We start from the raw sequence: 53,919 nt of genomic DNA on the forward strand, positions 1-53,919 counted from the left end.
TCGACGACTTCGTCGATGACACAGATCTCGTCGCCCGCATCAAGGCCAAATCACCGCGGTAGCAACCGGCCGGTTACGGAAAAGGCGAATGCCGAGATCGAGCAATTTCTCTACGTCGCCTCGCATGACTGCAAGACCCCGGTGCGGGGCATCGGCTTTCTCCCCAACACAATCTGGAGGACCAGCTGGGCGGGCTTGGCAAGATCCCCAACGTGCAGGAGCAGTTCGGCATGATCCGCGAAAGTGTGATGCGCATGAACGACCTGACCACCGAAAACATGGAATTCTTCCGCGCCGGCACCCGCGACACCACGCCCGCGCAGGCGGTGCCGCTTGGGCAGATGATGGCCGATTGTGTCGCGGATATTCACCTGCGCCCCGACCAGGTGACCTGCACCGCCGAGACGGCCCAGGTCGCCTGCGATCCGCACAACTTCCGCCGCATCCTCGAAAACCTCGTCGGCAATGCCTTCAAGCACGATCCTGACCGGGACAAGACGCGGGTCGAGATCCGTCTGGCCGAGACCGGCGGCCGGCTGCCGATCGAGGTGGCGGACAACGGGCTCAGTATTGCGCCGGAATACCATGAGAAGATCTTTGACGTCTTCAAGACCTTGCGGCGTCCTGATGACCCGGAAAGCGCGGGGATCGGCCTGTCGAACGTGCGCAAGATCGTCGAGAATTACGTCGGCCGGGTCCGTGTCGGGTCGGTCGAAGGCCAGGGGGCGTGCTTCCGGTTCGACTGGACCCGGGACGCGGCACATGACGACACCCGCCTGGACGAGGCCGCCTGACATGCCCCGAAACCTGAATATCCTGTTGGTCGAAGACGACAAGTTCGACGTGATGATGTTCGAGCGCACGTTGCAGAAGACCGCGCCGGACGCGATCCTGCAAAGGGCCCAGGACGGGCAGGTCGGACAAGGTGAACTGGCCGTTCCCGGTGGTCGCCGACATCACCATGCCGCGCATGACCGGGGTCGAGCTGCCCGAGGCGCTGCGGGCCGAATGGCCCTGGCAGGATCGCGTGGTCTTCGTCCTGTCGTCGTCGGACAGCCGCGTCGACATCGCCCGTGCCTACGCGGCGCGCGCCACCGGCGACTTGCTCAAGCCCACCTCGAGCGACGGTCATACGTCGATCATGCGTTGGCTGCAGGATTGCTGGAGCGCCTGCGAGCCGCTGCTGCTGCGGGCCTGACCGGTCTTCACCGCTGGAAGATGTAGCTGCCCGGCGCCCTGGCCAGTACCGGGTACCCCTTGGCCGGCGCGCCCATGGCAGGCGGCGCGACGCGGCCGCTCGACTGTCGCGCCAGCCAGTCGGACCAGGCCGGCCACCAGGACCCGTCCTGCGGCGCCTGGCCGGCCAGCCAGGTGTCGGGATCGACATAGCGCGCGCCCGCGTCCCGGTGCCCGATGCGGTAGTGCCGATGCGGATGGCCCGGTTCGCTCAGGATGCCGCCGTTGTGACCGGAACTGGTCAGCACGAAGGTGAAATCGCAATCGGTGAACAGCCGCGCCTTGTAGACCGATTTCCAGGGCGCGATGTGGTCGCTTTCCGTGCCGACCGCGAACATCGGCACCGCAATGTCCTTGAGCGCGATGACCCTGTCGCCCACGGCAAAGCGCCCCGCCGTCAGGCGATTTTCGAGGAACAGGCTGCGCAGGTATTCCGAATGCATCCGCGCCGGCATCCGGGTCGTGTCGTTGTTCCAGACCGTCAGGTCCGAGGCGAGATCCTCCTTGCCCAGGAAATAGCGTCGCACGGCGCGGGCATAGATCAGGTCCTCGGCGCGGATGGTCGCGAAAGTGCGGCTCATCTGCGGCCGGTCGAGGTAACCTTGCGACCACATCAGGTCCTCCAGAAAAGCCACCTGGCTCTCGTCGAGGAACAGCAGCAGCTCGCCCGCCTGCGAGAAATCGACCTGCGCCGCCAGCAGCGTGACCGAGGCGAGCCTTTCGTCCCCGTCCCGCGCCATGGTCGCCGCGGCGATCGACAGGATCGTGCCGCCAAGGCAATACCCGGTGGCATGGATCTTGCGATCCGGCACGATGGCGCTGACCGCATCCAGCGCCGCCATGACGCCGCGGGCGCGGTAATCCTCAAGCTCGAGGTCAGCCTGCTCGGCCGTCGGGTTGCACCACGAGATCGCGAAGACGGTGAACCCCTGCCTCACCAGGTAGCGGATCATCGAGTTCTGCGGCGAGAGGTCGAGGATGTAGTACTTCATGATCCAGGCCGGGACGATCAGCACCGGCTCGGACTGCACTGTCTCGGTCGTGGGCGTGTACTGGATCAGCTCGAACAGGTCATTGCGAAAGACCACCTGCCCCGGCGTGCAGGCGAGGCGTTCGCCCAGTTGGTAATCTTCGGGCGGCTCTGGATGCGCCTGGGTCAGCGTGCGCATCATGTCTTCGGAGAAATGCCGCGCCCCCTCCACCAGGTTGCGCCCCTTGCAGTCGATGGTCTGGCCAATGATCTCGGGGTTCATCACCGGCAGGTTCGAGGGCGAAACGACATCGAGCGCCTGCCGCACGAGAAACTTGACCCGGTCGGAATTGTCCGGGCTGAGCCCGCGCATCGGGTCGGTCGCGTGGTCCCACCAGTCCTGTGTGGCTAGAAACCCCTGCTGCCAGGCACTGAACGGCATTCGCGACCAGCCGTCGTGGGTGAAGCGATGGTCATAGCTTTTCGGCTTGAACGGCGGCTCGGGCGCGGCATCGTATTGGCTCCGCAGCAGGTGCTCCCAGACCTTGGCGCCGTTGCGCAGGGCGCGCTCGCCCAGCTCCATTTGACGCCCCGGCGCACGCGACAGGTGCAGCGCCCAGTCGCTCCAGGCCTCGAGCATGGAAAAGGGCGACACGCCGCCGGTGGTGCGGGCGACGACTGACCGGACCATCCGGTCGATGTCGTCATAAGGATGCGCGCGGGGCGCCTCTGCTGCGGGCGAGGCCACGCGGGCAGGATCGGGGGTCGGCAGATCGCGGGGCATGGCTGAGGTGTCCTGGCGCAGGGGAAGTGTTGTCGGCGGCAGTCTAGGCCGCATCGCGGCGCGGGCCTTGATCCATGTCATCACGGGCCGCGCAATTAAATTTCGCGCAACCCGCTTCCCTTCCGCCCGAATCCCGCTACACTCGAATCTGAAAACGTTCAGCGTTAAACGATTGCCTGAGGGAGGGAAGCCAATGGCAGCGCGACGCGCCAGTGCAAAGACCGCCACACCCAACGTGTCGGCCGAAGAGCTGACCGGGTATTACCGCGACATGCTCCTGATCCGCCGGTTCGAGGAAAAGGCCGGCCAGCTTTATGGCATGGGCCTGATCGGCGGATTCTGCCACCTCTACATCGGCCAGGAAGCGGTCGTCGTCGGCCTGGAAGCGGCCGCCGAAGAGGGCGACAAGCGCATCACCTCCTACCGCGACCACGGCCACATGCTGGCCTGCGGCATGGACCCGAACGGCGTCATGGCCGAGCTCACGGGCCGCGAGGGCGGCTATTCAAAGGGCAAGGGCGGCTCGATGCACATGTTCTCGAAAGAGAAGCATTTCTACGGCGGCCATGGCATCGTCGGCGCGCAGGTGCCGCTGGGCGCCGGGCTGGCCTTTGCCGACCGCTACCTCGGGAACGGCCGCGTCACCTTTACCTATTTCGGCGATGGCGCGGCGAACCAGGGCCAGGTCTACGAGACGTTCAACATGGCCGCTCTCTGGTCGCTGCCGGTGATCTTCGTGATCGAGAACAACCAGTACGCCATGGGCACGGCGCAGAAACGGTCGACCTCGACCGAGGATATCCACACCCGCGGCGCCCCCTTCGGCATCCCCGGAGAGATCGTGGACGGCATGGACGTGCTGGCGGTCAAGGAGGCCGGCGAGAAGGCCGTCGCCCATTGCCGCGCCGGCAAGGGGCCGTATATCCTCGAGATCAAGACCTATCGCTACCGCGGCCATTCCATGTCGGACCCGGCCAAGTACCGCACCCGCGAAGAGGTGCAGAAGATGCGCGAAGAGCGGGACCCGATCGAGGCGGTGCGCCAGATGCTGCTGACCGGCGGCCGCGCCACCGAGGACGACCTCAAGGCCATCGACAAGGACATCAAGAAGATCGTCAACGACAGCGCCGAGTTCGCCAAGGACAGCCCCGAGCCGGCGCTGGACGAGCTCTGGACCGACATCTACGCCGACACGGCACCGCAGGAGGCCTGACGCATGGCAACGCAAATTCTGATGCCCGCGCTCAGCCCGACCATGGAGGAAGGCACGCTTGCCAAGTGGCTGGTCAAGGAGGGCGACACGGTCTCGAGCGGTGACATCATCGCCGAGATCGAGACCGACAAGGCCACGATGGAGTTCGAGGCCGTGGACGAGGGCGTGATCGGCAAGATCCTCGTGGCCGAGGGCACCGCCGGCGTCACGGTCAACACCCCCATCGCGGTGCTGGTCGAGGACGGCGAGGATGTCCCGGCCGAGGCCGAGACCGCCAACCCCGCCCCGCCGGAACAGGCGCCGGCGGAAAGCGCCGCCGCGCCTGTCGCCGCCGCCCCCGCCGCGCCTAAGGTGGCGCGCACGCCCGACTGGCCCGAGGGCACCGAGCTGCGGACCCAGACCGTACGCGAGGCCCTGCGCGACGCCATGGCCGAGGAAATGCGCAGCGACGAGCGGGTCTTTGTCATGGGCGAAGAGGTCGGCGAATACCAGGGCGCCTACAAGATCACCCAAGGCCTGCTGGATGAATTCGGCCCCAAGCGCGTGATCGACACGCCGATCACCGAACACGGCTTTGCCGGCATCGGCGTCGGTGCGGCTTTCGGCGGGCTCAGGCCCATCGTCGAGTTCATGACCTTCAACTTCGCCATGCAGGCCATCGACCAGATCATCAACTCGGCCGCCAAGACGCTGTACATGTCCGGCGGCCAGATGGGCGCGCCCATGGTCTTCCGCGGCCCCAACGGCGCGGCGGCCCGCGTCGGCGCCCAGCATAGCCAGGACTACGCGGCCTGGTATGCCCATATCCCGGGGCTCAAGGTGGTGCAGCCCTATTCCGCCTCGGACGCCAAGGGCCTGCTGAAATCGGCGATCCGTGACCCGAACCCGGTGATCTTCCTCGAGAACGAGATCCTCTACGGCAAGAGCTTCGACGTGCCGGTCCTCAAGGATTTCACCGTGCCCTTCGGCAAGGCCCGGGTCTGGCGCGAAGGGTCCGACGTGACCCTCGTCAGCTGGGGCATCGGCATGACCTACGCGCTGGAAGCGGCGGAAAAGCTCGCCGCCGAGGGCATCGAGGCCGAGGTGATCGACCTGCGCACGCTCCGTCCGCTCGACTACGACACGGTGATCGCCAGCGTACAGAAGACCAACCGCTGCGTGACGGTCGAGGAAGGCTTCCCCGTCGCCTCGATCGGCAATCACCTGTCGGCCTATATCATGGAGAACGCCTTCGACTATCTCGACGCGCCGGTGATCAATTGCACGGGCAAGGATGTGCCCATGCCCTATGCCGCCAACCTCGAGAAACTGGCGCTGGTGACCACCGACGAGGTGATCGCGGCGGTCAAGAAGGTGACGTATCGGTGACGGACAGTTCGGCGATTTTCGACGACATTCCCGGCGACGATGACAAGGGGTTCGGCCCCTTCATGGTCAAGCATTTCCGGTCGCTGTCGGCTGGTGACAAGTCCGTGTTGCACGCAGCACTGCAAGAAGAACAAGGACGCCCGATCCTGACGACGTCAACCAGGTCGGCTAACCATAAATTGTGGCACATGTTCCAACGGATCGGCTGGATGGAGGAACGCAACATCCGCGAACTGATGCCTGATCTGCCACCCGATGCCCCGTTGCGTGCGTACCAGCTAAGCGACTTGGGAATGGCCTCTTTGCCTCATTTCATTTCACACGCCGCCCGAGCGAATCCGGTCTAAGGAAGCGAAGCGATGCCCACCGAAATCCTCATGCCCGCCCTTTCCCCCACGATGGAGGAAGGCACCCTCGCCAAGTGGCTCGTGAAGGAAGGCGACAGCGTCTCCTCGGGCGACCTGCTGGCCGAGATCGAGACCGACAAGGCCACGATGGAATTCGAGGCGGTGGACGAAGGCATTGTCGGCAAGATCCTCGTCCCTGCGGGCACGGCGGCGGTCAAGGTCAACACCCCTATCGCGGTCCTGCTGGACGATGGCGAAAGCGTCGATGACATCGGCAGCAGCGCAACGCCAAAGGCCGAGGCCGCGCCAGCGGCCGAGGCCCTCCCGGCGACGGCGTCAGCCGGCGCAACGCCGCAGGCGACGGCGTCAGCCGGCGCAACCGCTCAGGCGGCCCCGGCTCCGTCTGCGCCCGCCGCATCGGATGGCAGCCGCATCTTCGCCTCTCCGCTGGCGCGCCGCATCGCGGCCGACAAGGGACTGGACCTCAGCCAAATCACCGGCTCCGGCCCCAAGGGCCGCATCGTCAAAGCGGATGTCGAAAACGCCCAGCCGCAAGCCGCCGCACCGGCTGCTGCCCCAGCGGCCAAACCCGCCACCGCCGCAGCCCCTGCCCCCACCGGCCCCTCCGCCGATGCCATTGCCAAGATGTACGCGGATCGTGAAACCACGGACGTCCCGCTCGACGGTATGCGCAAGACCATCGCCGCGCGCCTGACCGAAGCGAAACAGACCATCCCGCATTTCTACCTGCGCCGCGACATCAAGCTCGACGCGCTGATGACCTTCCGGGCCGAGCTGAACCACCAACTGACCGGGCGCGGGGTGAAGCTGTCGGTCAACGATTTCATCATCAAGGCCTGCGCCAACGCCCTGCAACAGGTGCCGGATGCCAATGCCGTCTGGGCCGGCGACCGGATCATCCGTCTGACCCCCTCGGACGTCGCGGTTGCCGTGGCGATCGAAGGCGGGCTCTTTACCCCCGTGCTGCGCGACGCGCATCACAAGTCGCTCTCGGCCCTGTCCTCCGAGATGCGCGACCTTGCCCACCGCGCCCGCGACCGCAAGCTCGCCCCGCATGAATACCAGGGCGGCAGCTTCGCCATCTCGAACCTCGGGATGTACGGGATCGACAATTTTGACGCCGTCATCAACCCGCCGCACGGGGCGATCCTTGCCGTCGGTGCGGGCGTGAAGAAACCGGTGGTGAACGATGCGGGCGAGATCGAGGTGGCGACGGTCATGTCCGTGACGCTCAGCGTCGATCACCGGGTCATCGACGGCGCGCTCGGGGCCGAGCTGCTGAAGGCCATCGTCGAGAACCTCGAGAACCCGATGGTCATGCTGGCCTGAGAGCAAGCAGGGGGCCAGCCCCCGTCCGCGCCACGGCGCGGACTCCCCCGGAGTTTATCGGCAAGATGAAGGGCGGATCAGACGCCTGGCCGGACGGTTGCGCGTGACGATCACGACCGATGAGAGGGGCCTGCCCCTCGCGTGGAGGGCGCGGCATAAAATGAGGCGAGGGGATCTGCCCCTCGCGCCGAGGGCGCGGCATGCACTAAGGCGAGGGGCTGTGCCCCTCGCGCTCCCCGGGATATTTATGGAAAGATGAAGCAGGATCAGAGCGCCGCGTAGAACGCAGCGCCCAGGATCACCCCTCGTGGCCGCGGCAGCCGGTGAGGCGCTGGTTCATGTCGCGCGAGGGCTGGTCGCAGCCCGCCTCGCCCACGATCTTGGCCGGAACGCCCGCGACGGTCTTGCAGCAGGGCACGTCCTCGAGCACCACGGAGCCCGCCGCGATGCGCGAGCGGTCGCCGATGCGGATATTGCCCAGCACCTTGGCGCCTGCGCCGATCAGAACGCCGTCACCGATCTTGGGGTGGCGGTCCTGCTCTTCCTTGCCGGTGCCGCCCAGGGTCACCGAGTGCAGGATCGACACGTTGTCCCCGACCACGGCGGTTTCGCCGATGACGATGGAGTGGGCGTGGTCGATCATGATTCCCTGCCCGATCCGGGCCGCCGGATGGATGTCGACGCCGAAGACCTCGGAGACGCGCATCTGGAAGAAATAGGCCATGTCCCGGCGCCCCTGCAGCCAGAGCCAATGCCCCACGCGATAGGCCTGGATCGCCTGGAAGCCCTTGAAATAGAGCAAAGGCTGCAGGAACCGGTGGCAGGCCGGGTCGCGGTCATGCACCGCCACGATGTCGGCGCGCGCCGCCATCGACAGGGCAGGATCCGTGGCATAGGCTTCGTCGCAGATTTCGCGGATCAGCTGTTCGGACATCTCGCCCGAGGCGAGCTTGAGCGCGATGCGATAGCTCAGCGCCCGTTCGATCGTCCGGTGGTGAAGGATCGACTGGTGCATCATGCCGCCCAGCAGCGGCTCTTCGATGACCGCGCCCTCGGCCTCGGTCAGGATGCGGGACCAGACCGGGTCCAGCTCTGCAATCTTTGCGCGTCTTTCGGCCATCGGTGACCTCCTTTTGCCCGTCCCGACCATATCAGATAGGTGTGTTACGGGGAAACGCAAAGGTGTGATAGGGGGGATCAGGAAAAATGAATACAGCCGGAGCAGAAGAATTCCGCGCGCTGATCGCGGCGCGGCTGGCCGATCTGGATGCCGAGGACGCGCTGGGACAGGCCGGGCAGGCCACGGTCGAGCTGGACCAGCAGGCCGTCGGGCGCCTGTCGCGGCAGGATGCGTTGCTGTCGCAGAGCATGGCGCGCGCAACGCAGGCCCGGCGCGACGCCCAGCGCACGGGGCTGACGGCAGCGCTGCACCGGCTTGACGCGGGAACGTTCGGCTACTGCGAAGATTGTGGCGACGACATCGCCCCGGGTCGCCTGCGGCTCGACCCCACGGCGCAGCTCTGCGTCGACTGCGCCCGGGGCTGAGCCGCCTCGGACCGCCAGCGCGCGAGTGTCTCAAAGACCAGCTCGAGGCAGCTGCAATAGTCGGCGTCCGACAACTCCGGCTCATCCGCCAGCACCCGCTTGCGCGCGGCACTCATCAGCGTGCCGTCCCCCCAGAGCGGATGCACCCGCCCCAGCCGCCGCACGTAGCGGTCGGCCCAGTCCGCCTCGCGGATCACCTGGGCACATAGCGCGGCCCGTCTCTCTGGCGCGGATCGCCGAAGGACCCGCGCCAGGCTTGTCACGTCGCCATGCAGCACCCGGCGCATCAGATCGACAGGAAACCCGAGGCGAAAGGCCCCGGCCCGTAGATCGCCGAGACCTGCGCCACCTGGAACTCCACGTTGCCGAAGGCACCGTCATTCGCGGCGTCGGCCTGGCTGTAGCTCCAGCTCGTGCCCGATTGCGTATGCTCGCGGAACACCTGGCCGCCGATGAGTACCCGGATCATGTAACGCTCGGCCTCCTCGTTCAGCGGCACCTCAGGCGACTCCCAGCTGTCGCCGCCGATGCGGGTCCGGCGCACCCAGCTCATCTGCACCGTGCCGGCCGCGTCCTGGACAAGCCGCAGGTGCGAGGGTCGGTAGGGCCGCAACCCGTTGCCCTTGAAGGCCTGCACCAGGTGCACATAAGTCGGATCGTCCACCGACCGGCTGGCGGGCCCAAGACGGAAATGCCGCGCCAGGTCCCGTGTCGCGAGCCCGAGGTCGATCTGCTCGGGGATCCCGTCCAGCGCGATGACCCAGGACCCGGCTGGCCAGACCTCGGGCATGAAGGCGTCCGTGCCAAGCTGGCCGCGCAGCCGGTGCGACAGCAGCCAGGTGTCCTCCGCGATCAGCGCGGCGTCACGGAACTGGATCAGCTCCCACCCCTCGGCCGAGCCATCGCCGATCGCCAGCAGGTTGCCCCCCGCCAGCAGCTGCGCATCGGTGATGCTCTCAACCTCGCCCGACAGCATCTTGACCTGCAGCGCCGTGCCGCGATCTACCAGCCCGTGCGAGGCAAAGGCCAGCGGCGTCTCGGTCACCCCGATCCGGGCCTGCGCCCCGAGGATCGCGTTCAGCGCGTAATCCGAATCGATCACGCTGTCGAATAGCGCCACGCTGCCCGGCCAGGGGTCCGCCGTCACGGCCAGGTGGGGCGCATGGGGCACCTCTTCGCCCGTCAGCAGCGGCAGGTCGAGGAAGAAGGGCACCACCGGCACCGGCGCGGCAAAGGCGGTCAGCGACACGCCGTCGTCCGGGTAGGTCGAGGCCTGGTAGATCGATGGCTCGATCCGCACCGCCTCGACGATCTGGCTTGGCCCCTGTTCCACGCTGTCGACGCGGTAGAGATCGCTTTCTGCGCCCAGTTGCAGCACGTCCCCCGGCCCCACGCGCAGCATGGATGGCGGCAGGGCGATCCGCGCGCTGTCGCGTGCCAGCCGCGCCTCGGCCAGCCAGCGTTCGACCGTCTCACGCCCCTCCGCGCGGGTCATGACCAGCGGCACTTCGGACTGGCTGACGGCATGGGTTTCGACTTGGGGCAGCACGGCCTCTTCGGCGACCACGTCGTAATCGCCATCGGCCTGGACAAAGCGCAGACGCACCCGGCCCGACAGCTCGAGCGCCGCGCCACGCGAGCGCTCGACCGTGCCATCCAGCTCCTTGCTGCGCGCCACTTCGGTTTCGTCGATCACGGTGGGGAACAGCCCGTCGCGGGTCAGGAAGGCGAGCGTGCCGTCCCGCTCCACCGCGTCGAAACCGTAACGCAGCATCAGCGGTTGCAGCGCCGCCCGCGCCTCGCCCACCTGGTCGAAGGTGTAGCCCCGCACGTAGCCAAAGAGCCGTGAGGTGTCATAGGACGCCAAACCCGCGCGGTCGCAGATCTCGGCCACCAGTGAATCCAGCGGCCGGCCCGAGGTGCGCCCGTTCAGCCAATGCCCGCGCGAGTAGTTGTCGCCATCGTCCCAGAGGTCCCGGTTGCCCGGGAACCACGGGTAAGGCCGCGCATCCCAGGCCCAGACGAAACAGCGCGACATGTCGAGCATCTGCCCGGCATATTCCTCGCTCTGGGGGTTGTTCGCGGGATCGGTCCAGTAGCTGAACATGGCGCGCAGGTATTGCGCCTGCATCAGCTCGTCCCGCCGGCCGTTGGAATACTTCGGCAGCTTGCTCTCGCTCGACTTGGGGTCGAGGAACTTGTTCGGCTGGTTGGTGCCCTTGTCGATGGCCGCGCAGCCGATCTCGGTGAACCAGATCGGTTTCTTCTGCGGTTCCCAGGCCGTCGGCAGGTCGGCGCGCACGCCATCCACCCGCTCGAAATGCAGGTTCGACCACCAGGCGCGGATGTCCTTGTAGCGCCAGATCCACGGCTCGTCATGGGCGCCGTCCGAGATCGGCGTGCGGATCTGCGCATCCGAGGCCTGGTCATGGGCGTAGTACCAGTCGTATCCCTCGCCGCCCTCGATGTTCGAACGCAGGTAGTCGAGGTCATAGATCGACCGCCATCCGTTCTCGGCATCGAGATGATCGTCGCCATCGCGCCAGTCAGACAGCGGCATGTAATTGTCGATCCCGATGAAATCGATCTCGTCATCCATCCAAAGCGGGTCGAGGTGGAAATAGCGGTCCCCCGTCCCCTCGGGGATGTAGCCGAAATATTCCGACCAATCAGCGGCATAGCCGATCTTGACCTCGGGCCCCAGCAGGGCGCGCGCCTCGACCGCCAGCGCCTTCAGGTGCTGCACGGCCACGAAGACATCGCCCGCCCCGCGGATCTGCGTCAGGCTGCGCATCTCGGACCCGATGCAAAAGCTGTCGACGCCCCCCGCGGCCGCGCAAAGCGCAGCATTGTGCAGGATGAACCGGCGGTAAGACCATTCGTTCGGACCGGAGTAAGTCACCACCCCGTCGCCCACGGTGAAATCGTTGGCCGAAGCGGTGCCGAAGAAGGCAGTGACCTCGCCATCCGCCGCCGCCGTCCCGTCGGGCGAGCCATCCCGGCCCGGCGCCACCGACAGCGTGATCCGCCCGCGCCAGGGCAGCACGGGCTGGTCGTCCGCGCCGCTCCAGGGGTCGGTGAGGCCGTTTTCTGGCACCTGCTCCATCAGCAGGAAAGGGTAGAACATCACCGCGATGCCCCGGTCCGCCATGTCGCGGATCGCCTCGACCACAGCCGCGTCCGCTGGCGTGCCGCCATAGGCCGCGCGCCCGTCAACTTCCACCACCTCCTGCGCCTGCGCGCGGGTCAGCCCCGAGACGGTCCAGGGCATCCCCGCCCCGTCGAACTCGGCCTGCTCGACCTTGGGCCGCATCTCGCAGAGCCCGCAACGCAGGTCGCTGCCGAACCAGCTGACGATCAGGCTGGCAGCGCCGCAATTGGGCAGCTCGCCTTGCAACTGCGCCATCGAGGCGGTGAAATCCGTCACCCCCTGTGGCTGGTTCACGTTGGCGGCCGATTTCTTGCCCTGGCCGAAGTCGTAAAAGACCTTGGACGTGGCCAGCGAATATTCCCCCGTGCCCGGCATCAGCGCGACGCCCTGCACGCCATGGGCCACCTCGTCCGCCGCGCCTGCCTGTTCGGCCGGGACCGGGCGCGTCACCTCGAAACTGAACTGCGGCACCCGGTTGCCGAACCGCTCCAGTTGCAGGTCCTCGAAGACAACATAGGCCGTGCCGCGATAGGCCGGCACCATGCCCGCGCCCTCGACCGCCTCGATCTTTGGGTCGGGCATCTGCGCCTGATCGCCCGGATAGACGCGCATGTTCAGATCCTCGGGCGCCAGCTCCTCGCCATCCGCCCAGATCCGGCTGATATGCGTGATCTCGCCCTCGCAGAGCGCGACGGCGAGGCTGACCGAGTAAGTATAGGTCTTGGTCGTGACCTTCGGCTGGCTCGTGCCCTTGCCCGAGCCGCCCGATTTCTTGGTCGAGACCTTCTCGCGGAACGCGCTCGACCAGATCACCTGGCCGCCGATGCGCACCCGGCCATGGGCCTGCGCGATCGCCTCGCCCTCTCCGACCGAGGTCAGCCGCAAGCGGTCCACGCGGCCGGTCTCGACCACCTCGCTGCCCTGCCCCATCAGCCGCTGGTCGATCACCCGCCCCAGCGAGGCGCCGACAAACCGGCCCACCGCCGTGGCCGACAGCCCCAGCAGCGTGCCGCCAAAGGACGACCCGATCGCCGCACCGGCCGCGGAAAGAATGATCGTCGCCATGTCTCAGTTCCTTTCGGGAAAACGGAATCGCGCCACGATGCGGCGCGCCCAGGGCGCGGTCAGCGCGCTCTCGACGACCCCGTGGCCGGTGTAGGAATGAATGAACGTCGGCACAGCACCCGTCTCGGCCGCGATCCCGACATGTTTCGCCACCGCCCCGCGCCGCATGCGGAACAGCAGCACGTCGCCGGGCTGCGGCTTGGACACGGGCATGAGATGCGCAAGGGCCGCCCGCCACAGTCGCTCGTCGCCCTGCGGTTCGGACCAGTCGCGCGAATAGGCGGGCACGGCGACCGGCTCGGGGCCGATCACCTCGCGCCAGATCCCGCGCAGGAGGCCAAGGCAATCTGCCCCCCCGCCGCGCGTGCTTGCCTGGTGCACATAGGGCGTGCCCAGCCAGCCCCGCGCGGCGGCGACCACGTCGGCGCGCGGGCCGGTCATCGTCGGCTCCCGCCTGAGAGGTCAGCGGCGCGGCTGGGGTGCAGCATCACCCAGTCGTCCTCGGGGATGTCCGGGAAGCCCTGGAAGTTCAGCACGTTGGCGAACTTCAGCCGGCAGGTGTCGAACCGCTTGTCGCAACCCGCCCGCAGCCGCACCTGGTCGCCCGCGATGATCTCGGCGCGCAGCGGCTCCCACAGCTCGATCACCCGCTGGCCGTCCAGCGTCTCGTCGCGCTTGATCGCACCGGTCAGCCCCTTGGCCGCGCCCAGCAGCACCTCGAGCGAGCCGCGCTTGAACCATTCCGCGTCGAACCCGCCCAGCGGCGCAAAGTAGAAGGTCCGCCGCCCGTCGATGGCCAGCGGGAAGACATCCGTGACATAGCCCGGCGCATCCAGGTCGACCCCGCAAGCGGCATCCCCCAGCACGGCCGTGCAGGGCTTCTGGTAGACCCGGCCCAGCGGGCGGTTCAGCAGGGCCGAGAGCCCCCGGATCTCGGCATGAAACGCGCCGTCGCCACGGCGGATCTCGCCGATCGTGCCGCGAAACAGCGCCGTGCGCTGCGACACGTCGGCCCAGTTGACCCGCCAGGCCACCACCTCGGCGCCATCATAACGACCCGCCTCGATATCGGCCTCGGTCAGGGCGGCATCGGTCAGCGCGCCCATCGCCTCGGTGTTGTCCACCGACAGGCCGGTGGATTGCTGCAAGGCCAACGCCGACAGCCCGGTGTCGGGGCGAAAGACCAGCCCCTCGAATTCGAGCGCCCGGTCATGGTCGGTAAAACCATAGCGCGTACCATCGGCGCGGGTGATCGACCAGGCATGGGCCAAGGTCGTCACGCCGCTGTCCAGATGTTCCTGGAACTCCAGCGAAATCGGCATCAGATCCGCACCTCCACGACAGGCACGTTGGGCACTTCGCCCGCCTGGAACGACGCGACCGAAGTCTGGATGACATCCGTATCGAACCGCACAGGCACGTCGAACTCGAACCCGGCCGTTACCTCGACCCCCACCTCGGGCGCGATGTCGAAGGTCACGATCCCGGTCGCGGTGTCGACGGTGTAATGCAGTGCCTCCTGCATCTCGTCCCCGCCGATGCCGACGCGCACCGTGCCGGCGACCGGCTTCTTGATGGGCCGTGCGTAGCTGTGCGTGCCCGACACATAGGTCCGGGTCAGCTGGAACTCGCGCGTCACCCCATCGCCCAGGGCGATCACCTGGTCGTCGTAACGCACCTGGCTCACACTCGGCTTGCAGGACCGGTAATCAGACCAATCCTTCCAGCGAAACCCATAAAGCTGCCCCCGCCGCGCCTCGAAGAACGCGATCAGGTCGTCAATATCGTCGAGCGAACGCAGCCCGACCCCCGCGTCGTAGCGGCGGCGGGAATGCGCCCAGGGGGTGTTGCGTTCCTCGAACCCGTTGGCCAGCGTGACCACGGTGGTCAGCCGTTCGGGCCCACCGACCGAGCCAAAGCTCAGGTTGGCCGGAAATCTGATCTCGTGAAAGTTCATGGCATTCTCCGATCAGCGGTTGCGCTGGCCACGGCCAAGGGCGCGGCCCATCTGGGCGGCGATCTGGCTCTGGCTGCGACGGAACCCCTCGACGTCGGGGGTCTGGATGTTCATCACCACATGCACCGCGCCGCCGCCCTGGGCGCGCACGCCCAGCCGGCCGTCTGCGCCGCGGGTGAGCGGCATGATCGCCTCGGGGCCGGCCTCGCCCATCAGGCCGGTGGCGCCGCCTCGCATGCCGAAGGTGGTCGGCCCGCTCACCACGCCGCCGGTGGCGAACGGCACCACACGGCCGCTGGTAAAGGCGCCGCCCTTGGCAAAGGGCTGCATGGGGCCAAAGATCGCGCCGACGCCCTGCGCCAGCATGCCGCCCAGATGGTCGGCCACGGGGCGAACTGCGGCGTTGTAGGCCGCGTTGACCATGGTCTGGCCGATGCCGCGCAGCGCGTCGCCCAGCGTGGCGCCATCGAGGATCACGTCGTCGATCGCCCGCTTCACGCCCGAGGACAGCGTGCGTTCCAGCCGCGCGGCCCCCCTGTGCGTCTCGTCGAAGGTCGCATGGATGCGCTTCAGCTCGGCATCGAAGCCCGCCGCCATCCCGGCCGCCTGGCCCAGCGACAGCTCCAGCGCCTCGACCTGCTGATCGAGGTTCTCAATTTCCGTCTCAATCGCCATCGGTCATACCTCCGTTCGTGTCCGGGAAGGCGGCCATCAGCTCGTCCAGCCGCCCCCGGTCCAGCGGGCGACCGCGCGTGTCGGTGCCCAGCAACATCTTCAACTCCGCCGGGGTCAACGCCCAGAACTCGACCGGCCGCAGCCCCAGCCCGTGCATCGCGGCCCGCATCAGGGCGGGCCAGTCGAACCCTTCGCTCATGCGCTCTCCCCCGGCGTCATGAAGGCACGCGCCAGCAGTTCCGCCGCGGCCTTGCTTGCCGCCAGCGGCCCGCCTTCGACGGTCGCCGTCAGCAGGTCGCGCGCCTCGCCTTTCCAGCCGCCGCCGCGCAAGCCGGCCACGATCAGTGCCAGCACATCGCGCGCGGCATACTGCCCCTCTTCGAAGCGCCGGATCAGGCCGACCAGGCTGTCTTCCCCCAATCCGGCTTCCAGCTCGGCCAGCGCGCCGAGGGTCAGGCGCATCTCGTGCGCCGTCCCGTCGATCACCAGCCGCACCTCGCCCCTCCACGGATTGGACATCGGCTTACAGCGCCACGAAGGTCAGCTGCCCGGCCGAGGCCAGCGCCAGCTCGTAGGACGCCTCGCCGTCATGGCTGCCGGCATATTCCAGGCTGGTGACCTGGAACGCGCCCTCGACCGTGCCGAAATCGGGAATGATGACCTGGAACTCCGGCGTCTCTCCGTCGAAAAAGATCTGCCGCGCGCGTTCATCCGTGCCTTCGTCCTTGAAGACGCCCGAGCCCGAGATCGACGCGCTTTTCACGCCCGCGCCGGACAACAGCTCTCGCCAGCCGCCCGCGCTTTCCAGAGAGGTCACGTCCACGCTCTCCGCGTTGAAGCTCACCCGCGTGGCGCGCAGCCCCGCGATCGTCTCGAACTGACCGTCGCCGGTCAGGTCCACCTTGATCAAAAGATCCTTGCCGTTCTGGGCCGCCATGGCTCTCACTCCATTCCGTGGTTGCGTTTGAATGCTGTTCAGTCGTCTTCGACACGGGCGCGAAAGCGCAGGTCGATGCGGCGCACCCCGCCGGTCTGCTCGCGGCTTGCCGCCGCGCGCAGGAAATTCATCGACACGACCCGCCCCCGGCTCAGCACCGGGGCCTGCCCATGCAGCGCGTCGCTGATCGCGGCGGCCGCCTGCTTGGCGCGGGAAAAGCCGTCCAGTTCCGTGACGACCGACACGACAAAGGTATGCTCGGCCCCGTCTCCGGTCTTGTCGGACCGGTCGCGCGCGATCTCGTCGCCCAAGGTGACGTAGATCGACGGCAAGGTGCCCGGCGGCACCGCGTCGTAGATGTCGCTGCCGACGATGGCCGACAGCGCCGCGTCGCCCACCAGCGTGTCGTAGATGGCCGCCTGCAGGGCCGCGCTGACTCCGTAGCTCATGCCGCCAGCTCCTCTTCGGCGAAACAGACCAGGTAGCGGGCCGTCGGGTCCGCCTCGGTCACCGCGTCGATACGGTAGACCCGCGGGCCCTCGCGCAGGCGCTGGCCGGGCAGCGGCCGGGTCGTGTGGCCCACGGGCGCGCCGCGCACCACGATCCGGTAGGAGGTGGTCGACACCTTGGCCCCCTCGCCCGCCGCATCGCGGCCCGTGCGCGGATTGACCTCGGCCCAGAGCAGCCCCAGCACGGTCCAGCTCTCGGTGAACCCGCCCGCCCCGTCGGCGACAAAGCCGCGCTCCTCCAACGCCAGCTGGCGGTTGAGACGCGGGGCCATCATGCCAGCCCCCCGAAAAGACGCATCACCCGGTAGCGCTCGATCAGGCTGGTGACGCCAAAGGGCATGCAGCCGGCGCTCAGGCTCGTCTCGTCGCGGTATTCGTAGTAATGCGCGGCCAGCAGCATCACCGCCTGCACAAGGTCGGAGGGCAGCGCCTCGACCGTGGCGGCATAACCCGCGTCAAAAGCAATCTCGACGGAGCCGCCGGTCGGGATGTAGGGCAGCGCGCCCACCACCGGCACCAGCTTCGGCCGCTGCGCATCGCGCTCCAGCCGGTAGTTCCCGGGCGCCCAAAGGGTCTCCGCCCCGGTCCCGTCGATCAGCGTGACGCCGGTCACAGCGGTCACGGGCGCCACGGGCAGCACCTGGCAGGACCCGTCGCGCCATTGCGTCAGCGTCCAGGAAAACGCCCGCTCGATCAGGATCTTGCCCGTCCGCGCCTCGATCGCGGCGACGGCCGCCCGCAGGAAGCCCTCGAGCACCGCGTCCTGCACGTTGCCCTCGGCGAACCCGGTGCCCAGCCGCAGATGCGCCTTGAAGGCGTCGACCGGCAACGCGGCCTGGCCTATGGTCGTTTCCTCGATCAGCATCATGGTCTCTCGTCTCCGATAAATCCGGTCCCCCGCCGGGGTCTCAAAGGTCGGGCGCGCACCGCTCGCGTCGCTCGGACGGAGGGAAGCAGCTAGACAACGCAAGCACCCGGCGCGCGCCCTCCCGGGGGCGGTTGCCCGCCCCCGGTCCGGTCAGGCCTTAGCTGGCCGAGAACTTCAGCAGCTTGATCGCGGCATAGTCGGTCACGCCCGCGCCCACGCGCTTGGAGGCGTAGAACAGCACGTTCGGCTTGGCCGAGAACGGGTCGCGCAGCACGCGCAACTCGGGACGCTCGACGATGGTGAACCCGGTGCCGAAATCGCCGAACGCGATCGACAGCGATCCGATGGCCACGTCGGGCATGTCCTCTGCGACCAGCACCGGGTAGCCCAGCAGGTGCGCCGGCTCGCCCGCGCCGATGCCGTCGGTCCACAGAAACCGGCCGTCCTGGTCCTTGAGCTTGCGCACCTCGCCCGCGGTCTTCGAGTTCATCACGAAGGTCGCGTTGGCGCGGTAGCGGGCGCCCAGCGAATAGACCAGGTCGATGACCGCGTCGCCACTGCCCAGGCCGCCATCGACGCCCGTCGGGACGGTGCCCAGCGTGCCCCAGGCCCAGCTGTCATTGTCGACCGTCGCGTTGTTCAGCAGGCCGACCGGCTTGCCGAAGCCATCGCCGACCAGAAAGGCGGCGTTCTCGGCACGGGCGAACTTGTCCGCGATGCGCTCGGCCAGCCAGGATTCCACGTCGAAGGCCGCGTCATCCAGCAGGCGCTGCGAGGCTTTCGGCATGGCCGACAGCTCGTGCAGCGGGATGTTGATCCGCTCGAAGACCGGCGTGCCGGTCTCGGCCGTGGGCGAGGTCTCGTCGGCCCAGCCTGCGCCGACATCCGAGGTATCGACCAGCGCGTCGTAGGACGAGCTTTCGATGTGAACGACGTTCGCGACCTGGCGGATCGACACGGTCGATTTCAGGACCGACGACACCGTCTCCGAGGTCTGCGGATCGACCAGGTAGCCGCCATCGGCGCCGGTGATCTGGTGCATCGCCTTGCCCTCCAGCTCGATGCCGCGCAGCGCGTCGTCATCGCCCGAACGGACATAGGCGTCGAACGCCTTCTGGTGGGGGGCGCCTTCGTCGACGCTGCGGGCCAGCGCGGGACGCGCCGGCGCGAAAGATTTACGATCAAGCATGGTCAGTCGCTCTTCCTGTTGTTGAAGCCTTGTATGAATGTCGGCCCGGAACTCCTTGAGATCCCGCGTGAAGTCCGCTACGGCGCTCTTCACTTCCTGGATCGGAGACAGATCGCCCCCGTCCGCGGCCTTAACCTCGGTTTTCACCATCATCGGTTGCCTCTGCTGAGTGTGGGTCCGCGCGCCGTCAGTCGCGCGCCAGGGTCAGACGCGCGTCCCTCAGGGCCGCCGCCAATTCGCGCAGGGGCGCATCGGTCAGGGGCTCATCCCCCTTGGCCGCCACCCGCGCACTGGGCAGCATCGGGAAGGTGACAAGCGACACCTCCCAAAGCTCCAGTTCGGTCAAGAGCCGCTGGCCCTTGTCGTTCTTCACGGCCCGCCGCGTGCGGTAGCCGATGGAAAGCCCCTCGATGGCGCCGGCCGCGATCAGCGCGGCGGCCTCGCGGCCCTTTTCGATGCTGTCGAGGATGCGGCCCTTGACGAACAGGCCGCGCGCGTCCTCGCGCACCTCGTCCCAGATGCCGATCGGCTGGGCCGGGTCGTGCTGCCACAGCATCTTGACCCGGCGCCCGGCTGCCTTGAGGCCCGCGAGCGAGCTCAGGTAGGCGCCCTTCTGGACGACATCCCCGCCCTGGTCGACCTCGCCGAAAAAGCTGGCATAGCCTTCGATCAGGGTGCCATCGGTGACGGTCAGCCCCTCGCCATCGAGGCGGCAGAACTTGTGCTCGAGCCCGGTATCCATCTGAAAATTCCCCATGTTTCAGTTCCCCGTTTACTGGCCGGTGATCTGCAGCAGTTCCTGGAACCCCTGCGCCAGGATCGCCGCGACCACCCCGTAGACGGTCAGCCACAGCCGTTTCTCGAGCCGCTCCATCATCGCCTCGATGCGGTGCAGCCGATCGTTCAGCGCCTCGAGCTGCACCCGCACCAGTTGCTCATGCGCGGCCAGCTTCAGCCCCGGCCCGCAGTCGAATTGCGGATAGCCTGCCTTGGGCTCAGCCATTGCCGCCGACCTCCAGCGCCGGCAGCCCCAGCAGCGCGCGCTTCTCGGCCTCGGTCAGGAAACTCGCCTCGCTGATCCGCTTCCACTGGCTCTCGCGCTCGGCCGCCAGCGCCGGCACCTGGTCGAGGTCGGCCTTCAGCTCGATCGCCTCGCCGGCATGATCGCTCAGCCAGTCGCTCACCGTCGCGGTGACCTTGGACACCAGCGGCAGCACGGTCAGGCGATAGAAGGCCCGGTGCGCCTCGGCATAATTGGCATAGGTCGCGTCGCCGGGAATCCCCAGAATCATCGGCGGCACGCCAAAGGCCACGGCGATCTCGCGGGCGGCGGCCTCCTTGGTCTTCTGGAACTCCATGTCGCTGGGGCTGAACCCCATCGGTTTCCAGTCGAGCCCGCCTTCCAACAGCATCGGCCGCCCGGCATTGCGCGCGCCCTGGTGATAGCTCTCCATCTCGTCCTGCAGGCGTTGGTACTGGTCGGCGGACATGGCGCTCTGCCCGTCCACCCCGCGCCAGACCAGCGCGCCCGAGGGCCGCGCCGCATTGTCCAGCAGCGCCTTGGACCAGCGCGACGCGCTGTTGTGCACATCCAACGCCTGGGCCGCGGCCTGCATCGGGCTCAGCCCGTAGTGGTCGTCCTGCGGATGGAACGCCTTGACGTGGCAGATCGGGCTGACCCCGGCGCCAAGATCAAAGCGGTGCTTGCGCCCGCCGACCCGGTATTCATAGGCCACCGGCCAGCCATCGGCGCCGGGCACCAGGCTCATCCGGTCCGACCGCAGCACATGCAGCTCAAGCGGCACGCCCGGATCGCCCACCGCTTCAAGGTAGGCGTCCCCCGACAGCAGCAGCTGGCCATAAAGCGCCTCGAAGAGCTCGGCCCGCCCCTGAGCCGGGTTCGGACGCCGCACCAGGCTCAGCATCGGATGGCTGTCATAGCGCTGCTGTGCATCCTGCAGCACCAGCGGCACAGCGGCGGCGGCCTCGGCGATCAGCTTGACGGCGCGAAAGCCGACCGGGTTGCCGGCGAAGCCGGTCTTGGTCAGCGACACCGTGTCCCGCGGGCTCCAGGCCACCCGGCCGGACCCGGCAAGCGCCATCAGCCCGCCGGTCGCGCTCGCCTTGTGCTCCGGGGCTGCCTCGGTCTTCCGCCGCAGAAAATCAAACATGCGCTTGGCTCCTCGATCCTTGCCGGGCCGCGCTTCGGCGCCCCTCTCGTTCGGTTGAGCACACTTTGCCGCAAATCCTTCAAAGCCCCGTAAGCCCCCCGCGCGCACCCCGCCAAAAACCGCGCAACACCCGAACTTTCGCAAGCATTTTCAACAGGAAAAAGATCCCTCTTCATCTTTCCCGCAAACTCCGGGGAGCGTGAGGGGCTGGCCCCTCATTCCGCCAACAACCACAGAACGCCTCCGGCGGGAGTATTTGGGGAAAAGTGAAAGCTGGGCCCCGGACACGAACACCAACGCCGGCCTCCGCAAAGGTCCTCGGCGGGTCTACGTAGCGAAACAGGACAGGCCGGGCGCCACCTGATCCCCTTCATTTTGCCCCTAAACTCCGGGGTGCGCGAGGGGCTGGCCCCTCGCTCCGACGCTGGCCACAGGCCCGGCGTCAGACGAAAAAGCGGGCCGCCCGAAAGCGACCCGCTCCACCCCTCCCCGTACCCGGACGCCCGCGCGCCCGGATCGATCGGCACGTCACAGCGCCCGGATCGACGGGCGACGCCACTTCGCCGCCGGTTCGATCATCACCTCGTGCAGCGCCCAGACCAGCGCGTCCACGCGGTCGGGGCTGCCCTTGCCCTCGTAGCCGCGCATGGTCATGCGGCACATCTGCTCCTCGAGCCGCTGCAACCCCCGGCAATGCAGCACGCGCCCTTGCTCATACAGCGCCGCCACCGGCTCGGCCCGGGCCGATTTCCCGCGCGAGGCATGGACCAGTTTCACCGGGCACAGCGGGTCGACCTGGCGGATCACCGCCTCGACCATGTCGCCGCCCTGGTTGGCCTCGGCCACCAGCTTCTCCGCGCCCCAATGCTCCATCACCCGGATCGCGCGCGACGCCCAGGTCGCGGGCGAGGCCGCGCCGATGCTGGCGTCTTCCAGCACGTAGGCGCGCCAGTCCTGCACCGGCCCCTTCATCACCACCCCCACGGCGACGATGCCGCATTCGTCCGACACGGCCGTCCCACGCGCCGCCGGGTCCACGGCGACCACCACCCGGTCGAACTCCGGCAACTCCTCGACCCGCGCCGCCTCGAGCCCCTCCAGCGACCAGAGCGCCCCTTCGGCATCCTCCAGCAGCACGCCGTCCAGCTCCTGCCGTCCCAGCCGCGTATCGGCGTAGCGGGCGCGCACCTCGGCCAGGAAGCTCTCGGCCAGGTTGGCGCGGTTGGCCTCGGTCGCAGCATGGGTCACCACGGTGCTCTCGGCCTTCAAGAGCGCCTTCAGCACGCCGACATTGCGCGGGGTCGTGGTTACGCATTGCCGGGGATGCTCGCCGAGACGCAGCGCGAATTGCAGCATGTCCCAAGTCTCCTGCCCCTTCTTCCACTTGGCCAGCTCGTCCACCCAGGCGGCATCGAACTGCGGCCCCCGCAGCCCCTCGGGATCGGCCGCGCTGAACGCCTGCGCCGTCGCCCCGTTCGGCCAGACCAGCCGCCGCTTGGTCGCCTCCCACTCGGGCCGCCGGTCGGGGGGCGAACAGGCCAAGATCCCGCTGTCGCCGAATATCATCACGTCGCGCACCTGGTCGTAGGTCTCGCCCACCAGCGCCATGCGCCGCGCCCGGCCGGGGTCGAGAGGCCGCGACCCCTCGACCATCCAGCGCACCCATTCGGCCCCGGCGCGGGTCTTGCCCGCGCCACGCCCGCCCAGGATCACCCAGGACCGCCAGTCGCCCTCGGGCGGCAACTGGTGGTTCAGCGCCCAGAAGTCGAAAAGATAGGGCAGCGCCGCCAGCTCTTCGTCTCCCAGATCGTCCAGGAACGCCTCACGGGTCGCCGCATCGGCGGAGGCGATCCAGGCGGCACCGGATTTCAGTGCGTGCGGCGTCGAGGTCGAGGGCATATCCCCCCCGCGCGACACCAGCGTCAGCTTTGCGTTGCTCGTCAATTCTGTTCTCCAGGATCAAAACCAACCGGATGAGCTCGCTGACCTGCCGCAGCGAGGCCTTCACCTCGGATACGCCCGCGACCTCCCCGGCGTGCAGCCTGTCGCGGTACTCTTGCCACTCTCCCCGTGTCTCGCGCAGTTGCAGCCGAAGCTCGTTTGCCTGTGCGCGCAGGTCTTCCGCGTCTGGCGACGCGACAGTATTCGTCATTTACCTGCCCCTGATCGTGCGTTGGTCTCCGCACGAGCCGCAGCCCCGTGTGTCCTGCCCGCTTTCCCCAAATCGGCCAGCCAGATCCGCGTCCTAGCCCGGGATCAAGATCGCATGTCGCGATTACCGACCTGTACCGACGCCGCGCAGATGCGGTAACCTTCTCTTAATCTTGATGGAAACCGGCCCTGGACACGCAAAACCCGGCCCCAACATGTGGGACCGGGTTCGAAATGAAGTGATTCACTTTTTGTTAGGCACAAGCACGCGCCGCGCCCCGCCCGTTGCGCCCTATTCGCGCGCAGCCTCCAGCGCGCGGTAGGCGGCGACGTTGCGATTGTGCTCGTCCAGCGTCGCGGCAAAATTGTGCCCGTCCGCCGGGTCCAGCGTCTTGGCGACAAAGAACAGGTAATCGGTCTGCGCCGGGTTCACCGCCGCCTCGATGCTCGCCCGGCCCGGGTTGGCGATGGGCGTCGGCGGCAGGCCAAAGATCACGTAGGTGTTCCACGGCGTCTCGGCGCGCAGCTCGCTTTGGCGGATGCCGCGACCCAGCAGGCCCACTCCTTGGGTGATCCCGTAGATCACCGTCGGGTCCGTCTGCAGCCGCATCCCCTGCTCCAGCCGGTTCTCGAAGACGCTGGCGACCATGCGCCGTTCTTCCGGCCCGCCGGTCTCCTTCTCGATGATCGAGGCCATGATCAGCGCCTCTTCGGGGCTCTCCAGCGGGATGCCCGGCGCGCGGTTCTCCCAGGCCTCGGCCAGGATCGCCGATTGCGCCGCCTGCATCCGCTCGATAACCGCGGCACGACTTTCGCCCACGCGGATCTCGTAGCTGTCGGGCGCCAGCGAACCTTCGACCGGCAGGCCCTCGACTTCGCCCTCAAGCACATCCGCCGCCTTCAGCCCCTCGACCACCTGCCACGAGGTCACGCCCTCGGCCATGGCGATGCGATAGCGGGTGTCGGGCTGGGCGCGCACGGCCTCGTAGGCCGCCGGCACCTCGTCAACGCCCGGCTCGAATTCCGCCCGCTCGACAAAGCGTTGCGTGGCCGGGTCCAGCTCGCGCACCTGCACCTCGGCGCGGGCGATGCCGATGCGGTAGACCACTTCGGTGCCGCAGGTGCTGGCGCCGCCCCGGGTCACGATGTCGACGATTTGCTCCATCGACGCGCCCTCGGGCACGAGGAAGGCGCCGGCCTTCAGCTGCGATGTCTTCTCGGTGTAATCCGCGCCGATCCGGAACAGCCGGGCCGAGGTGATGGCCCCGTCGGACTGCAACGTGTCACTGACCCGGCTCATGTTCGACCCGCGCTCGACCCGCAGGCACATCGCCTCGGTCAAAGGGCCCTCGGCGGTGTATTCGGTCTTGCCCCACATCACCACGCCCGCGACCAAAAAGATCGCGACGATGAGGAAGGTCACCGCGTTGGACGCGATGGATTTCCACATGCGTTACACCTTCCCCATCAAGAGGCTCGCATTGGTCCCGCCAAAGCCAAAACTGTTCGACAGGGCCACCTTGACCTCGCGCTCCCGTTTCACGTTTGGGGCGAGGTCCAGCTTGGTGTCGACCGCAGGCGTGTCGAGGTTGATTGTCGGCGGCACCACCTGGTCGCGCAGTGCCAGGATCGAGAACACCGCCTCGATCGCGCCGGCCGCACCCAGCAGGTGCCCGGTCATCGACTTGGTCGAGGACATGGTCGCCTTGCCCGCCGCATCGCCCAGCAGGCGCTCCACCGCGCCCAGCTCGATCGTGTCGGCCATGGTCGAGGTGCCATGGGCATTGATGTAGTCGATGGCCGAGGGCTCCAGCCCCGCGTGCTTGAGCGCGGCGGTCATCGAGCGGCGCGCGCCGTCACCATCCTCGGCCGGGGCCGTGATGTGATAGGCGTCGCCGGACAACCCATAGCCAAGGATCTCGGCATAGATCTTTGCGCCGCGCGCCATCGCGTGTTCGTATTCTTCCAGCACGACCACGCCCGAGCCCTCGCCCATCACAAAGCCGTCGCGGTCCGCGTCATAGGGGCGGCTGGCGGCGGTGGGGTCGTCCTTGCGCTTGGTCGACAGCGCCTTGCAGGCGTTGAAGCCGGCGATCCCGATCTCGGAAATCGACGCCTCGGCCCCGCCCGCGATCATCACGTCGGCATCGCCGAACATGATCAGACGGCTGGCGTCGCCGATGGCATGGGCGCCGGTCGAACAGGCGGTCACCACCGCGTGGTTCGGGCCCTTGAAGCCGTACTTGATGCTCACCTGGCCCGAGATCAGGTTGATCAGCGCGCCGGGGATAAAGAACGGGGACACGCGGCGCGGACCCTTTTCCTTGATCAGGATCGCTGTGTCGGCGATCGAGTTCAGCCCGCCGATGCCTGAGCCGATCATCACGCCAGTGCGGCAGCGCGCCTCTTCATCCTCGGGCATCCAGCCGGAATCCTCGACCGCCTGCTGCGCGGCGGCCAGGCCGTACAGGATGAAATCGTCGACCTTGCGACGCTCCTTGGGCTGCATCCAGTCGTCGGCGTTGAAGGTGCCGTCGGTGCCGTCGCCGTGCTTGACCTCGCAGGCGTAATCGGTCGCCAGGTGGCTGGCATCGAACTGCTTGATCGTCGCCGCGCCGGACTGGCCGGCCAGCAGACGGGTCCAGGTTTCCTCAACGCCACAGGCCAGGGGGGTCACTAGCCCCAGACCGGTCACAACCACTCGCCGCATGGATCTGCCCTTTCCCCAATTCCGGTTCGTCCGGCCGCTCATACCCCGTGGGCGGACCCTTGGGCAAGCGATCAATCCGCTGTAACGCAGCAAGAAAACGCCCATCCCGGGGGCCGGGACAGGCGTTTCCTGCCGAGATGAACCGCGTTCAGGCGGCCTTAGCGCCGAATTCGCGGTGCAGGATGGTCTCTATCTCGTCCAGCGGGGAATTGGTGAGGTCCTTGTCAAGTTCACCGACGACCTTCGACGCGACCTCCTTGTGCCAGGTCTTGCGCAGGTCCCCCAGCACCCGCGGCGCGGCCACCACGATCAAGCGGTTCAGGTCGCCCCGGTGGGCCATGCGGAACAGCATGTCCGACAGGTCCGAGGCGAACCGCTCCTTTTCCAGCGCGTGCCAATCGGTCTCCTGCACGGCCGAGCGCTGCACCGAGGGGCCGTCGTTGAACCGCCCCGGCCGGTCGGTCCCCTGCGCGCGGTCCGGCGGATTGTCCTGCTCCTCCTTGCGCAGCACCTCGAGATGCGGGTCCTGCGCGTCGGTCAGGTTGGTGAGCAGCAGCGCCTTTTCGCCATCGGCGATCAGCACCGTGGTTCCATTGGTCAGTTCTGCCATGGTCTCCTCCTTCTGCGGGCTTTGGGCCCGTCTTGGAAAACGCTTGGGGCCGGCACCGGGTTCCCGGCACCGGCCCCGAGGGGATCGTCACGGCGGGCGTTACGAGCCCTGGACGATCACCCAGACGTGGCCATCGGCGGTGGAGCGCACGGCCAGCACGTCGTCAGTGTCGTAGCCATCGGCCTCGACGGCGGTCTGCAGCGCGGCATTGGCTTCCACGGCGGCGCGCAGCGCGTCCCCGTCGGTGTTGCGGGCAATGGCGTTTTCCAGCGCGGTCACGTTGCCCGAGGCTTTCAGCTTGTCGATCTCGACGGTCGAGACCATGACGTCCTCGCCGATCTGTTCGACATCGGCCGCAGCGTCGCCGCCGGTGTTCAGCTCGGCGATGATCTGGCCATAGCGGTCGGAACTGCCGCCCATGTTGCCCGATGCGTTGCCCGAAGCCTTGCCGTCGGCGGTCACGGTGGCGTCTCCCATGTCGCTGTCGACCTCGGTGTCCGAGGCGACATCGGTGTCGACGCTCAGGCTGCCGTCTTCGGCCGTGACGCCGGTGCTGACGCCAGCGTCGGTGCTGACCGTGGTGTCACCGGCGGTGACAGACAGGCCGCCATCGGCATCGACGCCGAGCGATCCGTCGCCGGCCAGGGCCGAGGTCGACAGGGCGGCGGTCAGAAGGCCTGCAAGGCCAAGGGCTTTGATCTGGGTGGACATGAGAGTCTCTCCTTTCTCTCTGCGCGTCGGGCCCGGCTCTTCCGTGCCCGTCGGGAAGACAACAGGCCGGCGGCAGGGAAGTTTCCGGTCCGGCGCCGCGACGCCGGATCTGGCCGATCTCCGCCCATTCCCCGGGGGAACGCGGTGCGGATTTCCGCCAATCGACTGGAAACGCGGTGAAAATCGCCCCGCCCCATGGAACCGCCAACGAAAAGGGCGCGGATGTTGCCATCCGCGCCCCGATCTCATGCCCCCTAAGGGACCGCCGCTCACATGCGCGAGGCGACGTTTTCCCAGTTGACCAGCTTGTCGAGGAAGTTGGTCAGGTAGGCCGGGCGCTTGTTGCGGAAGTCGATGTAGTAGGAATGCTCCCACACGTCGCAGCCCAGCAGCGCGGTCTGGCCAAAGCACAGCGGGTTGACGCCGTTCTCGGTCTTGGTGACCTTGAGCGAGCCGTCGGTGTCCTTGACCAACCAGGCCCAGCCCGAGCCGAACTGACCGGCGCCGGCGGCCGAGAAGTCTTCCTTGAACTTGTCGACCGACCCGAAGGCCTCGGTCAGCGCCTTCTCCAGCTCGCCCGGCATCTTGCTTTCGCCCGGGCCCATCATTTCCCAGAACTGGTTGTGGTTCCAGAGCTGGCTGATGTTGTTGAAGATGCCCGACTGCGCCACGGCCGACTTGTCGTAGGTGCCCGTGATGATGTCTTCCATCGACTTGCCGTCCCACTCGGTGCCGGCGATCAGCTTGTTGCCGTTGTCGACATAGGCCTTGTGGTGCAGGTCATGGTGGTATTCCAGCGTTTCCTTGGACATGCCAAGATCGGCCAGCGCGTCATGCGCATACGGAAGATCGGGAAGTTCGAAAGCCATTTTTGGGCCCCCTTTCCTGTGTTGCTTCGGGTTGTCCTAGATGTGAACCAACAGCCGCCGAGGTCAAGGTGCAATTGGCCCGCCGGGGCCGAGGATTTCTCAACGCCCCGATGTGCGGCATATCACAGGCGCTCAGCCGCGCAGCTTCGGCTCCCCGGTGACGCGCGCGCACTTGCCATCGCGGTAAAACGCGTTCTGGTAACCCGAGGCGCGCACGTTCATCGACAGCGTGCCCGACGCCTTCTGGATGACGAGGCCATAGCGCATGGCCGGCGCCTTCTGGCCCAGCGAATCCTCGATCCGGTCCAGCAGGAACTCGCCCTTGAGCACCTTGTCGGTGTTCTTGTTCACCTTGAACGGCACCGGCCCGCCCATGAACCCCAACGCCGCCGCGTTGGCCGCCACTGCCCGGCCCGAGTCGTCATCGACCCCGACAAAGACCTCTGTGCCGAACCAGTCCTGCGGGTTGGGCTGGTTCATCTTGCACAGCCAGTTCTCGGCCAGCGCTGGCGCGGCCGAGACGCAAAGCGCCAGGGCAAGTGTAATAAGCTTCATCGAAAAAAGTCCCTCCGGTCCCGTGTGGTCGGGGTCAAGCCTAGACCGGCCAAACGGGAAAGGACAGGTGCCCGCCATCAAGGCGCGACGCTGTGACCCGGGAATCACGTCAGCTTCTGCCGCGCGCCGGCACAACGACCGACCGGAACGTTGAGGGACCGCCTGCAAACATCGGCGGGTACTTCCCGCATGACGCCGCGCCAGACTCGATACCGTCCCACCTACACTTTACCCAAAAGGCGCGACACGGGCTGGTGGGTTGATTTTTTGATCATAACAACTTTTTGGTGAGTCATGCAACAAATGCTCGCCTGACGCTGCGGAAATTATTCTCTTGACCGGCGAAGCGGCCGCAGGCTTCCCCAACGTCAGGTGCAGTCAACTTATGCACATTGGCCCCGGCCGTCCTGTCCGATGGCGCCGGAACGCTGCGACGGATCGGCCTCGCAGACCAAGGCCCGGTTTCGCCAGGCGGGCTTGCCCCGTTCCTCGCTGCCTGCCCGGGTAACTCCGGGACGCTGCACGGCAATTCCGGCACATCCCGGCAGCCAGGCGCAGCGGCCCTGCCCCTTCGCCCGGGCCCGGGCGGTGTCGCCCCTGCCCGGCTTTTGTCCACGCATTTATCCACAGCACCGCCAGGCCCGGATACACGAATGCCGCCCCCGAACGGGAGCGGCATGGAGTCCTGTCAGGCCCTTGGTTTACTGGCCGTCGTCAACCGGGGCGGCTTGCTGGCCCGAAGGCTCGGCACTGGCGCCATCAGCCGGCGCGGCCTCGTCCGTCTGGATGGTGATCGTGGTGCTGTCGCCTTCGCCGGCGCCGGTGGCCGAGCCGCCGGTGGTGTCGACCGAGGTGCTGGCAAAGATCCAGATCGCCACCAGCGCGATGACGACGATGATGCCCATGAAGAACGCGCCGAGGTTACCCGACGACCGTTCACGCGGTTCACGTTCGATGTAGACGTTGCGGTCTGCCATTTTTCTTCTCCGTTCCATGCTGTGTCTTGCCGGAAGAACGCGCGATCTTGCGTGACGGTTCCCTTCGGCCCGCGCCCCCGACCGGCGGATTTCCGCGCCGCCCGGCCCGGCCGCCGTGGTTGCGACATCCTTGCGCTCACGAGGATTTGCCCTTTTTCCGTGCCCGCCGCTGCGCTATCCCGCGATGACCTGAAGGGAAGACCGCATGAGTTTCTGGATCCTGGCCGCCGCCCTTGCCCTGGCCGTCGCCGCGCTGCTGGCGCGCGCCGCGCGTCAGGCCGCGCCGCCCCCTGCCGATGCCACCGCCTTTGACATCGGCGTCTACCGCGACCAGCTGGCCGAGGTGGACCGCGACGTGGCCCGCGGCGTGATCGGCGAAGGAGAAGCCGAGCGGATCCGCACCGAGATCAAACGCCGCATCCTGGCCGCCGATACCCAGCGGGTCGGTGCCGATGGCGGCGCGCAGCGCCGCGGCAGCCTTGTCGGCACGCTGATGATGGGGGCCGTGGTGGTCGGCGGCGGCCTTGGCCTCTACGGCTGGCTCGGCGCGCCGGGCGTGCCCGACCAGGGGCTGGCCGCGCGCAAGGCGCAAGCCGCCGAACGGCGCGAAACCCGTCCCAGCCAGGCCGAGGCCGAAGCCGAGATGCCCACCCGTCCCGCCGCCGAGATCGACCCGCAATATGCCGAGCTGATGGATCAGCTGCGCGCCACCGTCGTCGCCCGCCCCGGCGAGGTGCAGGGCCTCGAGCTGCTGGCCCGGAACGAGGCGAACCTGGGCAATTTCGCCGCCGCCTATGCCGCGCAGGAGCAGCTGATCGCGGCGCGGGGCGACGACGCCACCGCGCAGGACTACGCGGACCTGGCCGAGCTCAAGATCCTCGCCGCCGGTGGCTATGTCTCGCCCGAGGCCGAAGAGGCGCTGCGCCAGGCGCTGCTGCGCGACAACCGCAACGGCATCGCGCAGTATTACAGCGGGCTGATGATGGCGCAGATCGGCCGGCCCGACGTCGGCTTCCGCCTCTGGTCGGGCCTGCTGCGCGCCAGCCAGCCGGATGACGCCTGGGTGCCGCCGATCCGCGGCCAGATCGAAGGCCTGGCCGAGTTGGCGGGCGTGCGCTACACCCTGCCCCCGCTCGAAGACAGCACCGCCCCCGGCCCCAGCCAGGCCGACATCGAGGCCGCCGGCGACATGACCGACGCCGAACGCCAGGACATGATCCGCGGCATGGTCGCCCGCCTGTCGGACCGCCTGGCCAACGAAGGCGGCAGCCCCGAGGAATGGGCCCGGCTGATCGGCGCCTACGGCGTGCTGGGCGAGACCGAGCGCGCCCGCGCGATCTGGGAAGAGGCCCGGCTGGTCTTTGGCCAGAACCCCGAGGCGATGGCGCTCATCACCGAGGCCGGCCGCAGCGCGGGGGTCGCCGAATGATCCTGGAAACGGCAGAAGACTTTGTTGCCGCCCTGCCCCGGCACGGCGCGCTGGCCGGGCTCGACCTTGGCACCAAGACCATCGGCGTGGCGGTGTCGGACGGGATGCGCTCGGTCGCCACGCCGCTCACGACCATCAAGCGCAAGAAGTTCACCGAGGACGCGCAGGCGCTCGAGGCGATCCTGTCGGCGCGCGCCATCGCCGGGCTCGTGCTGGGCCTGCCGCGCAACATGGACGGCTCGGAGGGGCCGCGCTGCCAGTCGACCCGCGCCTTTGCCCGCAACATGGAACGGCGCCTGCCCGAGATACCGATCACCTACTGGGACGAACGGCTCTCGACTGTCGCCGCCGAACGCGCCCTTCTCGAGGCAGACACCAGCCGCGCCCGCCGGGCCGAGGTGATCGACCACGTCGCCGCCGGCTACATCCTGCAGGGCCTGCTGGACCGTATGGGCCATATCGGGGGCGCGGCATGAGCGACGAAGTCTGGAAGCGCACCGAGATCGAAAGCCCCTGCATCAAGGTCTGTGTGGTCCATCCCGAGACGCGCACCTGCACCGGCTGCCTGCGCACCATCGACGAGATCGGCCGTTGGTCGCGCATGACCCCCGACGAACGGCGCGTCATCATGGATGCCCTGCCCGCCCGTTCTGCCGCAATGACCCGGCGCCGCGGCGGCCGGGCCGCCCGGCTCAAGAGGTGAGGCGATTTCAACCCATCGTTGCGTGATTTACGTTTGGTGCCTATCACATTTTCATGATCCGTTATCGCGCCCCCAAACCGGAAGAGCTGCCCGCCGCCTCGGCCCTGTGCCGGGCGTCCAAGGCGTCCTGGGGCTATGACGCGGCGTTCATGGACGCCTGCCGCGAGGCGCTGACCCTGCACCCGGAGGACCTGGACACCGACCCGACCCTTGCCGCCTTCGACGGCGACCGCATGGTCGGCCTGGTGCAGGTCGCGGGCGACGGGGACTCCGTCTGGCTGGAAAAACTCTTCGTCGCCCCGGACCGCATGGGCCGCGGCATCGGCCGGCGGTTGTTCCATTGGGCGCTGCTGGCCGCCACCCGGCTTGGTGCCGGCCCGCTGATCGTCGATGCCGACCCCGGCGCCGTGCCCTTCTACACCGCCATGGGCTGCCGCCTCGTGGGCGAGGCGCCCTCGGACGCCATCCCCGGCCGCATGTTGCCCCGCCTCGCCCGCGACCTGCCGGACCTGCCGCGCGCCTGATCCCTGCTGCCGCCCCTGCGCAGCCGCGGCCACCCGCCGCCGGCCCTGCCGTCATGCAAAATTCATTTGGACGCGGGGCGCGATACGTTTAGAATACCGGAAACAGAGTTTCGGACTTTCCGAAAGACGGTCAATGCAAGGGACCAAAGAATGAGCAAGGCACCCAACGTTCACGACGCCGAACCCATCCCCGCCGAGGCGCGGGCCGAGATCGAGCGCCTGCTGCAAACGGGCGACCTGTTCCGCTACAACGCCCCGGCCGATGCGCCGGTCTCGCTGCTGGAACGCGAGTTTGCCGAACTGATGGGCGTGAAATACGCGCTGGCCGTGGCGTCGTGCTCGGCCGCGCTGTTCCTGTCGCTCAAGGCGCTGGACCTGCCGCGCGGCGCGCGGGTGATGATCCCGGCCTTCACCTTCGCCGCCGTGCCCTCGTCGATCGTCCATGCGGACTGCGTGCCCGTGCTCTGCGAGGTCGGTGAGGATTATCGCATCGACATCAAGGACTTCGAGGCTAAACTGACCGGCGTCGATGCGGTCATGGTCAGCCATATGCGCGGCCATACGTCCGACATGGACGCGATCATGGCGCTCGCCGCCCAGGCCGGCGTCCCGGTGGTCGAGGACGCGGCGCACAGCCTTGGCACCACTTGGCACGGCCGCAAGATCGGCACCCTGGGCCGCATCGGCTGCTTCAGCTTCCAAAGCTACAAGCTGGTGAACGCGGGCGAAGGCGGCATCCTGATCTCGGACGATCCCGACCTGATCGCGCGCGCCGTCATCATGTCGGGCGCCTATGAGCACGCCTGGAAAAAGCACCTGCCCCATGGCGACAACACGGGCGAGCTGAAGGCCGCCTTCGACCGTTGGCAGAACAAGCTGCCGCTCTATAACCAGCGCCTGTCGAACCTGTCGGCCGCCGTGATCCGCCCGCAACTGCCCAAGGTGGCCGAGCGGGTGATCCGTGGCCGCGCCAACCACGACCACGTGGCGGCGATCCTGAACGATAGCCCCTGGATGCAGGTCCCGGCCAAGCTGGCACCCGAGGACCGCGCGCCGGATTCGATCCAGTTCAACCTGGTCGGCATGGATACCGGCCAGCGCGCCGCCTTTGCCGAGGCAGCGGCGGCCGAAGGCGTGAAAGTGCAGATCTTCGGCATGAGCCAGGACAATGCCCGCGCCTTCTGGAACTGGCATTTCCTGCCCGAACAGGTCGAGCTGCCGCGCACCCGCGCCATGCTGATGAACGCCTGCGACGTCCGCCTTCCGGCGCGGCTGACGCGGGAAGACTGCGACCTCGTCGCCGGGATCCTCACCCGGGCGGCGGAAACCGCCATGACACCGAACCGCGCCTTCGGCACCTGACGCCGGGGCGTGCCGACCGCGCGCCAAAGACTCAACTACGGGCCACCCACTCACGGAACGGGCCCCGGGCGCAGTGTCGGACAGGCAGGACCGCGGTCGGACCCGCGGTCCTGCCACCGACGGGGCGGCCCGGGGCCTGGTCAGACCAGTCGCAGGGATTCGTCGAGAAACGGATAGGCCGCGCGGGCCGGACGGACGATCACCTCGTCCACGATACCGCGCAATTGGCCAGCCACCGTGCCCGGCATTGTCTTGAGCACATCACGCCGTGCAATCAGCGAAATGGTCCGCTCGAGCGGGGCGAAGGGCAGCGGGTAGACGTCGATCTCGGCCGCGAAGCGGCGCGCGCGCATCAGCGCCAGAGGAGTCAGGATGGTCCAGCCCGCCCCTGCCGCGACCAGCGCCAGGATCGCGTGGTAACTGTCTATTTCGAAACGATGATCCACGGTCAGGTTCTGCCGCGCCAGGTGATCGGCGATCAGCCGGCCCATGTGATGGCGCTGGGTGTATTGCACCAGCGGCAGGCGCTTGAGCGCCGACGGCAGATCGGTGCCCGCGCCGTCCAGACCGCGCGGCACGGCCACGACGAAGCCTTCGACCATGACCGGATGCACCTCCATCCAGTCGGCGGGCGCGCCCATCTCGGCCGCGACGATCACGTCGAGCGCGCGGGCGTCCAGCTGGTCCTGCAGGAAATGGCTCGCCCCGGTTTCCAGCAGGAACTGGCAGCCCCGCAGCTCTTCCGACAGGCGCGAGAGCAGGCGGGGGGTCACGTCGGCCTCGAAATCCTCGATCATGCCCAGCCGCATCCGGGTGAGATAGGACATGTCCGGGGCCGAGAGCTCGAGCCGCGCCTGTTCGGCCTCGTTCAGGATGGTCTGGGCGCGGCGGCGGAACATCTCTCCGGCCGGGGTCAGCACCATGGGGCGCTGGTCGCGGTCCAGCAGCTCGGCCGAGAGGGCGGCCTCGAGGTTGCTCACCTGCTGGCTGACCGCGCTGGGGCTGGCGCCAAGGCGGCGCGCAGCGGCCGAGACAGAGCGTTCCTCGGCCACGGCCACGAAGACCTCGATATGCCAGAGCGTGATGCGGCCCGCACCGGAGGGCACGTCAGTTGCCCAGTTTGCTCAGCTTGTTCTGAAGATCCGCCAGCTGCTTCTTGATGTCGTCAAGGTCCTCGGCGCCCTTGCTCGCCGGCGCCCCGCCCTCGCGCTCGGGCATGGAAGTGCCCGACTTGGCCGCGCCCCAGGCCGCCTGCATAGCGTTCATGAAGGCCTCCTGCTGGACGCGCAGCGCCTCGAAGCCGGGTTTGGCGATGGGGTTCATGGCACCCATCTTTTCCATCATCTGCCCCTGCCCGTCGCGCAACATGTCGAAGGACATGGCCAGGAACTGCGGCACCACGCTGGTGGCCTGGTTGGTGTAGCTGCGCACGAGGTCATTCAGCACGGCCACCGGCAGCACGTTCTCGCCGCGGCTCTCGTGCTCGGCGATGATCTGCAGCAGGTACTGACGGGTCAGGTCGTCGCCGGACTTCAGGTCGACGATCTGCACCTCGCGGCCATCCCGGATGAACCCCGCGATGTCGTCGAGCGTCACGTAATCGCTGGTCTCGGTATTGTAGAGCCGGCGGCTCGCGTATCGCTTGATGAGAAGCGGTTTCTCCGTCTCGGCCACGAGGAGCCCTCCCAGGGTGAATGCAGCACTGCAGCAAAGCTTATGCGAGCGCAGCAGAAAAGGAAAGCCTCGTTCCGCGCGGGCAGAAAGACCCTACGGCTACGCATGGTTACCCGCCGCTTGGCGCCACGCCGGCACCCGGAAGAAGAAACTTCTGACGAAGTTTCTTCGGGCCCCCCGGCCCCCATCACGGCGCTGGCTGGTGAAAAATCTTCGTCAGAAGATTTTTCGGACCGCGGTCCGGGGACAAAGAAAAAGGGCAGGCTCCGGGGAGAGCCTGCCCAAAATCCGCTGCGCGTATCAGGGAGGGAGGAGAGTGGCGCAGCGGACCGCCTGTCCGGCGTCTTACTTCGCCGTGGCGGCGGCTTTCTTGGTCGCGGTGGTCACCTCGTCGGTGGCCTTCTTCATCGCGGCGGCCGCGTCGTCCTGGAAGGACTTGCCGGCCGACATCAGCAGCTCGACGGTGTCCATCTGGTACTTCTTGGCGACTTCCGCGAAGGCGGCCATGTTCTCGGCGGCGACTTCGGCCTGCGACGAGGCGAAATCGGTCATCGCCTTGGCGTAATCGGCCGGCTCGGCCTGCACCTTGGTCATTTCGGCCATCTTGGCGATGGTTTCCTTCGTCCACTTGGACGAGATCTCGGTGGTCTTCTCGGCGGCGCCCAGTGCGACACCGGCCAGCTTCTCGTTGAGAGCGGCGGTCGACTTGAAGCTGTCTTCCATCGCCGAGGTATCCACGGGGAATGCGCCCATCATGTCCTTGAAGAGCGTCGTCATGTCGGGGGCTGCTTGCTTGGTAGCCATGGTATCAGATCCTTTGCCTTCTGCTTTCACGATCCGCCGGGACCGCCCCGGCTCGTTTCTGCATCTGCAAACAATATGAATGCTGCAGCGCAGAAAATCAAGCCCGATTTCTGCGCTGCAGCAAAAAATTCACATTGGGGTTGTTTGAAATCAAACAGGCTCGCCCCAAGTCCCTGACAGGCCTCAGACCTCGGCCTTGACGCGCACGTAGGTGCCCGGTGCTTCGGCCAGCGGCGGGTGCGAATTGTCCCCCGGCATCCGCGCCTCGATCATCTTGCCCGAGCGCTTGGCCAGCCAGGTTTCCCAGCGTGGCCACCAGCTTTCGCCGTGGAACTCGGCCTGCGCCATCCAGTCGCCGTGGTCCAGCGTCAGGTCGTCGTTGGTGTAATGGCCGTACTTGTTGCGGCTGGGCGGGTTCACGATGCCGGCGATATGGCCCGACTGGCTGACGATGAAGGTCTTGTCCTTCGCCCCCATCTTCTGCACGCCGCGATAGCAGTCCTTCCAGGCCGCGATGTGGTCGGTTTCGCAGGTCACGGCAAAGAGCGGCACGTCCACGTCCTTGAGCTGCAGCGGCTCGCCGTCGAACAGGGTCATCCGCCCTTCGGCCAGGTCATTGCCCTGGCACAGGCGCCGCAGGTATTGCACCGCCATCTTGGCCGGCAGGTTCGACCCGTCGCCGTTCCAGTAGAGCAGGTCGAAGGCGGGCGGCGTCTGGCCCATCATGTAGCTGCGAATCGCCGGTCCGTAGACCAGGTCGTTGGCGCGCAGAAAGCTGAAGGTCCGCGCCATGATGTAGCTTTCCAGCACCCCCGATTTCCGCGCCTGCTCTTCCAGCGCATCGACGAAATCGTCGGTAAGGAAGGGCGTGAATTCGCCTTGGTCCGAGAAATCGGTCAGCGCGGTAAAGAAGGTGGCCGACTTGATCGACTTGTCCCCATGGGCCTTCATATGGGCCAGCGCCATGCTCAGCGTCGTGCCGGCGATGCAGTAGCCGACGACGTTGACCTGGCGGACGCGGCAGATGTCCTTCACCTCGCGGATCGCGGCTACGTAGCCTTCCTCGATGTATTCCTCGAGGCCGACATCGGCGTAGTCATGGTCGGGGTTGACCCAGGAGACGACGAACAGCGTGTAGCCCTGCTCGGTGATCCAGCGGATCAGGCTGTTCTCCTTCTTGAGATCCATGATGTAGAACTTGTTGATCCAGGGCGGGAAGATGATCAGCGGCGTCTCGTGGACCTTCTCGGTCGTGGGCTGGTACTGGATCAGCTCCATCATCCGGTTGCGGTAGACCACCTTTCCGGGCGCCGTGGCGATGTTCTCGCCCAGCTCGAAGGCGGTGTCGTCGGCCAGCTTGACCACCAGCTCGCCCTCGTTCGCCTCGAGGTCGGCCACCAGCCGTTCGAGCCCGTCGACCAGGCTCTGACCCTCGGTCTCGACCGCCTTTTCCAGCGCCTCGGGGTTGGTGCCAAGGTAGTTGGTCGGCGCCATCATGTCCGAGATCTGGCGGGTGAAATACCGCAGGCGCCGCTGTTCGAGCGGGCTCAGCCCCTCGGCATCCTCGACCGCCTGGTCGAGCGCGCGCGCATTGATCTGGTACTGCTGCTTGATGAAGTTGAAATAGGGGTTCGTATCCCAAAGCGGATGGGCAAAGCGCCGGTCGGACGGGCCGGTATCCTCGGGCGCGGAGAACTTGCCCTGGGCCAGCACATGCTGCGCTGCAACGAAATGCTTCATCGTCTCGCCCCAGTACTGCACCTGGTGTTCCAGCACGCGGGCCGGGTCCTGCAGCATCTCGGACCAGTAGGATGCGGCGGCCTTGGCCCAAAGTTCCTGATTCGGAGCGGCAAGACCGGGATGGACCTGTTTCTTGTGAGACATGACATGCATGAGTCGCCGTGACAGTTCATCGACTCGGGCAAGATTGGCGTTCAGGCGCTCCATATTGTCCAGTTGGCCATCCTGCTTTGTTGTCATATTCATGGTTTCGTCCTAAGCTTTCTGCTATGCAGCATTAACTGCGCCCTGGCGTTCGGGGCAAAGCGACCAATTGACCTAAGGTCACCACGGGCACCCGCCCCGCGCCGTGATCGAGCAGGAGACAGGTGACCATGCGCCACATGATGAGCTACGACTTGATGGAGACGATGCGCAACACCAACCAGTGGTTGGGCGCCTCTGCCAAGTCGCTCGCGTCCTACCCGGCGTTCGCGCTGATGCCAAACCCCGCGCTGCAATGGATGCGTGCCTGGGGCGAGGTGACCGAACGCTCGTTCGAGCGGATGGTCGTCAAGCCCGACTGGGGCATCGACAGCGTCACATGCGAGGATGGCAAGGACCACGTGGTGCAGATCCGCACCGAGATGAAGGGCGATTTCGGCGACCTCATCCATTTCGACGTGTCCGGCCGGGACGACAAGCCGCGCAAGATCCTGCTTGTTGCGCCCATGTCCGGGCATTACGCCACCCTCCTCCGGTCGACGGTCAAGTCGCTGATTCCCGACTGTGAAGTGTATATCACGGACTGGCACAACGCCCGAGACATTCCTGTCTCGGCAGGGAAGTTCGACGTCGAGGACTATACGCTCTACCTCGTCGATTACATGCGGCACCTCGGCCCCGAGACCCATGTGATCGCCGTCTGCCAGCCCGCGCCGCTGACCCTGGCGGCAACGGCTTACCTGGCCGAGGAAGACCCCGAGGCGCAGCCGGCCTCTCTCACGCTGATCGGCGGGCCGATCGACCCCGACGCCACCCCGACCGAGGTGACGGACTTTGGTCGCCGCGTGACCATGGGCCAGCTCGAGGAAACCATGATCCAGCGGGTCGGCTTCAAGTACAAGGGCGTCGGCCGCTCGGTCTACCCCGGGCTGCTTCAGCTGACATCCTTCATGTCGATGAACGCCGACCGCCATTCGGCCGCCTTCAACGAACAGATCATGCGGGTCGCGCGCGGCGAGGCGTCGGACCACGACGCCCACAACAAGTTCTACGACGAATACCTCGCCGTGATGGACATGACCTCCGAATTCTACCTCTCGACGGTCGAGCGGATCTTCAAGAAATGCGAGATCGCCAAGAACACCTTTGTCGTGGACGGCAAGAAGGTGGATATCGGCAAGATCACCGACGTGGCTGTCAAGACAGTCGAGGGCGCGAATGACGACATCTCGGCCCCCGGCCAATGCGTCGCGGCGCTGGGGCTCTGCACCGGCCTCGACGACTCGAAAAAGGCCAGCCACCTGGAACCGGGGGCGGGCCATTACGGCATCTTCGCCGGCCGGTCGTGGCGCGACAACATCCGCCCGCTGGTGCTGGAATTCATCGACCAGAACAGCCGCAAGCCCGGTGGCAAGAAGACCGCCAGCAAGCCCGTCGCGGCAGAGTGACCTTGAACGGGGCGCGGCGCCGTGGATGACCTCGCGCTCCTCGTTGATCTGCATATCGGCAATGACCGGCAGGGGCCGGGCAGCGATGCGATGACACGCCGCGCCCTGTCGCTGGCCGGTCTGTCCCCTGATCCGTCCCTGCGCGTGGCCGATATCGGCTGCGGTACCGGCGCCGCAAGCCTCGTGCTGGCGCGCGATCTGGGCTGCCCGGTGACGGCGGTGGATTTTCTTCCACAGTTCCTCGCGCGCCTTGCCGACCGCGCCCGCGCCGCCGGCCTCGCGGACCGCATCACGCCCCTCGCGGCATCGATGGAGGCGCTGCCCTTCGCCCCCGAAAGCCTCGACCTGATCTGGTCCGAAGGCGCGATCTACAACATGGGTTTCACCTCCGGCATCACCGAATGGCGCGGTTTCCTGCGCCCCGGCGGCGTGCTCGCCGTCTCGGAACTGACCTGGCTCACCCAGGACCGCCCCGCCGCGCTCGAGGCCCACTGGACCGCGCAATATGCCGAGGTCGCCCCGGCCTCGGCCAAGATCGCGGCGCTGGAGGCGGCGGGCTACCGGCTGCTGGGCTACTTCCCCCTGCCCCGCGACGCCTGGATGGCGCAATACTACGACCCTCTGCAACGCGGCATGGCCGACTTCCTCGCCCGCCATGACAGCGAGGCCGCCCGGCAGATCGCCAAGGCAGAGGCCGCCGAGATCGCGCTTTACGAGGCGAACGCCGCCCATGTCGGCTACGGCTTCTACGTGGCGCAGCGCCTCTAGCGTCGCAGCCGCCGCCACAATGGCCGCAGGTCCAGCGCCGCCACGACCACGCCCAGCGGAATCATCCAGAAGCCGAGCACCGGCAGGAACCCGAAAACGCCCCCCAGCATCAACAGCAGCCCGACCACCAGTCGCAGCCCCGGCGGCACATGCCGTTTGACCCAGTACCGCCCCCGCGCCAAAGCGCGCCTGTAGCGCCTCTTCAGCCCTGCCGCCCTGCGTCTCGATCCGTTCTCACCTTGCATGACGGCCAGATAGTCACCCCAACGGCCCCTTCCCAGCCCCATCCCCCTTCATCTTGCCAGAAATATCCCGGGGAGCGCGAGGCGCTGGCCCCCCGACATGTTAGTGCCGCGCTGCTGGCGCGCGGGGCTGGAACCTCGCTTGCGACATGGCCGCGCCACGGCGCGGGCGCCTTCGGCGAGAGTATTTTCAGAGAAATGAAAAGGGGCACCCGATCCCCTTTCACCTTGCCACTAAACTCCGGGGGACTCCGCCAAAGGCGGAGGGGGGCTGGCCCCCTGCCCGGCCTCAGCCCGCGGGCCGGCCCGCCTTGGCGTAGACCATGTCGATCATCGCCTGCGTCCCCTTGGAGAATTCCAGGGGGTTCGGCCAGGCCGCGCCATCCAGGACCGACCGGTTGAACGCCTCGACCTGCAACACGTAGTGGTTCACCCCCGGGAAGCGCCGCACCAATGTCTCGTGCCCCGGCCGATGCAGTTCGACCTGCGCCTCGCCAAAGACATTGGCGTTGAAGGGGACGCAGACCCGCACGCGACCGGTTTCGCCCTGGAAGGTCATCTCCTGCCGCGGCGCCATGCGCATGGAGTTCACCGCCGAATAGCGGAAGGACGGGAAGCGCGCGGTCACGTGGCTCCAGACATCCACCCCGTCTTCCCAAGCCAGGTCGGCATGGAGGATCTCTTCGGGCTCCTGCCCGGTCACGAACCGCGTGCAGCCGTAGGTATAGACGCCGATGTCGGGGATCGCGCCGCCACCCTTGCTGGCGTCGTTGCGGATGTTCCCGCGGTCCTCGGCGTTGTTGTAGGAAAAGACCCCGTCGACCTGCACCAGCGGGCCGATCTCTCCGGCGGCGATCCAGGCCTTGGCTTGCGCCCATTGCGGGTGGTGCACGATCATGTAGGCCTCGCCCACCACCAGCCCGCTGGCATCGCGCGCCGCGATCAACTGGTCGAATTGCGCAGCCTCCATGCACATCGGCTTTTCGCAAAGCACATGCTTGCCCGCCGCGATCGCCTTGAGCGACCAGTCGACATGCAGGTGGTTCGGCAGCGGCAGGTAGACCGCGTCGATCCCGGGGTCGGCCAGCACCGCGTCGTAATCGGTGCAGATCTCGACACCCGGGGCCATGTCTTCGAAAAAAGCGCCCTTCTCGGCCGAGGAGGTCCCGACCGCCGCCAGCCGCCCCCGCGCGGCGGCGTGAATCGCCGGCCCCATGTGATCGCGCGCAAACTTGCCCGCCCCGAGTATCGCCCAGTTCACGTGATTGGCCATTGCGCCCTCCTGTTCCCGTCTCGCCGTGAACGCTAACAGCGCCTGCGGGCGATGGCCATGGCAGACGCGAAAAAGCCGCCGGGGCGACAGCCCCGACGGCTCCACTCGAACCGACTCGTACCCTTCCCTTAATCGCTACCAACCAACACCCGGTATCACGCCTCGGTCAGCATGCCGCGTTCGCCGGCCAGCTCGCGCATGCGCGCCTGCAGTTTTTCGAAGGCGCGCACCTCGATCTGGCGGATCCTCTCGCGGCTGACGTCGTATTGCGACGACAGGTCCTCAAGCGTCACCGGCTTGTCGGCAAGGCGGCGCTGGACAAGGATGTCCTTCTCGCGCTCGTTCAGCACGTCCATCGCCTGGCCCAGCATCTCGCGCCGCGCCTCGAGCTCGTCGCGCGCCTCGTAATCGCCGGCCTGGTCCGCGCTTTCATCTTCGAGCCAGTCCTGCCATTGCATGGAGCTCTCGTCTTCGGACCCGATCGTGGCGTTGAGCGAGGCATCGCCGCCCGACATCCGCCGGTTCATCGAGATGACCTCGTCCTCGGTCACGCCGAGATCGGTCGCGATCCGCTTGACGTTCTCGGGGCGCAGGTCGCCTTCCTCCAGCGCGCCGATGCGGGCCTTGGCCTTGCGCAGGTTGAAGAACAGCTTCTTCTGCGCGCTCGTTGTGCCCAGTTTCACAAGGCTCCAGGACCGCAGGATGTATTCCTGGATCGAGGCGCGGATCCACCACATCGCGTAAGTGGCCAGGCGGAAGCCCTTTTCGGGGTCAAAGCGTTTCACCGCCTGCATCAGCCCCACGTTGGCTTCCGAGATCACCTCGGCCTGCGGCAGCCCGTAACCCCGATAGCCCATGGCGATCTTTGCGGCGAGGCGCAGGTGCGAAGTGACCATCCGGTGCGCGGCCTCGGTGTCCTGCTCCTCGACCCAGCGCTTGGCCAGCATGTATTCCTCTTCCGGCTCCAGCAGGGGGAATTTCCGGATTTCCTGCAAATAGCGGCTCAGACCGCCTTCCGGCGTCGGGGCCGGCAGATTTGCATAATTGCTCATGTCTCTCGTCCGTTTCTCGTATGTTTACGGCTTTAACATCTATTTGGGGAGCCGACGCCCCCCTTTCAAGATGTGTCTTTCATAAACACTAACGCACAGTGAAGCCGGTTCCGGCGCTCTCGACATGAAATTCACACAGTCGTGACGTCAGAGGGCGGCAAGCAACCGCCGCGCCTGCTTGAGGTGGGGAATATCAACCATCTTGCCGTCGATCCCGACCGTGCCAAGGCCCGGGTTCGACTCGAAGGCCGCGACGATGCGCCAGGCATGTGCGATCTCGTCCTCGGTCGGGGTGTAGCCCGCGTTGATGACGTCGACCTGCGCCGGGTGAATCGCCATGCGGCCGGAGAACCCGTCGCGGCGCCCGGCGCGGCAATCCTCGGCCAGGCCCGCGAGGTTGCGGAAATCGGCGTGGATCGTGTCGATGGCCGGCACCTCGGCCTGGGCGGCGGCGATCAGGGTCCAGGCCCGGGCCAGCCGGTACGGATCGGTCCACTGGCCCGTCGCGTCGCGGTTGGCGGTTGCGCCAAGGCAGGCCGACAGGTCCTCTGCCCCCCAGGTCAGCCCCGCCAGGCGTGGATGGGCCGGGGCATAGCTGCCAAGGCCGAACATGGCGGCCGGCGTCTCGGTGACGATGGGCAGGATCCTGACGTGACCGGCCGGCAGGTCGGCGGCTTGTTCGAGCGGGTCGATCATCGCGGCGGCCCGCGCCACGTCCGCCCCGCTTTCGCATTTCGGCAACATGATCCCGTCGAGCCCCGGTCGCACGGCGGCGGCGAGGTCGGCCTCGGTCATGCCTGTACCGAGCGGATTGACCCGGACCCAGAGCGACCCACCCCAGGCCCCCGCCCCGTCGATCCGTCCGGACAGGCCGGCGCGGGCGGCGTCCTTGGCGGCGGGCGCCACGGAATCCTCGAGATCGAGGATCAGCGCATCGGCCCCGCCTTCGCGCGCCTTGGCGAATTTCTTCTCCGAATCCGCGGGGACGAAGAGCATGGAGCGCAGTTTCATGCCGGGGCCTTCATCATCAGCGCGCCGCGGGTGGCCTGGCAGACCAGCGCGCCGCGCTGGTTGTAGGCCCGGTGGCAGAAGGTGACGATGCCTTGCGTCGGGCGGGACTTGGACGCGCGAACGGCCATGACCTCTGTCTCGGCCCGGATCGTGTCGCCGTGAAAGACCGCCGCGGGAAAGGTCACCTCCTGGAACCCGAGGTTGCCCACGGTCGTGCCCAGCGTCGTGTCATGCACGCTGATCCCCACCAGCAGCCCGAGGGTGAAGAGCGAGTTGACCAGCGGCTCGCCGAATTCCGTCCCCGCGCAATAGTCGAAATCGAGGTGGATCGCCGCCGGGTTCATGGTCATCGTGGTGAACATGACGTTGTCGGTCTCGGTCACCGTGCGGCGGATCGGGTGGGTGATCACCTCTCCGACCTCGAATTCTTCGAACCATTTGCCGGCCATCGGCGCCTCCCTCACTCTGCTTTGACTGATGGATAACGCGGAACCGGGGGGCTGTCTGCCCCCCGGACCCCCCGAAGGTATTTGTAAAACAATGAAGGAAGCGCGGTGCACCTTGTCTTCATTGTTTCTCAAATACCTCCGCCGGAGGCTCCCGTCCCCGGCCACGCATTCGTCGGCAGGGGGCGGACGTCGCCTTGCCACGCGCTGAACAAGAGCGCGCGGCAGCGCTCAATTTCGAAGGGACCGGGTCAGCCGAACATGTCCGAGGTGATGCCCGCGTACCAGCCCAGCGATTCCTCGTAAGTGGCCTTGCGCAGGGCCGCGTCTTCGCCGGTCTGGCTGACGAAGCTGGACACGGACGAGATCTTTTCGTCCGTCGCCTCGTAGGCCGCGCCGACCTTGACGCCGTCGTCGGTGTCGATCAGCGACCAGCAGGTGTTGGAATACTTGGCCGGGAAGACCTTGCTGCCGGTCAGTGCGCCGCGCACCGCCATGGCCGCGACTTTTGCCTGGCTGTTGGCCGAGAAGCCCGATTTCGGCATGTCGCCCTGGGCCGAGGCATCGCCGAGCACGAAGATGTTCTCTTCCGCGCGGGATTGCATCGTGTGCGGGTTGACCGGGGCCCAGTTGCCGTCGGTGACACCCGCGATCTCGCAGATGCGGCCGGCCTTCATCGCCGGGATCACGTTGCAGACGTCGACCTGTTCCACCGCGCCGTCGATGTCGATGGTCATGGCCATTGGGTCAACCGACACGTTGGTGCCGCCGAAATCCGGGCCGATGCGCTCGACCATGCCGGGGTAGTGCGCGCCCCAGCCTTCCTCGAAGAGCGCCTGCTTGGAGAATTTCTCCTTGGGGTCCACGATGAGGATCTTGGCGGTCGGGTTGATGCCCTTCAGCAGGTGCGCGACCATCGACACCCGCTCGTAGGGCCCGGGCGGGCAGCGATAGGGGTTGGGCGGGGCGATCATGGCAAAGGTGCCGCCCTCGGGCATCGCCTCGATCTGCGCGCGCAGGAGTTCGGATTGCGAGCCGGCCTTGTAGGCATGGGGCATGGCGTTCTGGGCCGAGATGTCCCAGCCCGGCACGGACCCGTCGACGAAGTCGATGCCCGGCGACAGGATCAGCCGGTCGTAGGGCAGCGTGGCGCCGCCCGCCAGCGACACGCTGCGCGCGTCGCGGTCCACGCCCACGGCCCAGTCGTGAACCACGTTCACGCCGTAGTCTGCCGCCAGCGTGCCATAGCTGTGCCCGATCGACGACAGCTCGCGGAAGCCGCCGAGGTAGAGGTTCGAGAAGAAGCATGTGTAATACATGCGCGTGGGCTCAACGAGGGTCACGTCGATCTCGCCCTGGCTGTCCTTGGCGATGTAGCGCGCGGCCGTGGCGCCCCCCGCGCCGCCGCCGATCACCACCACGCGTGCCCGACCATGGCTGGCCGCCTGCACCATCGGCGCCGCGAGCGTGGCCGCCGTGGCCCCCAGGAATCTGCGTCTGTTCAGTGTCATCTCGGGTCCTCCTCCCAGTTTGACGTGTCCTGAACCTCGTTCAATCGAGGTCCTGGAAATACGCGGCCAGCGCCGCGATCTCTTCGTCCGTCAGGCGGCCTGCCATCATCTGCATGACCGGGTGCGGGCGGATCTGCCGCTTGTAGGCATGCATGGCGACCACGAAATCCTCGGTCGGCCAGCGGGTGATCGACGGGATGCCGGCGTCGGAGCCATCGCTTTGGTGACAGGTCAGGCATTCCGAGGCGAGGTATGCGCCGTAGTCCCGGTCGCCCACGATGGCCAGCACCTCGGGCGGCAGGTCCACCTCGCGCGCGAAGGCCGAGGGCACCGCCTCGGGGATGTCGCGCGGGCTGTCCGAGAACTGCCGCAGGTAGGCCAGCACGTCGTGGCGGTCCTGTTCGTCCGGCAGGCCTCGGAAGGACATCCGCGTGCCGGTGATCAACGCCCTCGGGTTCTCGAGATAGGCGTCGAGCGTCCCCAGGTCCCAGGTCAGCCCGTCGGCCGAGGCGCGCTGCATCGCCTTGGAATAGGCAAAGCCCTCGTGCCGGCCGGCAGTCGCGCCGAAAATGCCGTTGAGATGCGGGCCGATGCGGTGCTGCGCCTCGGGCCCGACCTGGTGGCAACCCTTGCATTTCTGAAAAACGACAGCCCCGTCCTCCGGGTTGCCCTGCAATTCTGCAAGGGCGCCGGTGGCCGAGGCTGCAAGGCCCATAAAGGATGCAACGATGACCGCCCCAAGGCGGCGGGGTTCGGCTGCGCGCATACCTCCTCCTTCATGCGTGTCCGAAAACGAAACCGGGGCCCGCGAGAGGGCACCGGATGCAGCGCCCTATCGGGACACCGACTTGAGGTATTCGATCACGGCGGTGATCTCTTCGTCCTTGCGGAGCCCGTTGAAAGACATCTTGGTCTTGGGGATGAAGTCCTTGGGCTTGGCCAGGAAGGTGGCGAGGGTCTCGTCGTTCCAGACCTGACCGGCCTCTCCCATCGCCTCCATGTCCTTGGAATAGCGGAAGTCCTCGACATGGCCGATGGGGGCGCCGTAGACGCCGTTCAGCACCGGGCCGGTCTTGTTCGTCGCGCCGTCGCCGACCTGGTGGCACGCTTTGCACTTCTTGAAGACATTCTCGCCGTCCTCGACCAGGTCCATGTTCAGCGCGGCCATGACCGGCACTTCCTCGGCGGGCGCCTCGGGCGCGGCGGCCTCGGTCACTTCGACTGCGGCCGGGGCGTCGGTCGCGGGTTCCGCTGCGGCCTCTTCCGCGGCGCCCTCTTCCTCGGGTGTCACATCCAGCACGGCGGCGCGCATGGTGATCTCGACGCTCTCCTTGCAGTTCTCCATGCAGGGCTCGGTGCGCCAGATCGGGTATTCCGTCTCGGCCCGGTCGTCGATGATGAAACCATCGGCATTGGGCATCGCGACCTCGAGGAAGTTCTCGTTCGACAGGACGAAATCCTCGTCCACCAGGTCGTTGGAATAAAGGATATAGGCGGTGATCGCGTAGACCTGGTCCGGTTCCAGCGTCTGGGCCGCGCCGAAGGGCATGGAGCGGTTGACGTAGTCCCAGGTGGTCGACAGGTGCGGCCAGTAGCTGCCCACGGTCTTCAGCGGGTCCTTGTGGTTCAGCGTGCCTTCGCCGCCAGCCAGCTTGGGCCAGTTGCCGCGCCCTTCGGCGAAATCGCCGTGGCAGACCGCGCAGTTCTCGGCAAAGACCTCGTCGCCGGTCATCACGTCGCCCGAGCCGACCGGCAGGCCGGTGCCGTCGGGGCTGACGTCGAGGTTCCAGGCGGCGATCTCTTCTTCCAGTGCGGGGCGGCCAAGGCCGAAGCTGCCGGCGCTGGCCATCTGGACCATGGCGGCGGGGGTTTCGGAATTTTCGCTGATCTCGACCGGCGCGGGGGCGGCGGGCACCGAGGGCGCCACGCTGGACGCCGCCGCCGTGTCGACGGCCATCGCGGGTGTCGCGGCCGGCGCGGGGGCCGGTTCGGGCAGCGCGATGCCGGCGACCATGGGGCCGGTCCCGGCCGTGTGCTCGGTCACGAAACCGGGCGCAAGCGCATAGGCCGAGCCCAGCAGGATCGCGGTGCCACCAAGGCTGCCGAGGAAAAGATTAAGAGACTTCGACATTCTCTGCCTCCCCGTTCGCTTTCAGCCACCAGGTCTGAATGCAGTTGTTGTGATAGATCGAGTTCTCGCCGCGCACCTCGCGCAGCTGGTGCTTGGTCGGCTGGACATAGCCGGTTTCATCCATGGCGCGCGATTGCAGCAGCCATTCCTCGCCGTTCCAGGTGGTGTCGAGGTAGAAGCGGGTCAGCGCCTTGTTCTCGCCGTCCTTGGCGAGGCGGGCGGTTTCCCAGGTCTTGCCGCCGTCCTTGCTGACGTCCACGCGGGTGATGCGGCCATGGCCGGTCCAGGCGAGGCCGGTGATGACCACCGGGCCATGGCCGTGGGTGATGGGCGATTGCGGGCTGGGCGAGGTCACGACCGACTTGGCATCCATGACCCAGGTCCATTTGCGCGAGGTGCCATCGGCGAGCGTATCGGTGTACTTGGAGGTTTCCTCGCGGCTTTCCACGGGGCCGTCCATCACCTCGATCCGGCGCAGCCACTTGACCCACATGTTGCCTTCCCAGCCGGGCACGACGAGGCGCACGGGGTAGCCATGCTCCATCCGCAGCGCCTCTCCGTTGGCCTTGAAGGCGACCAGCACGTCATCGAGCGCCTTTTCCATCGGGATCGAGCGGCCGTTGGACGAGGCATCCGCGCCCTCGACATAGACCCACTTGCCCGCGAGATCGCCGGCCGCATCCAGACCGGCCTCGGCCAGCAGGGTGCGCAGGGGGATGCCGGAATATTCCATGTTGTGGATCATGCCATGGGTGAACTGGGCGCCGTTCAGCTGCGCGCCCGCCCATTCCATCCCCGTGTTCGCCGCGCATTCGCAGAAATACACGTGGTTCTCGCGCGGGAACCGCTCGAGATCGGCATAGGTGAAGACCAGCGGCGTATCGACAAGGCCGTTGATCATCAGCCGGTAATCGTCCTTGCTGAGCTCGATCGCCCCCGAGTGGTGGCGTTCAAACGCGCAGCCCTGCGGGGTGATCGTGCCGTCCAGCGCATGGATCGGCGTGAAGTTGATCGAGCTGATCGGGTCCGCCGTCAGCCAGGGCACGTTGCGACGCACCACGTCGCCCTCGAACTTGATCGGGAGACCGTAGGGCGTGGCGTCGACGCCCTCGCCCAGCGAGGTCGCCCAATCCTGCACCTCGGTGATCAGCGGGTCGGGCGTGGCCGCCCGCGCGCCGGTGGCGGCCAGTGCCACCGCCCCTGCCCCACCGGCTGCGCCCTTCAGGAACGCGCGGCGGCTCGGGGCCTTTTCGAATGTGTCGCTCATTTCCATGCCTCCTCTCGGATGCTTCGCTTGGCGGGCCGCACGCGGCCCGGATTTCATGCGCCGGTGACGGTCACGTTGCTGTCGCCGCTGATGGTGACCGTGCCCAGCTTGCGGATGTGGCTTTCGACCACGTCCCAGATCATCGGCCCCTCGGTGCCCTCGTTCACGCTGGCCCAGCCGGCGACGACGTAGGACTTGGCCGCGTCGATCTCTTCGCCGGTGGACAGAAGCGTCATCTTGCTGATGCGCTCGCCCTGCGGCTTGTTGATGTCGATGGCAAAGCCCATGCCGCCGATGCGGACCATGTCCCCGCCCTGCTGGTAGTAGGGATCGGGGTTGAAGATGTTGTCGGCCACGTCCTCGAGGATCACCTTGATGAATTCCCCGGTCATTTCCGTGCGATAGGCCTCGCCGTAGGACATGGAGGTGACGTTCCACACGTCCTCGCGGGTGATGCTGTCGCCGGGCAGCAGGCTCGGCCCCCAGCGCACGCCTGGCGACATGGCGATCTGCGCCTCGCGCTCGGACATGAGCGCGTCGCAAATGAGGTCGTCCCAGGTGCCGTTGAAATTGCCGCGCCGGTAAAGCAGCGAGTCGGTCTGGCCGAGGACTTCGGACAGCTCCGCCGCGTAGGGCGCGCGCTCGGCGTCGATCAGCTGGGTGATGGTCGCATCCGGCGCGATCACGTCCGAGAAGATCGGGATCAGCTTGTGGCGGATGCCTTGCATCTTGCCCTCGCGCACGTCCAGGTCGACGCGGCTGACGAACTTGCCGTTGGACCCGGAGGCGATGATGAAGGTCTGGCCGACCTGCACCGGCTCGGGCAGCGCGTCATGGGTGTGGCCCGACAGGATCACGTCGATGCCGGTCACGATCCCGGCCATCTTCTTGTCCACGTCGAACCCGTTGTGCGACAGGACCACGACCAGCTCGGCGCCGGCGTCGCGGACCTCGTCGACCATGGCCTGCATGTTCTCGTCCCGGATGCCGAAGCTGTATTCGGGGAACATCCAGCGCGGGTTGGCGATGGGCATGTAGGGGAAGGCCTGGCCGATCACCGCGACCTTGACCCCACCGCGTTCAAAGAACTTGTAGGGCTTGAACAGCTCGGCGGGCTCGTCCCATTCGGCGTCAAAGATGTTCTGGCCCAGCGCGGCGAAAGGCAGGCTTTCGACGATCTCGGCCACCCGGTCCGAGCCCAGAGTGAACTCCCAATGAAAGGTCATCGCGTCGGGCTTGAGGGCATTCATGACGTTGACCATGTCCTGGCCGGCCGTCTTGTAGCAGGTCATCGACCCGTGCCAGGTGTCGCCGCCATCCAGCAGCAGCGCATCGGGCCGGTCGGCGCGGATGTGATTGATCACGGTCGCCACGCGGTCGAGGCCCCCCACCCGGCCGTATTCCGCGGCCAGCGCCGCGAAATCGCCCGAGCTCAGCGCGTAATGCGAGGGCGAGCCGTCCGCGATCCCGTAGCGGGCGCGGAAATCGGCGCCGGTCAGGTGCGGCACCTCGCCCTTGTTGCCGCCGACGCCGATGTTGATCGACGGCTCGCGGAAGTAGATCGGTTTCAGCTGGGCATGGATGTCGGTGACGTGGATCAGCGACACGTTGCCATAGGTGTCAAAGCCCAGCAGGTCGTCCTGCGTGAGGCGTTGCTGCGCCGCGAGGCGCGCCCAGTTGCCAAAGCCCGAGCTGCCGTAAAGCGCCGCGGCCGCCATGCTCACCTGGAGAAAATCGCGTCTTGAGATCATCTTTCCCGGCTTTCCCTTGTTCCGTTCGCAGATGTGCACGTTAAGCGTTCATATACACATGCACATGTGTGAATGGGTTAGAAGCGAGACACCCCGCCCGGGGATCATCCGGACGGGGTGCACGAAGTTTAGTTGCGGACCGAGGGGCCCTCGACCGACAGGCCGTTGCCGCGCGAGGCGACATAGAGTTCAAGCGCGATGAACTCGGGGCTGCCCAGATCGAAGGTCTCGGCCCGGGTGTCGCGCACGCAGCCCCGGAACCGGTTCTGCGCGGTCACCAGGCCCGCGTCCTTCAGGCGGTAGGCCGGGAAGGCATTGATCTGGCCCTGGCTCAGGTGGTCCGCGCGGATGTAGTTGCCGTAGTTCTGTTCATGGCAATTGGCGCAGGACAGCTCGAGCTGGCCGAACCGGGTGTAGTAGATCTCCTTGCCCTTTTCCCAGGTCTCGGCAGCGGGACCGTCGATCGCGACGTTCACCGGCATGCCGCGGCTCTGGACCGAGATCAGCGCCTCCATGGCGGCGATCTCGCCCGAGTTCAGCTTGAGCGGCTCGGCGCCCATGCGCTCGGTCCGGCAGGCGTTGATCTGGGTGCCGATGGTGCGCACCTCGCCGGCCTCGTCGTTCCACTTGGGATAGACAGCCTTGACGCCGGTCATGCTGTCTTCGGGCGTGCCGTGGCAATCCGCGCAGGACTTGCCCTCGGTGCCCTCGGCGGTGTTCCAGGCGTCCGTCGCAAAATCCACGGCGATCATGCCCGGATTGTCGAAATCGTCCATCTGCATGACCTGGGTGTCATCCTCGCGGAAGTGCCAGCCCGAGATCACCTCGTCCAGCGCGCCGTCCAGATGCGGTGCGGCGGCGGTCTTGGTGACCATCTCGATCTCGCCGTTGATGACCAGCGTATCGTCGTCCGCGCCACCCGCCATCACGGCGGGGGCCGCCATCAAGGCGACGATTGCAGTCAGTGCCTTCAGCTTCATGTAAAATCCTCCCTGAACTCCCCGGCCCGTTCGCCCGCCGGATGGCGTGCCCGGCCCCGGTCGATCCGGGGCCAGGCGGGATGGGTCAGCCGATCGACACCGGCTTGACGTCCTCGTAGACGTCGCCGTCATCATCGTACCAGGTGAACTTGAACTCGCCCGCCTCGGGGACGGTGGCCTCGAATTCAAAGTACGGGTTGGTCGAGATCGCCGGGTGCATCGTCACGTCGATGACGCTCTTGCCGTTGAACTCGCAGGTAAAGCGGTTGATGATCGACCGCGGGATGACGTTGCCGTTGCCGTCCTTGCGCTGCCCGCTTTCCATGTTGTGCGAGATCAGCGTCTTGAGGGTGACGGTTTCGCCGGCCGCGGCCGACTTGGGCGCCTTGACGCGGGGTTTGACTCCGGATGCCATGATGTCTCTCCTTCTTTCTCGCTCAGCCGCCGCAGCCGCCGATGGTGACCTTCACGGTCTTGGATGCGCGGGCAAAGCTGCCGTCGGCGAGCTTGGCGATCGCGACGACGTCCTGGGTCCCCGCAAGGCGGATGCGGGTCGAGGCCGAGCTGGAACCGGCCAGCTCGCCAAAGTGGAATTCGGCCACGCCGGGGGTCGGGTTGCCGGCCGCCAGCACGAGGATGGCGGATGCCCCCTCGGCCGAGACGGACACGGGAACGGTGTTGCCGTTCTCCGCGATTTCGGGCGCGTCGAGGGTCACACCGCCCTCGGCGATGACGGCCCCGCCGGTGAAGGCTGCGATGGCGTCATCGGTGGCCGCGTGCACCCGGAAAGGCAAAACGGTCATCGCGGCGGCGCCGAGGCCCATGGCCAGGGCATTGCGTCGAGTGAGTTCCATGATCAGCTCCTCTGGTCTCTTGCCTGTCACTCTTCCTTGAGGGTCATCAGGAAGGCGACAACATCTTCGATCTGCTGCGCCGACAGGATCGGCGGCAGGGGCTCTTCCGCGGCCTTGCCGGTATAGGCATTGCCGGGCCGGATATATCCGGAGGTCTTGTAGAACGACGGCATCACCGTGCCGTCATAGGTCTTTTTCGCGTCGGCCACGATGCCGCGCAGTTCGGCTTCGTTCCAACGGTCGGCCACGCCGTCCAGCGTCGGCCCCACCTCGCCCGGGAAGGCGACATCGGGCAGCGAGCTGACCTGGTGGCAGGCCACGCAGTTGCCAAGGCTGCGGCTCGAGTAGATCTTGATCCCCTCGTCCACGTTGCCGGCCGCGCCGGTGAGCGACATGGCCACCGCGCCGTAGTCGTCGAATGCGACATTCATCGGCTCGACATCCGCCGCGACGGCTGCGCCGCCTGCCAGGATCCCAGCCACGATCGCGATCTTGAACTTGGTCATTTTTCCTCCCTAGGTCGCCCTGTTCCCTCTGGCGTCTCGCATACCGTAGTAGACGAAGGTCCAATACGCAACAACAAATTCACTTACATGAATTTAACATTTGTTACGCTTGATTAAGTCGATCATTCCGATTCTTGCTCGGCAAATTTGCGGGCGTGGTATTTCTGGAACGGCTCGTCCTCATCATAGCCCTTTTCCAGCACCCAGGTCAGCAGGTTCAGCGTGGTCCACTTGCCGAAAGCACCAGGCATCGACACCACGGCGGCCCGGTTCCCCGGCGTATCTTCGGCCACCTCCTCGGGGAAGAACACCATGGTCGGC

Annotated in this window: 60 protein-coding genes (1 of these 60 only partly in view); 14 read left to right on the top strand and 46 right to left on the bottom strand. The window is 66.9% G+C overall.

Features of this window, described 5'->3' with window-relative positions:
- Positions 1 to 230: 230 nt before the first annotated feature.
- A complete protein-coding gene (locus MF270_RS02780; protein WP_238364341.1) occupies positions 231 to 794 on the top strand; it encodes a sensor histidine kinase in 564 nt (187 codons plus the stop codon).
- 131 nt (positions 795 to 925) lie between these two features.
- Positions 926 to 1,198 (top strand): response regulator, encoded by a 273-nt coding sequence (locus MF270_RS02785; protein ID WP_238364342.1) that lies wholly within the window; start codon positions 926 to 928, stop codon positions 1,196 to 1,198.
- A gap of 7 nt (positions 1,199 to 1,205) precedes the next feature.
- On the opposite strand, the gene MF270_RS02790 is transcribed toward MF270_RS02785, so the two are convergent.
- Positions 1,206 to 2,990, bottom strand: a complete 1,785-nt coding sequence (locus MF270_RS02790) for a PHA/PHB synthase family protein (RefSeq protein WP_238364343.1) — start codon at positions 2,988 to 2,990, stop codon at positions 1,206 to 1,208.
- Between the two features lie 193 nt (positions 2,991 to 3,183).
- Between MF270_RS02790 and pdhA the strand changes: the two genes are divergently transcribed.
- The 4 genes from pdhA to MF270_RS02810 are packed head-to-tail and all read left to right on the top strand — an operon-like array spanning position 3,184 to position 7,268.
- Positions 3,184 to 4,203 carry a pyruvate dehydrogenase (acetyl-transferring) E1 component subunit alpha gene (gene pdhA, locus MF270_RS02795; protein ID WP_238364344.1) on the top strand — a complete coding sequence of 340 codons (1,020 nt, stop codon included), beginning with the start codon at positions 3,184 to 3,186 and terminating at the stop codon, positions 4,201 to 4,203.
- A gap of 3 nt (positions 4,204 to 4,206) precedes the next feature.
- Positions 4,207 to 5,571 carry a pyruvate dehydrogenase complex E1 component subunit beta gene (locus tag MF270_RS02800; protein WP_238364345.1) on the top strand — a complete coding sequence of 455 codons (1,365 nt, stop codon included), beginning with the start codon at positions 4,207 to 4,209 and terminating at the stop codon, positions 5,569 to 5,571.
- Positions 5,568 to 5,918, top strand: coding sequence for a hypothetical protein (locus MF270_RS02805; protein WP_238364346.1), 351 nt, complete (start codon positions 5,568 to 5,570; stop codon positions 5,916 to 5,918). Before MF270_RS02800 ends, MF270_RS02805 begins: the two co-directional genes overlap by 4 nt.
- A 12-nt stretch (positions 5,919 to 5,930) precedes the next feature.
- Positions 5,931 to 7,268, top strand: coding sequence for a pyruvate dehydrogenase complex dihydrolipoamide acetyltransferase (locus MF270_RS02810; protein WP_238364347.1), 1,338 nt, complete (start codon positions 5,931 to 5,933; stop codon positions 7,266 to 7,268).
- A 298-nt stretch (positions 7,269 to 7,566) separates the two neighbouring features.
- Here MF270_RS02810 and cysE read toward each other — a convergent pair whose 3' ends face one another.
- Positions 7,567 to 8,388, bottom strand: coding sequence for a serine O-acetyltransferase (gene cysE, locus MF270_RS02815; RefSeq protein ID WP_238364348.1), 822 nt, complete (start codon positions 8,386 to 8,388; stop codon positions 7,567 to 7,569).
- Positions 8,389 to 8,474: 86 nt separating this feature from the next.
- Between cysE and MF270_RS02820 the strand changes: the two genes are divergently transcribed.
- Positions 8,475 to 8,813, top strand: a complete 339-nt coding sequence (locus MF270_RS02820) for a TraR/DksA family transcriptional regulator (protein WP_238364349.1) — start codon at positions 8,475 to 8,477, stop codon at positions 8,811 to 8,813.
- Here the strand turns inward: MF270_RS02820 and MF270_RS28485 are convergent.
- The 25 genes from MF270_RS28485 to MF270_RS02940 form a co-directional block, all read right to left on the bottom strand.
- Entirely contained in the window at positions 8,723 to 9,100 is a 378-nt protein-coding gene (locus MF270_RS28485; RefSeq protein ID WP_472850380.1) for a DUF7742 family protein, read from the bottom strand. The genes MF270_RS02820 and MF270_RS28485 overlap by 91 nt on opposite strands.
- Positions 9,100 to 13,029 carry a baseplate multidomain protein megatron gene (locus tag MF270_RS02825; RefSeq protein ID WP_238364350.1) on the bottom strand — a complete coding sequence of 1,310 codons (3,930 nt, stop codon included), beginning with the start codon at positions 13,027 to 13,029 and terminating at the stop codon, positions 9,100 to 9,102. The genes MF270_RS28485 and MF270_RS02825 overlap by 1 nt, the downstream gene beginning before the upstream one ends.
- Positions 13,030 to 13,032: 3 nt before the next feature.
- A complete protein-coding gene (locus MF270_RS02830) occupies positions 13,033 to 13,470 on the bottom strand; it encodes an NlpC/P60 family protein (RefSeq protein ID WP_238364351.1) in 438 nt (145 codons plus the stop codon).
- The gene (locus MF270_RS02835; protein ID WP_238364352.1) at positions 13,467 to 14,351 is read right to left on the bottom strand and encodes a DUF2163 domain-containing protein; all 885 of its coding nucleotides are present in this window, start codon (positions 14,349 to 14,351) and stop codon (positions 13,467 to 13,469) included. The genes MF270_RS02830 and MF270_RS02835 overlap by 4 nt, the downstream gene beginning before the upstream one ends.
- Positions 14,351 to 14,986 carry a DUF2460 domain-containing protein gene (locus MF270_RS02840; protein ID WP_238364353.1) on the bottom strand — a complete coding sequence of 212 codons (636 nt, stop codon included), beginning with the start codon at positions 14,984 to 14,986 and terminating at the stop codon, positions 14,351 to 14,353. The genes MF270_RS02835 and MF270_RS02840 overlap by 1 nt, the downstream gene beginning before the upstream one ends.
- Positions 14,987 to 14,998: 12 nt before the next feature.
- Positions 14,999 to 15,661: a phage tail tape measure protein gene (locus MF270_RS02845; RefSeq protein WP_238364354.1), complete on the bottom strand. Its 663-nt coding sequence runs from the start codon at positions 15,659 to 15,661 to the stop codon at positions 14,999 to 15,001.
- Complete coding sequence (locus tag MF270_RS02850; protein WP_238364355.1) at positions 15,651 to 15,860, bottom strand: rcc01693 family protein; 210 nt, start codon at positions 15,858 to 15,860, stop codon at positions 15,651 to 15,653. The genes MF270_RS02845 and MF270_RS02850 overlap by 11 nt, the downstream gene beginning before the upstream one ends.
- The gene (locus MF270_RS02855; RefSeq protein WP_238364356.1) at positions 15,857 to 16,180 is read right to left on the bottom strand and encodes a gene transfer agent family protein; all 324 of its coding nucleotides are present in this window, start codon (positions 16,178 to 16,180) and stop codon (positions 15,857 to 15,859) included. The genes MF270_RS02850 and MF270_RS02855 overlap by 4 nt, the downstream gene beginning before the upstream one ends.
- Before the next feature lie 4 nt (positions 16,181 to 16,184).
- Positions 16,185 to 16,598: a phage major tail protein, TP901-1 family gene (locus MF270_RS02860; protein WP_238364357.1), complete on the bottom strand. Its 414-nt coding sequence runs from the start codon at positions 16,596 to 16,598 to the stop codon at positions 16,185 to 16,187.
- 38 nt (positions 16,599 to 16,636) lie between these two features.
- Positions 16,637 to 17,047, bottom strand: coding sequence for a DUF3168 domain-containing protein (locus tag MF270_RS02865; protein ID WP_238364358.1), 411 nt, complete (start codon positions 17,045 to 17,047; stop codon positions 16,637 to 16,639).
- Positions 17,044 to 17,382 carry a head-tail adaptor protein gene (locus MF270_RS02870; RefSeq protein WP_238364359.1) on the bottom strand — a complete coding sequence of 113 codons (339 nt, stop codon included), beginning with the start codon at positions 17,380 to 17,382 and terminating at the stop codon, positions 17,044 to 17,046. Before MF270_RS02870 ends, MF270_RS02865 begins: the two co-directional genes overlap by 4 nt.
- Positions 17,379 to 17,975, bottom strand: a complete 597-nt coding sequence (locus MF270_RS02875; RefSeq protein WP_238364360.1) for a head-tail connector protein — start codon at positions 17,973 to 17,975, stop codon at positions 17,379 to 17,381. The genes MF270_RS02870 and MF270_RS02875 overlap by 4 nt, the downstream gene beginning before the upstream one ends.
- A gap of 157 nt (positions 17,976 to 18,132) precedes the next feature.
- Positions 18,133 to 19,314: a phage major capsid protein gene (locus MF270_RS02880; RefSeq protein ID WP_238364815.1), complete on the bottom strand. Its 1,182-nt coding sequence runs from the start codon at positions 19,312 to 19,314 to the stop codon at positions 18,133 to 18,135.
- A 37-nt stretch (positions 19,315 to 19,351) separates the two neighbouring features.
- The gene (locus MF270_RS02885) at positions 19,352 to 19,921 is read right to left on the bottom strand and encodes an HK97 family phage prohead protease (protein ID WP_238364361.1); all 570 of its coding nucleotides are present in this window, start codon (positions 19,919 to 19,921) and stop codon (positions 19,352 to 19,354) included.
- A gap of 15 nt (positions 19,922 to 19,936) precedes the next feature.
- Positions 19,937 to 20,167, bottom strand: coding sequence for a GTA head formation protein, RCAP_rcc01685 family (locus tag MF270_RS02890; protein ID WP_238364362.1), 231 nt, complete (start codon positions 20,165 to 20,167; stop codon positions 19,937 to 19,939).
- Positions 20,160 to 21,335: a phage portal protein gene (locus MF270_RS02895; protein WP_238364363.1), complete on the bottom strand. Its 1,176-nt coding sequence runs from the start codon at positions 21,333 to 21,335 to the stop codon at positions 20,160 to 20,162. Before MF270_RS02895 ends, MF270_RS02890 begins: the two co-directional genes overlap by 8 nt.
- 528 nt (positions 21,336 to 21,863) lie before the next feature.
- Positions 21,864 to 23,234, bottom strand: a complete 1,371-nt coding sequence (locus MF270_RS02900) for a DNA-packaging protein (RefSeq protein ID WP_238364364.1) — start codon at positions 23,232 to 23,234, stop codon at positions 21,864 to 21,866.
- A complete protein-coding gene (locus MF270_RS02905; RefSeq protein WP_238364365.1) occupies positions 23,158 to 23,487 on the bottom strand; it encodes a hypothetical protein in 330 nt (109 codons plus the stop codon). Before MF270_RS02905 ends, MF270_RS02900 begins: the two co-directional genes overlap by 77 nt.
- A gap of 291 nt (positions 23,488 to 23,778) precedes the next feature.
- A complete protein-coding gene (gene mltG, locus MF270_RS02910) occupies positions 23,779 to 24,936 on the bottom strand; it encodes an endolytic transglycosylase MltG (RefSeq protein ID WP_238364366.1) in 1,158 nt (385 codons plus the stop codon).
- Positions 24,937 to 24,939: 3 nt separating this feature from the next.
- The gene (gene fabF / locus MF270_RS02915; protein ID WP_238364367.1) at positions 24,940 to 26,196 is read right to left on the bottom strand and encodes a beta-ketoacyl-ACP synthase II; all 1,257 of its coding nucleotides are present in this window, start codon (positions 26,194 to 26,196) and stop codon (positions 24,940 to 24,942) included.
- A 148-nt stretch (positions 26,197 to 26,344) separates the two neighbouring features.
- Entirely contained in the window at positions 26,345 to 26,806 is a 462-nt protein-coding gene (locus MF270_RS02920) for a host attachment family protein (protein ID WP_238364368.1), read from the bottom strand.
- A gap of 99 nt (positions 26,807 to 26,905) precedes the next feature.
- Entirely contained in the window at positions 26,906 to 27,517 is a 612-nt protein-coding gene (locus MF270_RS02925) for a hypothetical protein (protein ID WP_238364369.1), read from the bottom strand.
- 269 nt (positions 27,518 to 27,786) lie between these two features.
- On the bottom strand, positions 27,787 to 28,386 hold the full coding sequence (locus tag MF270_RS02930; RefSeq protein ID WP_238364370.1) for a superoxide dismutase: 600 nt from the start codon (positions 28,384 to 28,386) through the stop codon (positions 27,787 to 27,789).
- A 132-nt stretch (positions 28,387 to 28,518) separates the two neighbouring features.
- A complete protein-coding gene (locus MF270_RS02935) occupies positions 28,519 to 28,941 on the bottom strand; it encodes a hypothetical protein (protein ID WP_238364371.1) in 423 nt (140 codons plus the stop codon).
- 701 nt (positions 28,942 to 29,642) lie between these two features.
- Complete coding sequence (locus MF270_RS02940; RefSeq protein ID WP_238364372.1) at positions 29,643 to 29,918, bottom strand: hypothetical protein; 276 nt, start codon at positions 29,916 to 29,918, stop codon at positions 29,643 to 29,645.
- Between the two features lie 205 nt (positions 29,919 to 30,123).
- On the opposite strand from MF270_RS02940, the gene ccmI reads away from it, so the two are divergent.
- From ccmI to MF270_RS02965, 5 genes are all read left to right on the top strand, one after another.
- Positions 30,124 to 31,347, top strand: coding sequence for a c-type cytochrome biogenesis protein CcmI (ccmI, locus tag MF270_RS02945; RefSeq protein WP_238364373.1), 1,224 nt, complete (start codon positions 30,124 to 30,126; stop codon positions 31,345 to 31,347).
- Positions 31,344 to 31,823 carry a Holliday junction resolvase RuvX gene (ruvX, locus tag MF270_RS02950; protein ID WP_238364374.1) on the top strand — a complete coding sequence of 160 codons (480 nt, stop codon included), beginning with the start codon at positions 31,344 to 31,346 and terminating at the stop codon, positions 31,821 to 31,823. The genes ccmI and ruvX overlap by 4 nt, the downstream gene beginning before the upstream one ends.
- Positions 31,820 to 32,050, top strand: coding sequence for a DUF1289 domain-containing protein (locus MF270_RS02955; protein ID WP_238364375.1), 231 nt, complete (start codon positions 31,820 to 31,822; stop codon positions 32,048 to 32,050). The genes ruvX and MF270_RS02955 overlap by 4 nt, the downstream gene beginning before the upstream one ends.
- A gap of 53 nt (positions 32,051 to 32,103) precedes the next feature.
- Entirely contained in the window at positions 32,104 to 32,574 is a 471-nt protein-coding gene (locus tag MF270_RS02960; RefSeq protein WP_238364376.1) for a GNAT family N-acetyltransferase, read from the top strand.
- Positions 32,575 to 32,724: 150 nt separating this feature from the next.
- Positions 32,725 to 33,936: a DegT/DnrJ/EryC1/StrS family aminotransferase gene (locus MF270_RS02965; RefSeq protein WP_238364377.1), complete on the top strand. Its 1,212-nt coding sequence runs from the start codon at positions 32,725 to 32,727 to the stop codon at positions 33,934 to 33,936.
- 140 nt (positions 33,937 to 34,076) lie between these two features.
- Here MF270_RS02965 and MF270_RS02970 read toward each other — a convergent pair whose 3' ends face one another.
- From MF270_RS02970 to MF270_RS02985, 4 genes are all read right to left on the bottom strand, one after another.
- On the bottom strand, positions 34,077 to 35,042 hold the full coding sequence (locus tag MF270_RS02970) for a LysR family transcriptional regulator (RefSeq protein ID WP_238364378.1): 966 nt from the start codon (positions 35,040 to 35,042) through the stop codon (positions 34,077 to 34,079).
- A gap of 1 nt (position 35,043) precedes the next feature.
- Positions 35,044 to 35,610 carry a polyhydroxyalkanoate synthesis repressor PhaR gene (gene phaR, locus MF270_RS02975; protein WP_238364379.1) on the bottom strand — a complete coding sequence of 189 codons (567 nt, stop codon included), beginning with the start codon at positions 35,608 to 35,610 and terminating at the stop codon, positions 35,044 to 35,046.
- Between the two features lie 345 nt (positions 35,611 to 35,955).
- Complete coding sequence (locus tag MF270_RS02980) at positions 35,956 to 36,414, bottom strand: phasin, PhaP (RefSeq protein ID WP_238364380.1); 459 nt, start codon at positions 36,412 to 36,414, stop codon at positions 35,956 to 35,958.
- A gap of 183 nt (positions 36,415 to 36,597) precedes the next feature.
- Positions 36,598 to 38,394 (bottom strand): PHA/PHB synthase family protein, encoded by a 1,797-nt coding sequence (locus MF270_RS02985; RefSeq protein WP_238364816.1) that lies wholly within the window; start codon positions 38,392 to 38,394, stop codon positions 36,598 to 36,600.
- A 134-nt stretch (positions 38,395 to 38,528) separates the two neighbouring features.
- Between MF270_RS02985 and phaZ the strand changes: the two genes are divergently transcribed.
- Together phaZ and MF270_RS02995 are read left to right on the top strand one after the other, a co-directional pair.
- Positions 38,529 to 39,806 carry a polyhydroxyalkanoate depolymerase gene (phaZ, locus tag MF270_RS02990; protein WP_238364381.1) on the top strand — a complete coding sequence of 426 codons (1,278 nt, stop codon included), beginning with the start codon at positions 38,529 to 38,531 and terminating at the stop codon, positions 39,804 to 39,806.
- Positions 39,807 to 39,827: 21 nt separating this feature from the next.
- On the top strand, positions 39,828 to 40,574 hold the full coding sequence (locus MF270_RS02995) for a class I SAM-dependent methyltransferase (RefSeq protein WP_238364382.1): 747 nt from the start codon (positions 39,828 to 39,830) through the stop codon (positions 40,572 to 40,574).
- Here the strand turns inward: MF270_RS02995 and MF270_RS03000 are convergent.
- The 15 genes from MF270_RS03000 to MF270_RS03070 all read right to left on the bottom strand — a co-directional run.
- On the bottom strand, positions 40,571 to 40,819 hold the full coding sequence (locus tag MF270_RS03000; RefSeq protein WP_238364383.1) for a hypothetical protein: 249 nt from the start codon (positions 40,817 to 40,819) through the stop codon (positions 40,571 to 40,573). The genes MF270_RS02995 and MF270_RS03000 overlap by 4 nt on opposite strands.
- 286 nt (positions 40,820 to 41,105) lie before the next feature.
- A complete protein-coding gene (locus MF270_RS03005) occupies positions 41,106 to 42,089 on the bottom strand; it encodes a Gfo/Idh/MocA family protein (protein ID WP_238364384.1) in 984 nt (327 codons plus the stop codon).
- A gap of 155 nt (positions 42,090 to 42,244) precedes the next feature.
- A complete protein-coding gene (gene rpoH / locus MF270_RS03010; RefSeq protein ID WP_238364385.1) occupies positions 42,245 to 43,141 on the bottom strand; it encodes an RNA polymerase sigma factor RpoH in 897 nt (298 codons plus the stop codon).
- A 147-nt stretch (positions 43,142 to 43,288) separates the two neighbouring features.
- Positions 43,289 to 44,152 carry an HpcH/HpaI aldolase/citrate lyase family protein gene (locus MF270_RS03015; protein ID WP_238364386.1) on the bottom strand — a complete coding sequence of 288 codons (864 nt, stop codon included), beginning with the start codon at positions 44,150 to 44,152 and terminating at the stop codon, positions 43,289 to 43,291.
- Complete coding sequence (locus tag MF270_RS03020; RefSeq protein WP_238364387.1) at positions 44,149 to 44,601, bottom strand: MaoC family dehydratase; 453 nt, start codon at positions 44,599 to 44,601, stop codon at positions 44,149 to 44,151. The genes MF270_RS03015 and MF270_RS03020 overlap by 4 nt, the downstream gene beginning before the upstream one ends.
- Positions 44,602 to 44,849: 248 nt before the next feature.
- Complete coding sequence (locus MF270_RS03025) at positions 44,850 to 46,109, bottom strand: NAD(P)/FAD-dependent oxidoreductase (RefSeq protein ID WP_238364388.1); 1,260 nt, start codon at positions 46,107 to 46,109, stop codon at positions 44,850 to 44,852.
- A 40-nt stretch (positions 46,110 to 46,149) separates the two neighbouring features.
- The gene (locus MF270_RS03030) at positions 46,150 to 46,875 is read right to left on the bottom strand and encodes a c-type cytochrome (RefSeq protein ID WP_238364389.1); all 726 of its coding nucleotides are present in this window, start codon (positions 46,873 to 46,875) and stop codon (positions 46,150 to 46,152) included.
- 66 nt (positions 46,876 to 46,941) lie between these two features.
- Entirely contained in the window at positions 46,942 to 48,240 is a 1,299-nt protein-coding gene (locus MF270_RS03035; protein ID WP_418887855.1) for a c-type cytochrome, read from the bottom strand.
- Positions 48,224 to 49,507 carry a sulfite dehydrogenase gene (gene soxC / locus MF270_RS03040; protein WP_238364390.1) on the bottom strand — a complete coding sequence of 428 codons (1,284 nt, stop codon included), beginning with the start codon at positions 49,505 to 49,507 and terminating at the stop codon, positions 48,224 to 48,226. Before soxC ends, MF270_RS03035 begins: the two co-directional genes overlap by 17 nt.
- A 53-nt stretch (positions 49,508 to 49,560) precedes the next feature.
- Complete coding sequence (soxB, locus tag MF270_RS03045; RefSeq protein WP_238364391.1) at positions 49,561 to 51,258, bottom strand: thiosulfohydrolase SoxB; 1,698 nt, start codon at positions 51,256 to 51,258, stop codon at positions 49,561 to 49,563.
- 128 nt (positions 51,259 to 51,386) lie between these two features.
- The gene (soxA, locus tag MF270_RS03050) at positions 51,387 to 52,238 is read right to left on the bottom strand and encodes a sulfur oxidation c-type cytochrome SoxA (RefSeq protein WP_238364392.1); all 852 of its coding nucleotides are present in this window, start codon (positions 52,236 to 52,238) and stop codon (positions 51,387 to 51,389) included.
- 85 nt (positions 52,239 to 52,323) lie between these two features.
- The gene (gene soxZ, locus MF270_RS03055; protein ID WP_238364393.1) at positions 52,324 to 52,653 is read right to left on the bottom strand and encodes a thiosulfate oxidation carrier complex protein SoxZ; all 330 of its coding nucleotides are present in this window, start codon (positions 52,651 to 52,653) and stop codon (positions 52,324 to 52,326) included.
- Positions 52,654 to 52,675: 22 nt separating this feature from the next.
- The gene (soxY, locus tag MF270_RS03060) at positions 52,676 to 53,092 is read right to left on the bottom strand and encodes a thiosulfate oxidation carrier protein SoxY (protein WP_238364394.1); all 417 of its coding nucleotides are present in this window, start codon (positions 53,090 to 53,092) and stop codon (positions 52,676 to 52,678) included.
- A gap of 26 nt (positions 53,093 to 53,118) precedes the next feature.
- Positions 53,119 to 53,598, bottom strand: a complete 480-nt coding sequence (gene soxX / locus MF270_RS03065) for a sulfur oxidation c-type cytochrome SoxX (protein WP_238364395.1) — start codon at positions 53,596 to 53,598, stop codon at positions 53,119 to 53,121.
- Between the two features lie 122 nt (positions 53,599 to 53,720).
- Positions 53,721 to 53,919, bottom strand: partial view of a SoxW family protein gene (locus MF270_RS03070; protein ID WP_238364396.1) — the final stretch only. The gene runs 383 nt beyond the window's last position; only the last 199 of its 582 coding nucleotides appear in the window; its start codon lies beyond the right edge, outside the window; the stop codon is at positions 53,721 to 53,723.

The sequence above is a fragment of the Mesobacterium pallidum genome (assembly GCF_019966535.1).
Lineage (GTDB): Bacteria > Pseudomonadota > Alphaproteobacteria > Rhodobacterales > Rhodobacteraceae > Mesobacterium > Mesobacterium pallidum.

What these genes read in the sequence shown, in the direction of transcription:
- MF270_RS02780 (WP_238364341.1), top strand. Translation starts at nt 231, where the DNA reads ATGATCCGCGAAAGTGTGATGCGCATGAACGACCTGACCACCGAAAAC.
- MF270_RS02790 (WP_238364343.1), bottom strand. Translation starts at nt 2,990, where the DNA reads ATGCCCCGCGATCTGCCGACCCCCGATCCTGCCCGCGTGGCCTCGCCC.
- pdhA (WP_238364344.1), top strand. Translation starts at nt 3,184, where the DNA reads ATGGCAGCGCGACGCGCCAGTGCAAAGACCGCCACACCCAACGTGTCG.
- MF270_RS02800 (WP_238364345.1), top strand. Translation starts at nt 4,207, where the DNA reads ATGGCAACGCAAATTCTGATGCCCGCGCTCAGCCCGACCATGGAGGAA.
- MF270_RS02810 (WP_238364347.1), top strand. Translation starts at nt 5,931, where the DNA reads ATGCCCACCGAAATCCTCATGCCCGCCCTTTCCCCCACGATGGAGGAA.
- cysE (WP_238364348.1), bottom strand. Translation starts at nt 8,388, where the DNA reads ATGGCCGAAAGACGCGCAAAGATTGCAGAGCTGGACCCGGTCTGGTCC.
- MF270_RS02820 (WP_238364349.1), top strand. Translation starts at nt 8,475, where the DNA reads ATGAATACAGCCGGAGCAGAAGAATTCCGCGCGCTGATCGCGGCGCGG.
- MF270_RS28485 (WP_472850380.1), bottom strand. Translation starts at nt 9,100, where the DNA reads ATGCGCCGGGTGCTGCATGGCGACGTGACAAGCCTGGCGCGGGTCCTT.
- MF270_RS02825 (WP_238364350.1), bottom strand. Translation starts at nt 13,029, where the DNA reads ATGGCGACGATCATTCTTTCCGCGGCCGGTGCGGCGATCGGGTCGTCC.
- MF270_RS02830 (WP_238364351.1), bottom strand. Translation starts at nt 13,470, where the DNA reads ATGACCGGCCCGCGCGCCGACGTGGTCGCCGCCGCGCGGGGCTGGCTG.
- MF270_RS02835 (WP_238364352.1), bottom strand. Translation starts at nt 14,351, where the DNA reads ATGCCGATTTCGCTGGAGTTCCAGGAACATCTGGACAGCGGCGTGACG.
- MF270_RS02840 (WP_238364353.1), bottom strand. Translation starts at nt 14,986, where the DNA reads ATGAACTTTCACGAGATCAGATTTCCGGCCAACCTGAGCTTTGGCTCG.
- MF270_RS02845 (WP_238364354.1), bottom strand. Translation starts at nt 15,661, where the DNA reads ATGGCGATTGAGACGGAAATTGAGAACCTCGATCAGCAGGTCGAGGCG.
- MF270_RS02850 (WP_238364355.1), bottom strand. Translation starts at nt 15,860, where the DNA reads ATGAGCGAAGGGTTCGACTGGCCCGCCCTGATGCGGGCCGCGATGCAC.
- MF270_RS02855 (WP_238364356.1), bottom strand. Translation starts at nt 16,180, where the DNA reads ATGTCCAATCCGTGGAGGGGCGAGGTGCGGCTGGTGATCGACGGGACG.
- MF270_RS02860 (WP_238364357.1), bottom strand. Translation starts at nt 16,598, where the DNA reads ATGGCGGCCCAGAACGGCAAGGATCTTTTGATCAAGGTGGACCTGACC.
- MF270_RS02865 (WP_238364358.1), bottom strand. Translation starts at nt 17,047, where the DNA reads ATGAGCTACGGAGTCAGCGCGGCCCTGCAGGCGGCCATCTACGACACG.
- MF270_RS02870 (WP_238364359.1), bottom strand. Translation starts at nt 17,382, where the DNA reads ATGATGGCCCCGCGTCTCAACCGCCAGCTGGCGTTGGAGGAGCGCGGC.
- MF270_RS02875 (WP_238364360.1), bottom strand. Translation starts at nt 17,975, where the DNA reads ATGATGCTGATCGAGGAAACGACCATAGGCCAGGCCGCGTTGCCGGTC.
- MF270_RS02880 (WP_238364815.1), bottom strand. Translation starts at nt 19,314, where the DNA reads ATGGTGAAAACCGAGGTTAAGGCCGCGGACGGGGGCGATCTGTCTCCG.
- MF270_RS02885 (WP_238364361.1), bottom strand. Translation starts at nt 19,921, where the DNA reads ATGGGGAATTTTCAGATGGATACCGGGCTCGAGCACAAGTTCTGCCGC.
- MF270_RS02890 (WP_238364362.1), bottom strand. Translation starts at nt 20,167, where the DNA reads ATGGCTGAGCCCAAGGCAGGCTATCCGCAATTCGACTGCGGGCCGGGG.
- MF270_RS02895 (WP_238364363.1), bottom strand. Translation starts at nt 21,335, where the DNA reads ATGTTTGATTTTCTGCGGCGGAAGACCGAGGCAGCCCCGGAGCACAAG.
- MF270_RS02900 (WP_238364364.1), bottom strand. Translation starts at nt 23,234, where the DNA reads ATGCCCTCGACCTCGACGCCGCACGCACTGAAATCCGGTGCCGCCTGG.
- MF270_RS02905 (WP_238364365.1), bottom strand. Translation starts at nt 23,487, where the DNA reads ATGACGAATACTGTCGCGTCGCCAGACGCGGAAGACCTGCGCGCACAG.
- mltG (WP_238364366.1), bottom strand. Translation starts at nt 24,936, where the DNA reads ATGTGGAAATCCATCGCGTCCAACGCGGTGACCTTCCTCATCGTCGCG.
- fabF (WP_238364367.1), bottom strand. Translation starts at nt 26,196, where the DNA reads ATGCGGCGAGTGGTTGTGACCGGTCTGGGGCTAGTGACCCCCCTGGCC.
- MF270_RS02920 (WP_238364368.1), bottom strand. Translation starts at nt 26,806, where the DNA reads ATGGCAGAACTGACCAATGGAACCACGGTGCTGATCGCCGATGGCGAA.
- MF270_RS02925 (WP_238364369.1), bottom strand. Translation starts at nt 27,517, where the DNA reads ATGTCCACCCAGATCAAAGCCCTTGGCCTTGCAGGCCTTCTGACCGCC.
- MF270_RS02930 (WP_238364370.1), bottom strand. Translation starts at nt 28,386, where the DNA reads ATGGCTTTCGAACTTCCCGATCTTCCGTATGCGCATGACGCGCTGGCC.
- MF270_RS02935 (WP_238364371.1), bottom strand. Translation starts at nt 28,941, where the DNA reads ATGAAGCTTATTACACTTGCCCTGGCGCTTTGCGTCTCGGCCGCGCCA.
- MF270_RS02940 (WP_238364372.1), bottom strand. Translation starts at nt 29,918, where the DNA reads ATGGCAGACCGCAACGTCTACATCGAACGTGAACCGCGTGAACGGTCG.
- ccmI (WP_238364373.1), top strand. Translation starts at nt 30,124, where the DNA reads ATGAGTTTCTGGATCCTGGCCGCCGCCCTTGCCCTGGCCGTCGCCGCG.
- ruvX (WP_238364374.1), top strand. Translation starts at nt 31,344, where the DNA reads ATGATCCTGGAAACGGCAGAAGACTTTGTTGCCGCCCTGCCCCGGCAC.
- MF270_RS02955 (WP_238364375.1), top strand. Translation starts at nt 31,820, where the DNA reads ATGAGCGACGAAGTCTGGAAGCGCACCGAGATCGAAAGCCCCTGCATC.
- MF270_RS02960 (WP_238364376.1), top strand. Translation starts at nt 32,104, where the DNA reads ATGATCCGTTATCGCGCCCCCAAACCGGAAGAGCTGCCCGCCGCCTCG.
- MF270_RS02965 (WP_238364377.1), top strand. Translation starts at nt 32,725, where the DNA reads ATGAGCAAGGCACCCAACGTTCACGACGCCGAACCCATCCCCGCCGAG.
- MF270_RS02980 (WP_238364380.1), bottom strand. Translation starts at nt 36,414, where the DNA reads ATGGCTACCAAGCAAGCAGCCCCCGACATGACGACGCTCTTCAAGGAC.
- MF270_RS02985 (WP_238364816.1), bottom strand. Translation starts at nt 38,394, where the DNA reads ATGACAACAAAGCAGGATGGCCAACTGGACAATATGGAGCGCCTGAAC.
- phaZ (WP_238364381.1), top strand. Translation starts at nt 38,529, where the DNA reads ATGCGCCACATGATGAGCTACGACTTGATGGAGACGATGCGCAACACC.
- MF270_RS03000 (WP_238364383.1), bottom strand. Translation starts at nt 40,819, where the DNA reads ATGCAAGGTGAGAACGGATCGAGACGCAGGGCGGCAGGGCTGAAGAGG.
- MF270_RS03005 (WP_238364384.1), bottom strand. Translation starts at nt 42,089, where the DNA reads ATGGCCAATCACGTGAACTGGGCGATACTCGGGGCGGGCAAGTTTGCG.
- rpoH (WP_238364385.1), bottom strand. Translation starts at nt 43,141, where the DNA reads ATGAGCAATTATGCAAATCTGCCGGCCCCGACGCCGGAAGGCGGTCTG.
- MF270_RS03015 (WP_238364386.1), bottom strand. Translation starts at nt 44,152, where the DNA reads ATGAAACTGCGCTCCATGCTCTTCGTCCCCGCGGATTCGGAGAAGAAA.
- MF270_RS03020 (WP_238364387.1), bottom strand. Translation starts at nt 44,601, where the DNA reads ATGGCCGGCAAATGGTTCGAAGAATTCGAGGTCGGAGAGGTGATCACC.
- MF270_RS03025 (WP_238364388.1), bottom strand. Translation starts at nt 46,109, where the DNA reads ATGACACTGAACAGACGCAGATTCCTGGGGGCCACGGCGGCCACGCTC.
- MF270_RS03030 (WP_238364389.1), bottom strand. Translation starts at nt 46,875, where the DNA reads ATGCGCGCAGCCGAACCCCGCCGCCTTGGGGCGGTCATCGTTGCATCC.
- MF270_RS03035 (WP_418887855.1), bottom strand. Translation starts at nt 48,240, where the DNA reads ATGTCGAAGTCTCTTAATCTTTTCCTCGGCAGCCTTGGTGGCACCGCG.
- soxC (WP_238364390.1), bottom strand. Translation starts at nt 49,507, where the DNA reads ATGAGCGACACATTCGAAAAGGCCCCGAGCCGCCGCGCGTTCCTGAAG.
- soxB (WP_238364391.1), bottom strand. Translation starts at nt 51,258, where the DNA reads ATGATCTCAAGACGCGATTTTCTCCAGGTGAGCATGGCGGCCGCGGCG.
- soxA (WP_238364392.1), bottom strand. Translation starts at nt 52,238, where the DNA reads ATGAAGCTGAAGGCACTGACTGCAATCGTCGCCTTGATGGCGGCCCCC.
- soxZ (WP_238364393.1), bottom strand. Translation starts at nt 52,653, where the DNA reads ATGGCATCCGGAGTCAAACCCCGCGTCAAGGCGCCCAAGTCGGCCGCG.
- soxY (WP_238364394.1), bottom strand. Translation starts at nt 53,092, where the DNA reads ATGGAACTCACTCGACGCAATGCCCTGGCCATGGGCCTCGGCGCCGCC.
- soxX (WP_238364395.1), bottom strand. Translation starts at nt 53,598, where the DNA reads ATGACCAAGTTCAAGATCGCGATCGTGGCTGGGATCCTGGCAGGCGGC.